This is a genomic window from Levilactobacillus tongjiangensis, assembly GCF_003946345.1.
GTDB classification, from domain to species: Bacteria; Bacillota; Bacilli; order Lactobacillales; family Lactobacillaceae; genus Levilactobacillus; species Levilactobacillus tongjiangensis.
Genome location: NZ_RHNY01000001.1, coordinates 115,343 through 173,013, shown reverse-complemented (window position 1 = coordinate 173,013; position 57,671 = coordinate 115,343). Strand labels below are relative to the sequence as shown.

Genomic DNA, 57,671 nt, shown 5'->3' with positions numbered 1-57,671 from the left:
AGCCGCCATCGTTGCCGCCGTAGCACTACTGTCTTCACTAGAAGGCAGGCGCTTCAACCCAATACCAGTGAAACCACTGAGGATGGAGAAGATTGGCGATAAGAGACTGAAGAAACAGAATGGCAGGTATGCCAACGTAGAAACGCCTAACGTGTTGGCAGCGAACACGGCGGCAACCCCCCATGGAACCAAGTAGTTGATAACGGTCCCACCATCTTCAAGGACCCGGCTCAAGGCCAAGTTGTCCAAGCCACGGTCGTTGAAGGTTTGTTTGAAGGCTTTCCCAGGTAAGATAACGGATAAGTACTGTTCACCAACGAAGACGTTCACGCCAATCCCAGACAGGATAGCAGCGGTAACTAATGAGCCAGAACTCTTCAGACGCTTAGCTAACGGTACCATGGCCGTTTGAATGATGTTGAACTTCATCAACAAACCACCTAAAGTCAACGTCAGGATAATCAGAGAAACAGTGGACATCATGGCGCTGATCCCACCACGAGTCAGCAAAGCATCTACACTAGCGTTACCAGTCTTAGAAACAAAGCCAGATTCAATCATTGTAGCGATACTACTCAGAGATGTTGAAGGCTTTTCAATAAAAATCATGACGATAGCCAAACCAATGTTGATCAACAAGGTTGCGATTGCAGGAACTTTCCGCCAAGCACAAACCAGCATAATAACTAATGGTAAAGCTGCCCACCAAGTAATACTAAAGTGGCCGTTTAACGTCGCCAACGTCGCATTGATTTTACCTAAAGCGTTGGTGTCAGAGGCACCGGTGCCCAGGATGAAGTACAGAACTAAGGAAACCAAGAAAGCGGGAATCGTGGACCACATCAGGTTCTTAATGTGGGCAAACAATTCAGATTCAGCGATGGCCGAAGCCAGGTTAGTTGAATCAGAAAGTGGTGACGTCTTATCACCGAAGATAGCACCGGAGATGATGGCCCCAGCAACTAAGGCTGGGTTGAAGCCCATCGTGGTCCCCATGCCGAAGAGGGCAATTCCGATAGTTGAGATGATGGTAAAGGCACTCCCAATGGACGTCCCGATAATAGCACAAACTAGGAATACGGAAGGAACGAACCACTGTGCAGAGATTAAATGAAACCCGAAGACCATCATAGAAGGAATGATTCCAGCGGCGATCCAAACACTGATCAACGCCCCGATTAAAATAAAGATGAAGATGGGAATAATACCGGTTTTAATTCCTTCAATAATGCCACCGTGAATGTCATCCCATTCAGCGCCACGAAGCTTGGCCCACAGAATGACTAACGCGATAACCAGTAACACGGGGGTCATTGGTGATAACCCGAATTTGATAACCCCAAAACCCATAATGACTAACATTGCTAATAAAATGGTAATGGCTTCGCCAAAATGTACTGACCGCCAATTTTTCTTTGGTTGTTCTTCTTTCATATCAAAACGCTCCTCTTTTTATCTTATCTTCGCCAAGTTATGTACAAAAAAATCGTCCCCGCTGCAACTATGCAACAGGGACGATTAGACTTAAACCGTGGTACCACCCAACTTGAGCCACTGGTTCTAGACCCAGCAACTCCACTCTCTAGATGGTAACGGCTCTAGTAATTATCCGCCTGGCGTACCAGGACATTCCACTGTATTTCGTCGTAATCACCCTGATCGGTTCGCAGCAACCACCGACTTTCTGACACACAGATGACACGCTACTTGGAAATGGAAATTAGCGTTCGTTATTTGATTGATTTGATAATAGCACGATGAGAAAACCTCGTCAACCTCTAATCTAATTTTTATTTAAATGAGGCTGGGTATTCGATCATCCCACCAACGTGAGCTAAAGCCCCAGCTGTCAACGGTTTGATCAAGTTGCTTCCCATCGGTACTGGCAGTGAATTATGAATTGAAAAATCTTCGGCCATCACGTAACCGCGACTCCCGTAGAAGTTCATATCCCCCACCACGCTGACCGCTGTAAATCCAGCTAGCCGGGCCCGAGTCTCTAATTCACTCAGTAATTGACTTCCGATGGCTTGGCCCTGTTGGTCAGGCGCCACGGCCAGGGGTGCTAAAGCCACGATAGTTGCATTGTGGCGACTTCCCCGGACAGTAACGGGGGTCAGTAACCCATGGCCGACCACCGTCGTTAAATCGGTCTTGGCGACCACTTCCAAGCTAGGTTGGTAGTCGTACGTTGCTCGCAATCGGTGTATCAGAGGTACCTCATCGCCGTCGCTTTCTTCAATAGCAGCGAAAGCACTCTTGACGATCTGGTCGACCTGTTCGTAGTCGGCCGGCTGAATCGTTTCAAAACTTAAACTCACTTTGTCTACCTCTCATTTCTTCGCGATTGACTTCATCATTGTTCTTGGTCTTGGGTTGGCTGCTTGGGTTGGCCGCCTTGCCGGGCGAGAAGAATAGGCTAGAACGCTGTGAACGCGATTTCGAGCCAAAGAGCGGTCTCGAAACTCGGTTCTGCCTAACCACGGAAAACCACCGTGCTAAGGCAGTGCCACGGCTGAGCCTATTTTTCTCGCCCTCACGGCTAACATCGACGTCAACCCAGCTATCTGGTCTAAGCTAACTTCAGCCGTGAGGGCGGGTCTGTAGGTGCTCAGCCATGAAATTTCTCTTAGCTGAGTGGTCTTCTCAGGTTAGAGAAAGGTCGGACTTTGAGACCGCTCTTTGGCTCAAAGCCGTGTCCATGGCGTTCCAGCACCTACAGACCCGCCCGGTAAGGCGCATATTACGCTCAAACTAGATAATACCGTGTTATTATACACGACTGGCGGGTAATGTCTAAACTTTCGGGGAAGATTTAACGAAATAGCTTGAATTTTCCCAACCAAACCACGTACACTAGGAGCACAAATCTAAACAGAACGAGGTGCTACATTTGACGCATAAACAGCGTTGGGCCGCTCTTTCCATCGGGCTTTATCTCATCTTTGTCGTGGCCGCAATCTTCATCGGGTTCCTCAACCCTAGTACCATTGGCCTAGAATGGACGATTTTTTGGTATTTCGTAGTTGCTGGACTCTGCTACTACTTCTATTTTAAAAATTTTAGTTACCGCGAAGTCGTCTATTACGCAAAAAAACTAGGTCTTCACAAGGAAGACCTAGTTGCATTGGTACCTAAACTTAAGGAGACTCAGGACGTTCCTGACCCAGATCATCCTCACTTCTTCAGTCCGTTTGCCCGGATACCCATTACGGTTGTAAACACATTAACCGATCAGTTGGCACCCCAGGCAACGGCCAAAGACATTCCACCGTACCGCTAATTACTTGCGGCTACTGTAGGTCTGTGACTTCTTTAACCAGGCGGCATCGTCTGGGTCTGGACCCACCCGTTTGCCGGCATCAAGGTTCGCAATGGCTCGCATTTCATCTTGATTCAATCCAAAGGCAAAGATATCGCGGTTCTGTTGAACCCGCGCCTCATGAATGGACTTTGGAATCACAATTTCTTCTCGTTGAACGTGCCAACGTAAAATGATTTGAGCAGCGCTAACGTCATGCGCAGCGGCTAATTCATTGATTACTGGATCACTCAAGGCGTTGTTGTTCCCACCACCAAGTGGACTCCAGGCTTCATGCAAGATGCCCTTGCTTTCAAGGTAAGCGTGCATCTCGTCTTGTTGGAAGTATGGGTGCGTTTCGATCTGGTCAACGACTGGCTTAACCGTCCCTGCTTTCAAAATCTCATCCATCTGCTTCTGATTGAAGTTAGACACCCCAATGTTCTTGATTTTACCTTCTTTGTAAAGGTCTTCCATTGCTTTCCAGCTGTCAACGTAACCAGGAGCTGGCCAATGGATCAAAAACATATCCAGGTAATCAAATCCTAAACGGTCCAACGTTGCTTGGAAGGCTGCCTTCGTCTCATCATAACCACGTTCACTGTTCCACAGCTTAGAGGTCACAAAGACGTCCTCACGCTTGAGGCCACTCTCACGAATAGCTTCACCGACCCACTGCTCATTGCCGTAGTATGCGGCCGTATCAATGTGACGGTACCCAGCTGCCAAAGCCCATTTAATCGCGTTCTTGGTATCTTCAGCGTTATCAACTTGGAAGACCCCTAAACCGAGTTGGGGAATCCGGTTGCCATTATTTAACGGTAATGCAGGAATATCATTATGCAAAATAAAAACCACCTTTCAGACTTAGTTCCACTCCTATCATACAATAGGTTGACTGATTTCGCGGTAAGAAAGGTTAAGAAATCTCCGAAATCAGCAGGAAAATTTTGTTCTGGCGGTGTTTTGCGGTATTATGAAGGGTGTGGTAGTTTGTCGTCTCGACGGCAAGCTTGTTTTTTCACACCGTTCTGGACATGGAGGTTTTTCAGTTGAACAACCAAGAACCAAAATCACGCGTACAACGGTATAACTTTAACCAGGGGTCAGATCAGCCCACTCGCAAACGGCCAAGGAAGCCGCGTCGCTGGTGGCCATGGATCATGACGTTATTAACGCTGGCTATTGCCATTTTGCTGGTCCTAGCCATTAACCACCACAACAATCCTTCTGGTGCCAGCACCGGTAACTCATCCAGTGTTAGTGCTTCCGTTGCGGCTCGATCCTCTTCTGTTTCGGAACAGTCCGCCTTTGAGAGCTTCAAGAAGCGCTACAGTCAATACGATGACAGTGGCCTTACCGTTACGCAAAAACAAAAATTACAGAATATTATTAACAACGAGTCAAACAACGCTGTTCAGACCCGTGAGCAAAAGCTACTGGATCAGGCACAAACGAAGAAGAGTTCTGCTAACAGCACATCTAGTGCGCCTAACAAAAACAGCAGTCACAACCCAACTTCGTTTGGCACGACCCACACTTTTTCGTCGGTCGCTGATGCACAGAACTGGGCCCAGGCCTCTAAGAACCAATGGCTTCAAGAAGGTTACAGCACTTACACCATCACCTCGGATGGTCAAGGTAATTACAATTTACAATTTGTTCATTAATCACGGTGACACGCCTCTTCCTAATGGGAGGGCGTGTTTTTTTTCGTCGTTTTTTCTAAGGAAGTAATCTTAGCTTGTAGCTGATTGACCTTCGTGGTCAGGGTGTCGATCTTCGTCAATAATTCCACCAAATCAGCCTGCTGCTGGGCTTCGTGGTCGGTGGCCAATTGTGTGGTCCGACTGGTAAAGAAGTCCATGATGGTGCTGGTCAACAACCCGATGAAGCCAACGCCACCGAACATCAGAAAGCTGGCAACAATCTTCCCAACCGCCGTGTGCGGCGTCTCATCCCCATATCCCACTGTCGTAGCCGTCGTAATCGCCCACCAAAGTGAATCGGCCAAACTTTGCTTCTCAGCCAGCGAGAAGAGAAAAGCACTCAGCACAATGATGGCCACACTGATTGAAAATAAATAGATAAATCCCGTTTTATAGATGAACCGATGGTAGGTCTTCGTCCATTTGCCCGCGATCCCTAATCGCCAAAAAAGGTGGTGGAACCGAATCAGCCGGACCAACCGACCTAGTCGAAAGAAAGCAAAAACCGGGTGTAGCGGAATAATCCCCAGCAAGTCAAAAGCTGACTGAATGAGAAAAATTTTACGATTCTTCGTCACAACTAACCGGACGAAATAATCAATGGCAAACACCACTAATAAGCCATTAGCAATCGTCAATTCAACCGCATGGCTTCCCAGTCGCAGAATCATTAGACTCACGTTGATTACCGACCAGAGTGTTAGCAGCGTCACGCCGGTATGATAAATAACTAATCCACGTTGTGCTCGTTTCGCCATCAGACTTACTGCCCCCCTTACCCAATTACTTTAAATATAATCAAATCGGTCAAAATTACCAGAAATTCGATGCAAGCTTAATCAGTTTGCTAGCTTCTATTCGTAATCTTAATAATTAGATACCTATCGCGGCCTCCGGTTGGCGGTTGGGTGCCCGCTGTGGGGACCGCCTAAAGCCACAGTGCGGTCTTTAGGCTCGACTTGAAACCTCGAAAGTTCATCGAGTTTCCAAGCTCGTCCCGTAGTATTAGCTGAGCTCACTCAGCTAATACTACTTTCACGGCTGGCACCCACCCCGCCAACCTCTGACTACACTGGTCTTTTCCAATCAATTTTGTGATTGCGCTCATCAAAAATAGGGCCGAGATCACCTCTCAGCCCTATTAACACATTACATTCACTTCAGTAGTACCCAGCAGTTCCTAGTCAACTGCCAACTACTCACCACGCAATTAATTAGTCCACCGCTGTCTTCAACGTCTCCTCAAAGAACGCTGGCACCAATGCCTCGTAGACCTCAACAGCCTGTAGGAACTCCGTAATGGAAATGTATTCATCAACTTGATGCGAGGTGTTACTCCCTGGACCAATTTCAATGCTGGTAAAGTCTGCCTTAGCCCGCAAGAACTCGGCCCCATCGTTGGCACCGCCAGAACCCACAATCTGCGTATCATGCCCGCAGACCTCATCACTAATTTGCTTGGCTAATTGTACCAGTGGGGCGTTGGGGTCACCCGGGATTGCTTCTTCAGGATAACTGTAACTCAATGCTAAATCTACATCAGGTTCTTCATTTAATTTTGCAATCAATGCTTCCAGCTCATCGTAAATCACCTGGTTGGGGTAAGCCGGAATCGTCCGCATGTTGGCCATCAGTTCAGCGTGGGCCGGAATCGAGTTGATCTGCTCACCACCAGAAATTAAATCAACGTTGTGCAGAAGACCACCTAAAACCGGATCCGTTTTAGTGTGTTTCGCCATGATTGGTCCCACCGCATTATAAAATTTCATCAGATTATCAATCGCATTGACACCCTTTTCTGGCCGCGCACTGTGACTAGCCTTGCCCGTGGACACGACCTTGTAGTCAATGACCCCCCGTGCCGTGTAGACCACATTATCTAAGCCGCTGGGCTCCGCAATCACCAAACCCGCCAGATGATCAGCATAACCCTCGTCCGTGAGTTTAGCCGCACCGTACTCCCCGGTCTCCTCGCCGACGGTCCCCATCAACCGGACGCTCCCTTTGAGCTGAACGCCCTGTTCCAAGAACTCCAGCAAAGTGATGACAATGGCTGCCAGGCCGCTCTTCATATCGGAAGCCCCCCGACCAAAAAGTTGGTCACCAACCACTTCACCAGCGAATGGCGCATGACTCCAAGCAGATTCATTCCCGGCCGATACTACGTCCATGTGCCCACAAAGTCCAAGCTGGGGACCTGCTGGATTACCAATCGTTACCACTAGATTATCTCGGTTCTGAGCAAACGGGACTTTCTCAATCTTGGCTTGTGGATATGGCGCAAATAAACTGGCAATGTAGTCGGCAACGTCGGTCTCGTGGTCATTTACTGAGGGAATCTGAATTAAATGCTGAAGAATTTCAACCTTTGCTTGGGGTGTCATACGAATCATCCTTTCTGAGTAGCGAACTAATTGTTTCTAATCATACGCTAATAATTCCGTAAATCAAGCTATTTTTGAAATTATATTAGATATATTCTTATTATACGGATAATTATACATTATTCATGAATATTCACAGTTTGCCAGTCGCCTGCGGTATAATGAAGGGAGTTAAGCGTCATCAATAGGAGGGATTTCATGCGAATTTTTGTGCCAACAGAAGACGGCTATTTAGCCGATGAATACAGTAAGCACGCCACTGGCGACGATGTGTATGCCGGTGACCCCGTCAAGTCATTTCCCATTAGTCTATCGAAAGTACCTAAGAAAACTAGCACCATTGCCTTAAACCTGATTGACTTCGATGCCGTTCCAGTCAGCGGTTTTCCCTGGATTCACTGGGTAGCCGCCAATTTCCCCGGAACCACCCGTGAAATCACGGCCGACGTGTCCCGGACAAACGCGATTCCTCACGTCCATGGCCGCAACAGTAATGCCGGTTCCCTGGTTGGCAATACGGATCCCGCTATCTTTCAAAACTACACGGGACCATTCCCACCAGATAAGGACCACGACTACAGCTTGACGGTCTATGCACTGAACACCAAACTAGACCTGGAGGACGGCTTCTGGCTCAACGACTTCCTTCATCAAATCAACGGCCACGTCCTGGATACAGCCACAATTACCTTAAAGGGCCGCGTCTAAACTACTATATAAAGAAGGCTAATTATGGAACAGAATTACTCACGAATCCTGGTTCCCCTTGATGGGTCCGTTCAAGCCGAACTGGCGCTTAAAAAGGCCGTGGACGTTGCGCAAAGAAACCACGCGCACGTTGACCTCCTGAACGTCTTACGTATCAACCACTACGGCTTTTACGCCAGTGGATCGATGCCTGGCGGTGTCATCCACGAACTCGCAGAAGACGCCCAGTCCTACCTGAACTCATTAGTGGAAACGACCAGTTCTGCCACTGGCTTCAAGGATATGGACATCCACGTGCGGTTCGGAAATCCCAAAACGGTGATCTCACATGAATTTGTACAAGACCACCACAATGACCTGATCATGCTGGGCGCTACCGGATTAAGCGCCATGGCCCGTGTCGTCGAAGGTTCCGTAACGGCCTACGTTAGTCGCATGGCTAAGGTCGATGTCTTTGTCGTTCGGACTAATGAACAGGGCGAACCCATCGATACCAAACGCGCCGCTGCCAAGAACGCCGAACAGCCTAAGCTTTCCTAGCTAAGTGGTTTGTCTCCGGTTGGCGGGGGCCGGCAACCTCCGACTATCCAAGTTTGACTTCAACTATTCACCAGCTTGTTTGCTAGCCCAATATGCGGAAGGCAACTTAGTTAAACGAAACAATTTAAGATCAACCTAAAAAGATTCCTCAGCCGACATGGCTGAGGAATCTTTATTTTATACTACACAGGCCCTCAAGAGCGCCACAACCACGGCCATCATTTAGACCAAGACTGAAGCGTCCCCACGATAGGCCCCACTTCTGGCCACCGGAGATAAGTACTTATTTCCGCCAAAATGTCGTACAGTCCGTCTTGTCCGCAATGTTAAAGGCAATGATTTGTTTTAGTAGGTCGTAATCCACGTCTTGGGTCCATTTAATCCGGCCAAATTTCTTGCCAGGATTGTAATGCGCCGCCGCAATCTGGTCAGCAAATTCTTCCATGACTGGCCCTTCCGGTGCAAATGCCATGTGGGGCTTGGCCACGCTGAAGCCAATAATAAACGTGCCGTGGTCTGTAAACATGGGCTGGTTCCACGCATACCGCTGTTCTAGCTGCGGGAAGGTCTCCTGGACCCAATTTAAAACGGTACGCACCCGTTCCTGATGCGCTTCATCTTCAATCTTCCCTAGGTACTCCTCAAACTCTGCAATCATCTAGTCACCCCTCAACATTCTCAAAAAGTTGCCCTCATTGTACCATGTTCTCTTAGTCGTTAGGTCAGTAAACTTTTACTTAAAACTAAGCAGAAGGCCTGCGATTTTAATCGCAAGATGAATGCCAGGACTTAACAACTTTTAAAACATACGTTCCCCTAAAAAGCCAAACATGGTATACTTAATCCAATCTACAGGGGAGGTATCTATTGGTTAAGCTGGGGCGCACAATCAAACTGAGACTCTATCCAGATACTGATCAGGCAGCCGCTTTTCTTGCAATGAGTCAAGAATATCAACGATTAGCTAATATTGTCAGTCAATGGATCTTTGACCATGAGTTTCAGTTAAGCTGGTTAAAAATCAATCACCAACTGTACAAACGATTTCGGCAGGAATCATCACTCAATAGTCAGATGGTCCAATCCGTTTTTCGGACGGTCTCAGCTCATTACAAAACTGTTCAGGACCAGATGAGACAGCACCCTTACCGTTACAAGAACGAAGAGAATAAGTGGATTCAGATTCCGAAAGATTTGACTTGGCTGGTAAAACCCATCCATTTTCGGCAACCACAGGCTGATTTGGTTCGTCAAAGTAATTACTCTTTTGTAGATAAAATGCAACAGCTCTCAATAACCACCCTAGGTAAACGGACTAAATTAAGCTTTACCGACAAGGGATTTGAAAAATACTTTACCGAGGACTGGAAGCTAGGTACCGCTAAGTTGGTCCACAATCGGGGTAAGTGGTTTTTGCATATCGGTATCACAAAGGAAACCAGTGATTTCAATCCCAAGGATAATCCTCAAATTGTGGGTGTTGACCGTGGCCTGCGCTTTCTAGCAACCGCCTTTGATAGTGAGGGAAAGACACTATTCTTTGATGGTAAAAAAATCTTACGTAAGCGGAAAAAGTTCCTAGAGACCCGTCGACAACTACAAAGAAAAGGTACCAAGTCTTCCAAGAAAAAACTGAAGCGACTGGCCCAACGAGAGAACCGCTGGATGACCGATGTGAATCATCGGCTAGCTAAGACACTCGTTGCAGCATATGGTTCACATACACTTTTTGTTTTGGAAGACTTAACCAATGTGACGTTTAACACCGATGACCTGCCTAAGTCCCTACGAAGCAGTCATCGTTCCTGGTCTTTCTTTCAACTAGAAACTTTCCTAACGTACAAGGCTCTGTCCATTCAGAGTACCGTTGTAAAGGTCAATCCAGCGTTCACCTCACAGCGCTGTCCCAGGTGTGGCCTGGTTGAGAAAACAAATCGCCATCACGAGACTCATGAGTATTGGTGTAAACAATGCCAGTATCGTTGTAACGATGACCGATTAGGAGCCATGAATATTGCAATGCTTGGTCAAGAATGGTTGAACGGTGTTAAACGACCAAAGATTAAGAAGCTAACAACTATTGGGTAGATCCTGATAGTTAAACGGGTAGCCGTCAATTACCCGATGATGTTGCCACTACGAGTAGGAGTGTCTAACTGGCACGTTGGACTACTGTGTCTGTGTCATCAGACACGTGAGCGACAAGCCTCTGAATTCATTCAGGGGCAATTGACGCTGTCCAACTATTACTACGGCCGAGAAGCCGTTAAGCAAAGCTGGATCGATGAATACTATCAAGTCATCTCACAAAACTACACCAACATTTCAAATTATCTGACTCGCGAGCTGAACTTCCCAGTTGCCAAACGTGAACAACTGAAGGCCCGCTACCTGGTCTCAACTGACGGCAAGAACACGCCTTACAGCTCGGCTTATACCACGACTAAGCCCAGTCCTAGCGTTCCCGCCACGCCAGCACCTAGCACACCTAAACCCGCAACTCCTGCACCAGTAACGAAACCGTCTACCGCTACGACCGTCACTGAAGCCGGCCAAGGCGACACCATCAAACCAGCGAAGAAAGCGAAAAAGACCGTTAAAATTACGGCTACTAAAAAACGCCACACCAAGTACATCTACCGGTTAAAGGGTCACAAAGTCTGGTTCAAGGACGCTCACCTCAAACACAGCAAGGGGAAGACTGCCAAATCAGCTAAAACTAAATGGCGGATCACTAAACAGGAAACCGTCAAAATTAATGGCAAGAAGGCCACGTATCTAAAAGTACAGGATAACCACCATCACACCGCGTGGATCTTGAAAAAATACGTCGTGAAGATTAAGCAGTAACTAGTCTAATCGTACAAATAAGGTCGGGACAAATAGTTGTCCCGACCTTATTTGTACAAAATGCGCGCTAATGGAATTGCATCCCACCATCAACTTCAATCGTTTGGCCAGTAATGTAGTTTGAGTCGGGACCAGCCAGGAAGGAGACCACGTTAGCAACGTCCTCAGGCTCTTCTAGCCGGCCTAACGCGATATCCTTGGCAAACGTCTGCATCCCCCATTCATCACTCTCACCGGCATTCTCGCCGACCTGATGGGCGATGTCAAACATCATTGGAGTCCTAACGATTCCCGGTGCGTACGCGTTGACGGTAATCCCCTCAGCCGCTAAGTCCCGAGCCGCCACCTGAGTAATCCCTCTGATAGCAAATTTAGTGCCACTGTACAGGGCTAAGTTAGGATTCCCCACCACCCCCGCTTGGGAGGACGCGGAGATTATTTTGCCACCATGACCTAGCTCACGGAACTTGATGTGTGCCGCCTGGATTCCCCAGAGAGCGCCACCAACATTGACCCGGTAGACCTTATCAAATTGTTCCGGGGTAATCGTGTCTATGGGAGTGGTTGGTCCGAGACCGGCGTTGTTGACCATCACGTTTAGGTCGCCAAATTCTTCGACAGCAGCGTCAACCGCCTTGAAGACACTTGCGCGGTCCGCAACGTTGGTCCGAATCGATCCCGCCCGACCACCAGCGGCTTCAATCTCTTCTTCCACTAAGTGTGCATTCTCTAAGTTCAAGTCTGCCAGCATAACCGCAAACCCGTCGTGCACCAGCCGCATGGCGATGGCTTTCCCGATTCCTTGACCGCCACCAGTAACCAGCGCTACCCGCTTTTTTTCTTCCATAACATTCACTCCTTAAGGTGAGTCTTTTTTGATACGACTGAACTTTAAGTGCTTAACGACTTAAACGGAAATCCTTTTATCCAAATAGACGTAGTTTGTTAACTAAACCTTGGTCGACTTCAGTGATTACGATTGCCGCCTCCGGTTGGCAAGGAGCGGACGGGCTGTGGGGACCGCTTTCGGCCTGAGGAGCGGTCCTTCAGCTCGACTCAAAGCCCCCGCCAAGTTCGCGCGGTCTCTGAGCTCGTCCCGTGCTGTAGGCCCGGGTAACCCCACCCGGACCAACACCACCGACACAGCCCGCCCACTCCCTGACAACCTCCAGCTATATTGATGTTAATCATTTAGATTGACTTGATAAATGCCCACTGATTTCACGTCTAGTTTCAATCAAAGTAATATCCCCCTTAATCAAATCAATCAGTAACCTCACCCCCAAAAACAAAAAAAGAAGCCACCCTCTCAGGAGTGACTTCAGTCTTTCACTTAAATTTAAATTATGCGCTGGGAAATTGATCAATCATAGCGTTATTGGCAATTTCTCAGGCACCACGTTCATTTACTTTTGTGCGGCGCTCAAGCTAGAAGCATCTTCGCCAGCCTTAGCACGTAAGGTGGCTTCGATATCTTCCAAGGAACGGTTCCGTGTTTCGAAGACTTTCTTTTGGACGAACCAGATGGAAACCAAGCAGAGAACACCATAACCGATGAACAAACTCCCAGTACCGAAGAAGTCCAACAGAGATGGGAAAGTTAAGGAAACAATCATGTTAGCAGTCCAGTTGATCACACTAGCAAATGAGTTCCCTAACCCACGAATGTTCAATGGGAAGACTTCACCAATCATAACCCACATTACGGGGCCCCAAGTTGCGGAGAAGAAGGCAATGTAGATGGTCAAGGCGATAACGGAAATAATCGCAGCAGTTTGAGAACCACCGGAGAACTTCATCCCAAGGCTCATCACGAACAGTGAGATGGCCATCCCAACGGCCCCAATGATCAGCATCTTCTTACGGTCAACCTTATCCATAATGGTTACGGCAACGGCAGTAACGATCACGTTAAAGATCCCGATACCAATGTGGGCTAACAGTGCGGCGGAAACCCCGAAACCAACATCCGTAAAGATGGTTGGTGCGTAGTACAGCACGGTGTTACATCCCATGACTTGTTGGAAAATTGCTAACCCAAAACCAATGGTCAATGAAGGACGAACCATCTTACTGAAGAGTTCCTTCCAGCCACCACTAACGATCTTGGCTGATTCTTCGATTTGGGCAACTTCCTTGTCAACTGCGGCTTGGTCATGCTTGTTCATGGTATCCAGCACCTCACGTGCTTCGGCCATGTGACCTGACTTAACCAAGAACCGAGGGCTTTCTGGCAGGACCAACCCACCAATGAACAACAGAGCAGCTGGAATAGCAGCGAACCCTAACATCCAACGCCAGCCGGTGTACATACCAGAGAAACTGTAGTTGGTGATGTAAGCCAACAGGATCCCAGTCATAACCATCAGTTGGAACAGACTAGAAACGGTCCCCCGCTTATCAGCAGGTGCCAATTCAGCCAGGTACGTTGGAATCAAAGCTGAAGCAGCCCCAACGGCCATCCCCAAGATGATCCGGGAAACGATCAGTGTCCAGAACTCTGGTGAGAAGGCAGATCCTAAAGCACCGACCAAGAAAATAATAGCTGAAAGCAGCAATAAATTCCGCCGACCAAAACGGTCAGAGGATGGTCCAATGATGGCGGCACCTAAGATGGCACCTAATAAGACGGCACTGACGACCCAGCCTTGTTGCCAAGACCCTAAATTCATTTGTTTCTGGATAAACAGAATTGCTCCTGAAATTACCCCGGTATCATACCCAAAGAGGAGACCCCCAAGGGCGCCGAAGAAGTAAACAAAGCCAGTTGAAACTTTTCGCATGTTCTTACTTCCTTTGACGGTTCGTCGCCGCATAATTTTTTTGCAATATGTAAGTTGGCACATTTAGCGTTGGCTGATTGCCACAACCAACTAGAAGCTATGATAGCACTTTCATCAAATTTTTGAAAGCGTTTCCTACGGAATTTCGTGAAGGTTTTCGCAATCAGGGTAAACGGTTTCACAGCACAATCTCGTGACTTTCCTTATAAACTCTATGTTTCTCACCACCAATGATAAATCCAAGTCACTTTAAAATTTTTTACAAAAAAACGAGAAAGCCATCCTCGCAGGAATGGCCCTCTCGCAATCAAAGGAAATACTTAACTTATTTCGCAGCGTTCAGGCTAGCTTCTTTTTCGTCCGCCTTAGCACGCAACGTTGCTTCGATATCTTCCAAAGAACGGTTCCGAGTTTCGAAGACCTTCTTTTGAACGAACCAGATAGAAGCAAAGCAGAGAATCCCGTAACCGATAAACAAACTACCAGTACCGAAGAAGTCTAACAGAGATGGGAAAGTTAAGGAAACGATCATGTTAGCGGTCCAGTTGATCACACTAGCAAAGGAGTTCCCTAACCCACGAATGTTCAGTGGGAAGACTTCACCAATCATAACCCACATTACGGGACCCCAGGTTGCGGAGAAGAAAGCAATGTAGATGGTCAAGGCGATAACGGAGATGATGGCTGCAGTTTGAGAACCACCGGAGAACTTCATCCCGAGACTCATAACGAACAGGGAAATCCCCATCCCAACGGCACCAATATTCAACATCTTCTTACGGTCGATCTTATCCATGATCATCACGGCAATCGCAGTAACGATCACGTTAAAGATCCCGATACCGATGTGGGCTAACAGGGCTGCGTTGACCCCGAAACCAACGTCAGTAAAGATAGTTGGTGCGTAGTACAGCACGGTGTTACATCCCATAACTTGTTGGAAAATAGCCAGACCAATACCAATCGTCAATGAAGGACGAACCATCAGGCCAAAGAGTTCTTTCCAGCCGCCGTTCTTCATCTTAGCTTGTTCTTCAATTTGTGCTAATTCTTTTTCAACAACGGGCGTATTGTGCTTGTTCATGGTGTCCAGAATTTGACGAGCGTGGTCACTGTGACCCGTTTTAACTAAGAAACGAGGACTTTCAGGTAAGATCAACCCACCTAAGAACAGGATTGCGGCAGGAATTGCGGCAAACCCTAACATCCAACGCCAGCCGGTGTAGAAGCCAGCAAAACCGTAGTTGGTGATGTAGGCTAACAGAATCCCGGTCATAACCATCAGTTGGAACAGACTGGACATCGTCCCCCGTTTGTCAGCGGGTGATAGTTCAGCTAAGTAAGTTGGAATCAAGGCTGAGGCAGCCCCAACGGCCATCCCGAGGACGACCCGTGAAATAATTAATGTCCAAAACTCTGGTGAGAACGCGGAACCCAAGGCCCCCACGAAGAAAATAATTGCTGATAATAGCAGTAACTTCCGCCGGCCATAACGGTCAGAGGATGGTCCGATGATGGCAGCCCCTAAAATGGCCCCCAACAGAACGGCACTAACGACCCAGCCTTGTTGCCAAGAACCCAGGTTCATCTGCTTTTGAATAAATAAAATGGCTCCGGAAATTACCCCGGTATCGTAACCGAATAGTAATCCACCCAAAGCCCCGAAGAAATAAACAAATCCGGTCGAAACTTTTCGCATAGATATCGCTCCTTATGCGGCTTTCGCCGTAAAATTCTAAAGTGGCAGTGTATGTGACGAAGTATAGCTGAAAATGTAAGTGTAAGTTGGTGTTTTTAACAGTTGTTGGTTGATTGGTTCAACCAACCATGTGCATATAATAACATGGTTTAAATCGTTTTGGAAGCGTTTTCTTGAGAAAATAAAAAAAACTCGGCATTTCGCCGGGTTTTCCTATCAGATTACTTGCATTTCAATGATAAAAAGCTTCTCGCTAGTTAAGTTCCTCGCGCCGGTAGTCCAGCAATTGCGCACTGATCGACTTGGTCTGTTGGTAGACCTGCTTGTAGATTTTGTGCATCTTAGCGTACTTTTTGGCGTTCTCAGGGTTTGGTTCATAAGCCTTACCGAAGTGCACGAAGGTTTCCGCACAGTCCTGCAGGGAGTCAAACCAGCCGAGACCGGTAGCCGCAATCATGGCGGCCCCCATCCCTGGGCCCTGTTCATTCGTCAGGCTGACAACTTTACGGTTAAAGATGTCGGCTTGAATTTGTAACCAGAGTGGACTCTTGGCCCCACCACCAATGGAAACGACCGTATCAAAGTCGCCGCCATTTTCTTCGTAGATGTCAAAGAGATCACGGAAGGAGAAGACGATACCCTCCAAAACGGCCCGTACGAAGTCGTAGCGCTTGTGAGTGCCATCGACCCCGGTAAAGCTTCCCCGGATATCAGCGTCGGCGTATGGTGCCCGTTCACCGACGATATAGGGCGTGTAGAGCAGACCATTGGCCCCAACGGTACTTTTAGCCGCACTGGCCACAAAGTCCGTGAAATCGGCTTCTGGAGCGAAAGTCTTCTTGAACCAGCTCAAAGAATAACCGGCTGCCAGAGTGACCCCCATAGAGTAGTACTTGTCGGGAATGGCGTGGTCTTCAAACTGCACGACACCGTGATAGTTCACGTCAGCCGTGTCTTCATACTTCAGAACAACCCCAGACGTCCCAATACTGGACAGAACCATGTTGGGATGCAGGATCCCGGCACCAACGGCACCAGCAGCGTTATCAGCGGCACCACCATAGACCTTAGTGGCCGTGGTCAAGCCAGAGAATTCGGCATAGGCCGGTGTAACCGTCCCAGCAAAATCAACGGACTTGATCAAAGGTGGGCACATGCTCATTGGGATATCAAAGGTATCACAAATTTTCTGGCTCCATTCACCCTTCGCAACGTCGAGGAGAACGGTCCCAGTCGCATCTGAATAGTCCATGGCCAGGTTACCTGTCATCCGATAACGCACGTAGTCTTTAGGCAGGACAAAGTACTTAGCCTTAGCCCAAATGTCAGGTTCGTTTTCTTTGACCCAAAGTAATTTCGTCAGCGTAAAGCCTTCGAGGGGTTGGTTCCCAGTGATGTCGACAAATTCGTCGCCCATCTTGGCTTCAATTTCTTCACGTTGTGGCGTGGTCCGCGTATCGTTCCACAAAATAGCGGGACGTAAAACTTTCTTATTTTCGTCAAGCAGAACCATCCCGTGCATTTGTCCAGAGTAACTCAGGCCTTCAATGTCAGCGGCATCTAAGTGATCGTTTAAAATCAACCGCACAATCGCCACCGTTGTTCCAGAAACCCAGTCCTCTGGGTTCTGTTCGTTATAGCCAGGCTTCTTTTGAATCAAATCATAGTCAAAACTTTCTTGGGCGACAATTTGCCCACTGTGGTCTAAGGCCGACACCTTAACGGCACTGGTCCCTAGGTCAACACCGAGTACATACTTCCCCATCGGTCATTCCTCCTAAATATTTTGCTTTATCGTTTAGTCTTTAGTCAGCGGGTTAGGTCGCTTCCGGTGGGGACGGGTCACGCTGTGGGGCAACCCCGGAAGCCACAAAGCGGTCTTCCGCGGCGACTTGGTGCCCCACCAGAACCGTGGGTCACCAAGTGCGGCCCATGTTCTAAGCGGCAAAAACCGCCACTAAGAACATCGACACTGCGTGACCCGTCCCCACCTCCAGCTAACTACTGGCAACATGCCGTTGCTAATACACTGGTGAATGGGCCTAGCCATCTATTCGTTTGGTTATCCTAATTATGTTAAAACAGTTATTATTTCAGATAAATTACGTGAGTAAATCTAACACTTTACAGACCTCTATCACTTAGAAAGCCTAACAAGAATATCACAGTCATGTGCCAGACATCGTTTTGCGTGGCCACCTCAACTATCTAGAGCCGGAGGCCGCCAGTTACTGCGCAGTGATGGTGGTGTTAGCTAGCTTAGACCACGGGCCACGAGGGAAACACGCGGGTTAGGCGGGGTTCTCTCGTGCCTTTTCAGACCGCACTTTGGCTGAAAAGGTTGCCCCACAGCGCAGTAGCTGGCGGCCGCAGGCGACACCACGTTAACCATAGTCACAAGCATAAAAATGGCGGACGAACACACCGTCCGTCCGCCATTCTATATGATATTTATTTTCGCAAAGTCCGAGATTACTTGCTCAGAGTGTCAATGATGTAATGGTTGATCGTATCCTTGACTTCTTCCAAGTGGTCAGAGTGCGTAGCAGCAATCAATTCTGATTGTGGCTTGTCGATAGCGTACTTTTCAAGGGACTTGAAGTCTGCCTTGCCGCTTTCGATATCAGCACCGATACCGGATTCGTATGAACTGTAACGGTCCTTCTTCAAGTTGTCTAAGAAGCCGTCTTCCTTCATAGCAACAGCAACCCGTAAGCCGGCAGCAAAGCTGTCCATACCTACGATGTGGCCGTAGAAGAGGTCTTCTGGGGCAAATGATGAACGACGAGGCTTAGCATCGAAGTTCAAACCACCGCGAGGGCCGATGCTGCCGTTTTCAACAACTTCGTACATTGCAGCAGTCGTTTCGTACAGGTTAGATGGGTATTCATCAATATCCCAGCCGATCAGCTTGTCGCCTTGGTTGGCATCCAATGAACCTAACAGACCTGCTTCACGGGCAGTCCGGATTTCGTGTTGGTAAGTGTGACCAGCTAAGTTAGCGTGGTTACCTTCCAAGTTCAACTTGAAGTCTTTGTCCAAACCATATTCCTTCATGAAGGCAATGGTGGTTGCGGCATCGAAGTCGTATTGGTGAGTCGTTGGTTCCTTAGGCTTTGGTTCGAGCAACATTTGTGCATCGAAGCCAATTTCGTTAGCGTAGTCCTTAGCCATGTGGAAGAACTTAGCAGCATGTTCTTGTTCTTCCTTCATGTTCGTGTTCCAGAGTGATTCGTAACCTTCACGGCCACCCCAGAAGACATAGTTTTCGGAGCCAACGCGCTTACCAATTTCCAAACTATGCTTCAATTGAGCGGCACAGTAAGCAAAGATGTCAGCGTATGGAGAAGTAGCAGCCCCTTCAACGAAGCGAGGGTTCGTGAACATGTTTGACGTGTTCCACAGAACCTTCATGCCACTCGTCTTTTGGTATTCGACGATCTTGTCAACGACTTTGTCCAAGTTAGCGTTGGTTTCACGTAAAGTGTCGCCTTCTGGAGCTAAGTCACGATCGTGGAAGCAAAGGTAATCTACACCTAATTTGTCGTAAAATTCAAATGCAGCATCAACCTTGGCTAAAGCCAAGTCCATTGGATCTGTGTACTTGTCGTAAGGACGTTGGGCAGTTCCATCACCGAATGGGTCAACCAAACGTTGATCGAATGTGTGCCAGTAAGCTACGGCAAACCGTAACCAATCCTTCATTTTCTTACCGCCAATAACTTCTTCTGGGTTGTAGTACTGGAACCCTAAGCCTGACTTTTTATCTGAGTGCCCGACGTATTGAATCTTGTCGATGCCTTTCCAATAACTTGTTTTAGTATCCATAATTAGTAAAACCCTCCTAGTTAGTTCGTTGCGACAACCAACTTACAAATCCTAGTATAACAGGGAACAATCTAAATGCAAGCGTTTTCGAAAACTTTTTCCAGAAAAATGATAGCGGTTGCGCTTAATCCTTGTGCTACCAACTATCCGCGTTCCAAAAGAATTTATCCCCAGTCTTTGGTGGCACCTACTTCCTCCCCCAACCAGCTTAGTTGGGCGATAAACTTAATAAACTGAAACCAGTCTGTGACGGGAAAAACCAGTGTCTGTGAAAATTGTCACATCCAAATTGGTGAATTTAAGAATTATTCTTCTTATAATGAAGGCAATTAATGGGTAAGGTCACAACTCATTTATCTGGGAGGGATATCTGATGGATTTACATATAAATCATCAATGGGGGCGCCATCTGCTCCCCCTGCTAATCGTCATTGGTTTACTGTGCACCTTTGGGGGAATCACCGTGACGACAACGACCAAAGCCTCAGCCGCTTCGCAGGTTACGCGCAAGGTCGACCCCAATGCCAAGGTCAGGGCCGCCGTGAAGAATTCAGTTACCTGGAACGCCGCTCACCAACAAAAAGCGCTGTTACCACAAACCAGTGACCAGATTGTTTCGCCCTGGTTAGGTATCGGCCTCTGCCTTATTGGAACGGGACTGATAGGCCGTCAACTGCGCCGCGTTAGAGAGCATGACTAACGAATTGCGATGCTTGCTAACTTCCCCAGCGAACTTAGTAAGCATTTTTCAGTTACTAAAGGTTGAAAGCACTGAAACACCCACTATACCTGGTACAACAAGAATTGGGTATTAGGATTTAGTCAGACATCGTGGGAAATTGTCGCCTTACCGTTCGCCAAATTTGGACTGGAACGCGGTGGGCAGGACGGGACAAGCCAAAAAGCGGTCTTGCCCCTCGCTTGAAGCCGCAAAACACGTCTTCAAGTCGCCATTTTCAAGAAACCCACTTGAAAATCCCACGGCTGAGTCCAAATTAGGCTCACTCTCGGCTATCTAGTGGAACGTGTTTGGAGACTGGCGTTTTTCCAGGCTTCAAACCGAGCTGAAGGACCGCCTTTCAGGCCGAAGGCGTTCCCCACAGCAGGCGTAATCTCTGACAGCCTCAGGTGGCTGGATGAGACTGAAGCCTATAATGCCTGACTATTCTTGGTTCGATAACGATTTACAAAATTTAACACTAGAACCAGTTGAAAGTCTGCCACTGCTAGCAATCATTTTTGTTCCTGATCAATGGCAACACTGTCTTTGGAAGTCATTTATCCTGAGGGGGAGTTTAAAATGTTTAAGGGTAACAACCAATCACGACACTACAAAATGTATAAAAACGGTCGTGCCTGGGTTTTCGCCAGTATTGTCACCGCTGGAATAGCAGTCACCTTTGGTGGAACACAAGCCAGTGCGGACACCACCGCTGATAACGACCAGTCAACCACCGCAGCTCAACCAGACCCATCAGCTCCAGAAACAACTGCCACAACGACCAAATTAAGACCCACTGCCAGCCAATCGACTGAGCCGACAATCGACCAGCAGGAGTCAAAACTAAAGGAAACACCAGCAATCCAACCCGCATCAACGTCAGCAGCGACCCCGACGCCAGTAGCCAAGTCCTCTGAAATAGCCGTACATACTCCTAAGACATCTGAACAAACACCCAACCCGGACAACATAACAACGCCGCCACTGGCGAAAAATCTTCAAATTAGTCGGCCAACCAGTCGTATGGCCCAGTTGCCAGCCTATTCCGCCCCTAAGGTCGCCGTGCCAAAGGCTGCCCCAGCTACCGCAGAAACGATTGACCAGTGGATGCCCAATAAAAAGCTGCAAAGTCTCGTGGCTGCTGCGCTCGGCAAGAACGCGGCTGCCCTGACCAAAGACGACCTGTTAAAATTGACCAAGCTCGAAGTTGGCCACATGAACATCGCTACCACCACCTCCAACGACGGGATTCATCCCTACTCTCTGCAGGGATTGGAATTCGCTACGAATCTAACGTATCTGGATTTATCTTGGAGTACCAACGATATGATGTTGTTAGGCTACGATTGAGGCGACATCACAGACATTTCGCCATTAAGTGCGCTAACTAAGCTAACTTATTTAGACCTCTCCAACAACCACGTCAGCGACGTTACCCCGTTAGCTAACCTGACCCAACTGAAAACACTAATTCTCAACGGCAATGGCGTTTACGATTTCTCTTCATTAGATTACAACCAATTCACCAATCTTGAATTTTCCGAACAACAAGCAACGCTGACGACCAACTACGTCGTGGACCCAGCTAACCCCACAATCACCATTCCGCAACTCGTCAAACTACCCAAGAACTTCTCGGGTAAGTTATCGATCGACATTCCATCCGATTACAACGACGACCAAATTTTGGAAACCATCTATCAGGATCACATGAACGGTGGCGGACTCATGCGCATGTACTACCGGGGTGGCCACATTAAAACTGACGCGGACGGCAACCCCACCACCAACGCCGATGGTAGCGTGACTTTTCTCGACTTACCTGACCAAGTTTCACCATCCAATTATGGGGTTTGGCCTGGTTTCACGGCTGTTCAAAACCCAGTCAAGTACTACTTGATTGAGGACTTCTCGGGCTCTGGCGAAGGCAAATTTATCACGATTCGCCTCTTCATTCCTTACGTCAACCCGCAACCGGCCGAGGCCATCACCCTGCACTACCAAGACAGCACCGGCAAGGCCATCAAGGACGATACGACCCTCCCCGCTGGGATGATCGGTGACGCCTACACGGTTCCCGCTGAAGACACAGTCATCGACGGTTACACACTCGTCCAAACAATTGGTGAAACGACTGGGACTTACGCGGACACCCCCATCGACATCACCTTCGTTTATGAAAAGCAGGCAACACCACCAGTTGTCACACCAACCACCCACTCCTCAGTGATCATCCACTACGTCGACCAACAAGGCCAACAACTCGCCACAGACAAAGTCCTGACCGGCGATACTGGCACCCCTTATCAAACCGCGCCACTAACCTTGTCCGGGTACACGTTGACTGCCACGCCAACCAACGCCACCGGGACGTTTGGCACGACAGATCTTGAGGTAACATATATTTACCGGGCCAATAAAACTGACGAGACCGGAAGTACCGGGGACACCGGTAACACCACTCGGCCTAAGAAGCCTAGTAAACCGGCCAAAAAACTAACTACGACCACGACTACGCCCACCCAAGTAGCCGCCCAGAATGGTGGTAACGCCGCCGGCATCATCAACAACCAGCGCGGGGGCAGCGCCGCCACGGTGGCTGGTCAAACCACCACCCTTTCCGCTAACGGTAACGCTAAGGTCGGCGCTACAATGCAGGACTCAGTTGCCTGGAATGCTGCCACTAAGCAGCAAAAAAGTGCATTACCACAAACCAGTGAATCAGCTTCCTCACCACTCATCGGAATCGCCCTCTTGCTCAGTTCTCTAATTGGATGGGGTATCTGGCGGAAACAAGACTAACTCATGATATAAAAAAAGACGTGCAATTCTGCACGTCTTTTTACATGTCTAATTTTATTCGGCATCTGGCCGTTCAAAGTTTAATTCAAAGTGATCCAGACCTAACACCCGGTGGGTAATCAGTGAGCAACCACCTAATACCGTGGCTAAACGGGCATTCTTTGTTAACTCAATACTCATTTCTACCTGTGCTAAGTTCGCAAAAATGGCACGAATCTGGGTCAATAGCTCTGGCAACTCTTCAACCAACGGTGAGTTCAGGAAGAACGCATCAGGATCCAACGAACGCATCAAATTGTAGAGCATTCCCCCGATAGCGGCAGCAAAGTTAGCCAATGTCATCATCGTTTCCGGATCCCGTTCCCGATATAACTTCACGATGGCCGCTCGGTCCAAATTGTCGACGCCCTTCAAGTCCTCAATCCGTTGGATAATGGCGTCTTCTGAGCCAATATCTTCGGCGTGCACGGGATGTGGTGAATCCGCGGCATCCATCTGAATATCTGCGATGGTCTGACCGATTTCACCAGCATCCCCGTGTTCCCCACGGAAGAGGTCGCGGTGCAAGATAATCCCGGCACCGATCCCTCTGTGGATACTGACGGTCACCGTACTGTTGAGCTGGCGGGCACCGTTAAAGTCCCGTTCATAAATAGCGGACAGGTTGGCTTCGTTTTCCAAAACGACGGGCACCTGGTAGGCCGTGGAGAAGACCTGTTCCAGGTTTACCCCATCCATATCAATAAATGGTGACGTCTTCACTTGGTTGTTGAAGACGATCCCGTGAATGGAGAAGCAGATACCAAGTAGCCCATTACTGCTAGTATCTTCGCGTTGTAGATCCGTGATGTACTGATTGATGCGGTCGACCATTTCATGAATTGACTGGCCCTTGGTATCGATCCGGTCATACTTCCAGACACTCCCGTCGAGCCAAGTTGCGAGTGCGTGCAGGTGCCGGTAGCCCAGATCAAACGTCAACGTGTAGCCGTAGCTATTGTTGATCTCAACCAAGGTTGGTTTCCGCCCACCAGCGGTTGACGCCTCCCCCAAGCCTAGTTCTGTTAAGTAACCTTCGGCCATCAGGGTATTGTACAACGATGAGACCGTGGACTTATTCAGGTTAAGCTGGTGAGAAATTTCAATCCGCGAGGTGGGGTGATTGTTAAAAATCTGTTGCAGGACAAACTTCAGGTTCTGGTCATGCAACTGATTTCGATTCATACTACGTCGAACCATTTAAATTCCCTCCTCAAAAACGATAACCGTTCCTCATTGCCGCCCCAAGTTAGTCTTATTGAAAAACCAACCAACCGTTCAGTCACACGTCCGCGATTAAATCGACGTTGCAAGCGGTAACAATATTTTTCATCATGGTTCAGTGAACCAACTAACCCCAGTATCGCTTATGTACAATCAAAATTCAACCGTTTTACCGAAATTTGTTCCGTTTCCCCGGAAGTTGTTGGCTAATTTAGTTAACAATTGAAAGGAGCTGCCCGCAAATTTACTGGGCAGCTCCTTATTTTAGTCGTACATTAATTTTCTAATCAGTCGTTTGCAGGGTGGTAATCAACTGTGCCACTTTAGTCTGGATCTCATCGCGAACTTCTCGGAATACGTCGAGAACCTCCTCGGTGCTGCCCGTTGCCTGCGCCGGATCTGGAAGCGGCCAATGTAACTTTTTGACGGTTGGTGGTGTGACCGGGCAACGGTCACGGGCATCCCCACAGAGTGTCACGACAATATCGCTCTGATTGAGGTACTGGGGGTCAATTAACGTGGATTGTTGCTGCGAAATATCGATATCACACTCGGCCATGACCTTCACTGCTAACGGATTCAGGCCGTGTTGCTCCACCCCCGCACTAGCTACCTGCCAAGTCTTCGGTGCAAGCTGACGGGCAAACCCTTCTGCCATTTGACTCCGGCATGAATTACCCGTGCACAGAAAGTATAGTTGGGTCATCGATGAGACCTCCTCTAATTATTAAACAAATGATATTGGTGCTATTATTCTACACCTTTTCTTTGGAAAACCAGACTTTTAAATGTCGCTAGGTTTCCTACTGTACCAGTCTGTTACGCTACCCCCTAATTGCCAATTACGGTCTATTATGTTTATTATATCATCTGGCTAAGTATTAACCATTTTATAGCGGATTTATCCCTGACGGTAGAAAGTCATAGCTATTCCAACGGCTAGCCGCTATGATGAATCTTAACAGCTTCATTCCTGAAAAACTAGTCGGTCATTATCAAATGTAAACTCACAGGGGGTCAATCATCGATGGAGAACTACAAGAGTACCTGTATTAAATGTGGGAAACCTATTCCTTTAGGCGCCAACTTCTGCCATTACTGTCAAACGGCACAGGGCATCGATGCGTTCTCATATTCGCCAATAACCAACCACCCCGACCGCCCCTATAACGAAACGACTGCCCCAGACTTAGTCACATCTAGCGTCCTTTTTTGCCGGGACCTAGGCAATTTAACGGGACACATGGGCCGGGCTGACTTCTGGTGGTCGACCATTGGTATCAGCTTGGTAGAAATGGTGTTAGGCTTCTTAGCCATTATTAGCTTTGGCAGTTTTCGCCGCTTGGGTGAAGAGACGAGTCTCCTAACCGCCGCCCCATTGCTGATTTTGTTGGCCATTGTGATTGCCGGTAACATTACGGCCCAGGTTCGCCGCCTACACGATACCGGCCATAGTGGTCGTTTGTGGTTGATCAATTTGATTCCGTTGGGAAGTCTGATTTTCCTCCTTATTTTATGTGAACCTTCGCGCCAACAACACAATCGCTACATTCAAAAAACCGACAAGTAGTCGCCTGCCGGTTACCATTAATCTGATGAACGATGCTCTTGATGCCACCGCTTAATGTACGCCAATCGTTCCTTGAAGCGCCCCTCGCGCCCCTGTTCCGTGGGTTCATAGTACACATGGCCACGAAGTCCTGGCGGCATCGTCTCCATTTCAGTCAATTTATCCTTCGTGGAGTGAGCATACTCATAATCTTTGCCGTACCCTAGATCCTTCATCAATTTCGTTGGCGCGTTACGAATCTGCAGCGGAACCGGTTCATCACGGGTCTCTTTCACATCCTTCTTAGCAGCCAGCCGCGCCTTGTATAGCGCATTCGACTTGGGAGCCAAGGACAAGTAACTCACGGCCTCGACTAAATGGACGTCACACTCTGGCATTCCTAAGAACTGACAAGCTTGAAAGACGTTCACCGCAATGTTCAGTGCGTTCGTGTCCGCAAGACCGATATCCTCACTGGCAAACCGCACTAACCGGCGGGCAATATACAACGGATCTTCGCCGCCCTCTAACATCCGGGACAACCAATAAATCGCCGCATCGACGTCAGAATTTCGCATCGATTTATGTAACGCCGAAATAATATTGTAGTGCTCCTCACCCGTTTTATCATATAGGACAAACTTTTGGCTGATCAGTTGCTTTAAATCATCCAGGGTGACCGTCACCTGATTGCCCTGTTTGTCCCCATTTAACACGGCCATTTCTAATGTGTTCAAGGCCGTTCGCGCATCTCCATTGGCAAATTCCGCAATGGCGTGTAACTCATCAGCACCAATCTTAACCTGAACGTCAAACCCGGCGGGATTCTTTAAAGCATTGGTTAATAACTCCTCAATATCAGTGGTCTCTAAGCCCTTTAAGACGAAGACCTTACACCGAGAAAGTAGCGCCGAATTGACCTCAAACGACGGATTTTCCGTGGTTGCACCAATTAGAATAATACTGCCGCGCTCCACATATGGAAGAAAGGCGTCCTGTTGTGCTTTATTAAACCGGTGAATTTCATCGACGAATACAATCGTCTGTTCCCCGATTTCACGGTCATCTTCTGCTTGGTGCATAATCTTCTTAATCTTACTGATACTGCTATCAACGGCACTAAAGCTCAAAAACTTCGCCTGTGTTTGGCGAGCAATAATTTCGGCCAACGTGGTCTTGCCGACACCAGGTGGTCCCCAAAAGATCATCGACGATACTTGATCATTTTCAATCAATTCTCGTAAAATCTTGCCAGTTCCCAACAAGTGCGTTTGGCCCACGAATTGGGCGAGAGTACGTGGTCGAACCCGACTGGCCAACGGCGTATTCTGCCGATTATTTGAAAACAACGATTCTTGTTCCACGAGAAGTCCCCCCTTTTATAGCCAATCATAACCCGTTTGGAACCGAAGAAAAAGCCCCGACCATCGGCCGCGACTTTTCTCAGATACATGACTACAGCCGGTTGCTTTCGGGAACCGTTCCCCGCTGGCTCGCCCAACGAAGACGCCCCCACAGCAGCCCAATGGCAAAACCAATGAAGGTTGGAACCAACCAGCCCAGACCAATGCTAGCAAACGGAATCACTCCGTGGTAAAGCGCCAACAAGCTCTGAATTGGACCAAAACTGGTGATAACTGCCGGTGAATTAGCCAGCATGTCTAAGATAGCTGGTAGAATTGTAAAGGCAATCGTTACCTTGTAGACAATTCCCGCATACGGCCGCTTGGAAACCGTCAGGGACAAGAAGATCAAAGCCAAGGACAGTGGGTACATCAGCATGAGAATTGGGAGTGACCAGCTGATAATGGTATCCAACCCGGCATTGGCCACGCAGAAGGAAAGAATCGTGGTGACCCGCAACCAAGTCCGGTAACTAATCTTAGAGAATAACTTGTGGAAATCCTGGGCGAAAGAAGAAATCAGGCCAATCGCGGTCGTCAACACACCCAACGTTACCAGAGCACCTAACAATAACGTCCCAACGTTGCTAAAGTAATGACCCACGATCTGGGAAAGAGCCACCCCACCGTTGGCGGAAAGCTTTAATTCACTCATGCTCATGGCGCCTAGCAGAACTAAACCAAAGTAAATGATAACTTCTAGTGAAATACTGAGAATCCCCGCCTTAGCGGTTAATTTCGTCAGGTCACGCCCCCGATATCCGAGACCACGAATTGCGTGAATTAAGGTAACGCTCAAGGCTAAGAGTGCCACAGCGTCCAATGTATTGTACCCTTCAAGCATGCCACCAATCGTGGCGTTGGCTTGGTAGGTCGCCGTTGGTGCTTGGGATAAATTCCCCATTGGTTTGATAAAGGCAATCAGAAAGATAATGGCAAGTAAGGCTAAGAAACCCACGTTCAGGTACTTCCCGACAATTTTGAGTAAGGCCCCCTGATGCATCGCTGCCAAGTACGCAATGGCGAAGAATAATCCGGTGAATAAGAGCATGCCCATCGTAGAGAAGCTTTTTGGAATAAAGGGTTCAACGGCCATTTGGTAAGCTGTCGCAGCCGTCCGGGGCGTTGCGAAGAATGGCCCAATGGTCAAGTGAACCAGAATCAAGAATATGGCGGCGTAGTGGCGGCCAACTGGGCGGGCAAGGTCTAGGAGGCCATCACTCTTGGTAACCACCACAGCCATGATAGCTAACAGTGGGAAAAGTGACCCCGAGATAGCGAATCCAAATGCGGCCATGAACCAGTTAGACCCAGCCATTTGTCCCAAGTGAACTGGAAAAATCAGGTTACCTGAGCCAAAGAACATGCCGAAGATTAAAGAACTGACGACGAGTAATTGCCCCATATTTTTCTTTGGTGTTGCTGCAAGTTCTTCCATAATTGATTCCTCCAGTTTCTATATTTTTTACTCTTGAACGTTAAAAAAGCCCTCTTCCCATACTGGGAAAAGGGCTCTACAAGTAGAACGGTACCACCTTTTTGTGGCCAATGATGCACCACACTCATCGCGGACGAACATCCGCTAGCCATGTAATGGTGGCACCCACGATGGCCTTATCAACCACCGAACTCAGAAGTAACTTTCACGCACCCTTGACGGTCACTTTCCACTTACCGTGACTCCCTAGGCATCGCTGGGCGTGCTACTTTTTTCCTCAACGTTTATTAAGTATTGATTTGTATTATAGTCACCATTTTCTTAAAATGCAATGATAAAATGAGAAAAAGATGAGATTTTTTATTTTATAGCTAATTGTTGTCGGGAACAGTCGACTGAGCGGCCCACCGAACGCGACCCCAAACAAAGCCGATGACGAAGCCCACCAGGGTTGGTACGATCCAGCCTAATCCCAGGCTAGCGAACGGTACGACCGCGTGATAAAAGTTAAGAACAGCAGCCACTGGTCCAAAGCCGGAAACAACGGCGGGAGCAGTGTTTAGCATATCTAAGACGGCGGGAACGGCCGCGAAGGCAATCGTCAGTTTGTAAACCAAACCGGCGTAAGGCCGCTTGGAAACTGTCAAAGAAACTAAGATCAAGGCTAAAGACAGTGGGTAGAGCAGCATCAGTACTGGTAAGGACCAAGCGATGATGGCGTTTAACCCAGCGTTCGCAACGACGAAGGAAACAAACGTCGTGACCCGTAGCCAGTTCAAGTAACTAACTTTCGGGAACAGCTTGTGGAAATCTTGAGCAAAGGACGTAACCAGTCCTAAGGCCGTTGTGAAGACCCCTAACGTGACTAGGACCCCTAAGAACAGAGTCCCAAAGTTACTAAAGTAGTGACCAACGATGGCGGATAAGGCCACCCCACCATTAGCGGAGAGTTTGAGTTGACTCATACTGAAAGCACCCAGCAGAACCAAGCCAAAGTAGATAGCGATTTCTAAGACGATACTCAACGTTCCGGCATGGGCGGTCAACTTAGTCAATTCACGATCCCGGTAACCCAGGCCACGAACAGCATGAACAAAGGTCACACTCAGAGCTAACAGGGCGACGGCATCAACGGTGTTGTACCCTTCCAACAGCCCACTGACTGTGGCATTGGCTTGGTAAGCGGCGGTTGGTGTATGTTGCAGGCTACCCATTGGATTGAAGAAAGCCACGACGAAGAGGACGGCTAACATGGCTAAGAAGAAAGCGTTCAAATACTTACCAACCACCTTGACTAAGCTGCTTTGATGAGTCGCTAGCACGTAAGCAGCAGCGAAGAACAGTCCCGTAAAGACTAACATCCCGACCGTGGTAAAGCGGGTAGGTAGGAATGGCTGAACGGCCATTTCATAGGCCGTCGCGGCAGTCCGGGGTGTTCCGAAGAACGGTCCGATGGTTAAGTGGACCAAGACCAGGAACAGGGCGGCGTAGTGGCGACCAACTGGCTTGGCTAGGTCGTACAGGCCATCACTCTTGGTGAAGACTACGGCCAAGATGGCCAGCAGTGGGAACAGCGAACCGGAGACGGCGAATCCGAGGGCGGCAACGAACCAGTTAGAACCGGCCATTTGCCCCAGATGTACGGGGAAAATGAGGTTCCCGGACCCAAAGAACATCCCGAAAATCAAGGAACTAACCACTAATAATTGTTTGAAACTTCTACGCGGTGCAACTGAACTATTTTCCATATTGAAACCTCCACTCATTTTCCCCTTAACGTTAAAAAGAGCCCTCTTCCCATACTGGGAAAAGGGCTCTACGAGTAGAACGGTACCACCTTTTTTGTGGTCGCATACGCCACCACACTCATCACGGACAAACATCCGCTAGCCAAGTAATGGTGGCAACCACGATAGCCTACTGATTCAGCATCGAACTCGGAAATGATTTTCACTTACGCTAAACGGTCACTTTCCACTAGACGTGACTCACTGGGCATCGCTGCGTTCGCTACTTTTTTCCTCAACGTTTTGAAGTATTTGATAGTTATTATAGCGAGCACAAGATTAAAAATCAATGATAAAATGGAGAAAGTTCTAATTTTTCTGAATTTAATGCGTAGTTAGTCTGTGAGAATGCGGGGTAAATTGGAATCTAAAATTTTAAAATAAGTAGTTTCATTTATGCTTACTTTCTTGTAATAATGCTGCCCGCAACTCATCATCCACTGCATAAATGTAGAGTCCGTGGACACCCCGCGTCAATAAAACGTTCAATTCATTTGGTAAGAGTTCATTGTCAACGTGCTTCTTCGTCCCATTCGGTAACGTCCGTTTACGGGTGGCGTTCACATTTTGACTAACCGAAGGATCGAAAACAATTTTTCCATTTCGATATTTCACGGAAGGCCCCAGGATAACACCGCTATAGTTTAAATCGAATCCTTGAATCGTATAGGTGGACCCAACCTCTCCAATTGTTTGATGTTGTTCCGCCCAGGCTAAATGTTTTGCCTGACCACGCTGATTCTGCGCCAAAGGTAACTGCAGATTCCAGGGCAATGACAGCTCCCCCACGGTTACCATATCTATCGCTTTATCTTTCAGCTTAAACGGCCAATCAAACGTCGCTAAAATCCGTGACAGTCCATGAGTTTCATCCTGTGATTTAGCCACGATTGCCTGATACATGGCTACCGGATCATCAAAAATTTTCAACTCATACTTGGAATCTTGGGGAATCTTAGTCACAACTCGCCGATCAATTAAGTTGCGAATCCATGTGGTTGTTGCCTCACTGGCATCCATCCGCAGTTGTTGCTTAAACTGAATCAAATTCCCTTGCTGCTTAACCTGGCTTTCCAGCTTCCGCACTTCACCCGGTGTCCAATAACCTTCCGTCTTCAACATTTGCTTAACGTCAAACACCGCTACTGTTAGCTTTGCCCGTGCCATGATGTCTTTCAGTTGGTTGTGGCCCCGATAGGATTGTTTTCCTTGTGTCCACAGTAAATGAGCTTCATCAACTAACACCACGTCGACCTGTTCATCGGGACTGTGATGGTTGATGAACGTTGTTGGTTTACTAACGTTAGCCACCTGCATCCCCAATTTTTCAGCGATGTTTTGATACACTTTGACCTGCTCATCATGGTTCACCAATAAGTAATTATTGGCCGTTTTAAACTCTGTGTAATTTAAATCTTCGCCCAGTTGCCACAACTGATAGAACAGTGTGCTCAACAGCACCGTCTTGCCAGAACCCGCTTCCCCTTCAACTAAAATCAGCTGATGATCTTCTTTGGACCTGAAAACCGTCTTAATTCGCCGCAAAATTCGATTACGCGCGTTATCTTGTTCCTTAGTCAACTCATGAAATGGCGATGCTTTAAATAACGCCGAATCCCGGACGATCTCTTCAATCGGAAATATATTCGGATTCACGCGATGTAACTTCCGCCAAATGGCCGAAAAAATTGGTCCCTTTTCATTCGCCGTATAGTACTTATTCTGTTGATTTTCTCGACGATTATTGAGTTTCTTTACGCTATCAACACCAGACATGTACAACATCATGTTGTTTTCAATATCCAGTGTGAGGGATTTATTGAAGTGAGGATGGCCAATCACCAGCAGCTGGGAGTCAGGACTATCTGCCAAATATTGCCAGTCTTTACGGACGTGAACATCGTCATTTAAATGCTGCTGCGTTCGCTGTTCAATGTCATTCGTTTCACCCACATAAACTTGATAAGCATTTGGTTTATCTTGATCATAGACGATATAGACCGTGGGATATTCTAGGAGCAGTTCAACGTGATTACCCGTGACCCGTTTTTTTATTTCATCTAGCCCAGTTTGGCTAAACGCCCCTTGTTCGACCACTGGTTTTGGTAGTTCTGACATCCCAATTCCCCCTAGTTCTTGTCAAACCGCCAATGGCGGCCCAAGTTAATTTCGTGTTTCTGTTGCACCAACTCGTTGGGAGTAACCCCCAACTGATCGCACATGTAGTACAAGTAAGTTAAGGCATCTGCCATTTCTAACTTCAAATCAGCGGTTTGCTGGTCGGAAATGGTAGTTTGCTGGTCATGCCACAAAAAAATCTCGTTAACCTCGGCAACCTCAACGGATAACGCCCGAGCTAGCGCCGGTAACGTATGGTATTTTTGCCAGCCCCGCTGATCCCGAAAATCTCGTAACTCTTGCATCACCTGTGAATAGTCTAAATCAGCCATGCTACCCCTCCTGAATTGCTCTATATTACCGTAAATTATACCATTTGCAAGATCTCCACGGTTGCCTATTTCATTTAGAAAATCTCTAACAACATCCTTTGGAGGTCTACTTTTAAACATACCTATGTGGCACTGCTTTCTCGTAATGAACACAATCAAATTGAAATCACAACTAAGGATGATTAACTCCACGACGAATAACCTTCAGGTCACTATTTATGACAACCTCTTATAAAATCCGCCCTAACCAAGCCCCTTTCATTGACCCAATAAGATACCGCGGGGTATGCTAGAAAATACCATTAAACACACACTAAACTAAGGAGGTGCACCATGTTTAATCGGCACAAAAAATTTCTTACCACATTACTATTGCTGTTCAGTATTTTCCTATTCTGGCGGGCACCGACCACTACTCACGCCGCCGTCAAGGCTTCCAAGTTGCCTAACCGTCAGGGAATCTTGATTGACCTCGGTCGGCACCCTCTAACCGAAAAATCTGTTAAATCAGTCATCCAAGCGGCTCGTGATCAAAAATTAAACTACGTGGTCCTGCACCTCAGTGATAACGAACACTTGAGCTTCCAGTCCACCTATCTCGGTAATAAGGCCGGTAAGAAGGTCCTTTCCAAGGCCGCATTAAAACGCTTGGTCACCTTTGCCAAGAAGAAACACATCCAGCTTGTCCCAGACGTTGATGCCCCTTCACATACCGGGGCCATCCTCCATCAGCTCAAGAAGAAACGGCCCAAGACCTATAAACAGGTCAAAATGGATAGCCATACCTTGGACTACACCAAGAAGCAATCCATCACCGTCGTCCAAAAGATCTACGGTGAGCTCGATACTATTTTCAAGAAGCAATCCTCGCGGGACTTTATCATCGGGGCCGACGAAGTGCCAGGGAACCCTGAGGCATACAAATCGCTGACCACCTTCATCAACCAACTCAATCGTTTCCAGAACAAGCGGGGCTTCACCACGACCATTTGGAACGACTCAATTTTGAAGAGTGAGCTTCCTCGGATAGATAAAAACATCGTCATCAACTACTGGTCCCAGGCAGGTAACCGTTCCGACAAGAAGACGCTAACCAATCGGCGAACACACCGAGTTTCCGTGAAGAACCTGGTGAACGCCAAGCGCCGCGTCGTTAACGCCAACAGCTACGCCACTTACTATCAACTAAAGCATATTGGCAATAAAACCAACGATAATTACTTTATCAATTACCTGCGTAACCATTACAAACCCACAATGTTTAACGAAATTACCTCTAAGAATAAAAACAGCCACCGGATCATGCAACCAAAGGTTAAAACCAGAGGAACGCTAGTCAGTCTGTGGGGTCATAACTCCTCCCACATTTCCACCAAAGCTATCGTGAAATTTATCCACCGCATTAAGATTCCGAAGTAAGTTAAACGGATCGCCGTTTCTAAAAAAGTCGGCGGTCCATTTTGTCACTTAGCCGTTTTATCTCACTGACTTGACTGCACGCCATCCAACCGATGGACTGTAGTGGCAACTTATAATCATGTACGCCTACCTCTCTTTCCAACATCTCTGGAGGTGCCACTATGGATCCAACCACTTTTGACCAAAAAATTGCTTACTTCAAACAAAATATGCCACCGCAATACCCGATTCTGTACACTTTAAAAATCATCGGGTCGAAGTGGCAGATTCCCATCCTCTGGCACCTGATGCTGGAAGACGGCCAACACTACAATCAGCTCAAACGGACCGTTGGCAACATCACCAACACCATGCTGACTAAGAGTCTCCGTGAGTTAGAGCGCGACGGCTTAGTCCGACGCCACAGCTATGAGACCGTGCCGCCCGCCGTGACCTATCCCCTCACCGATTCAGGTAAAAGCCTAGTCCTTACCATGAGCGAGCTCTTTGATTGGGGCAAGACCTTGGAAGCGCAATACGGTATTTCCACCACACCCCTATCAAATCGTGAAGAGTCCTAGCGCAGTTAGCAACATCTAGCTAGCATTTCTTGCGGAACACTACTACCCACGAAGAGCCCTGGTTTCCGGCATTCACCATAAACCCGAAAATCAAGATAGCCCAAATCGCCATCATTTTAACAATTTATTTGTTAATCAGCGAAACCGTTATCCCCATTTATGGTATGCTTAAAAGGAAACTAGAACATCACAATGATTGGGTGATTCTATGGACCTACTTGAGAACTTTTTCCAGGATATTTTTAACATTAAATCAGTAATTATGGCCTTAATTACCGTCGGCCTCATCACACTCATGATGATTATGACCTACATTTTGGCACAACGTACCATTAGACTTTCCCGGCCCTACACCATCATCGTCGATTTACTTGAAGCCGGTGTGGTCGTCGGTGGGGTCGTGGTCTTAAGACAAACCTTCCTCGTCCTAAACGGTGGGAGCGTTCTAAGCTGGGGGTACGCCATTGCCCAGTTAATGGTCCTGCTATTTAGCCTATACGCCATGCAGACCGTCGCCGTAACCGTAGTCAACCTGGCAATGCCACTGGTTTTCTACGGTGCCTCCCTGCGTTTAGGTGCTAGTCCACAAAGATGGTGGCTATTTGCCACGATGACGGTGATTTTGTTTGGCGTCATTATTTATATCAGCCGCCATCAAACACTAGCTTTAGACTCGGAATGGCACTTTTTGCTTCTACAATTATTATACGGACTAACCTGGTGCTTGATCATCTGGTCGGTACGGCCCTATCATCCGTTCTACATGGTCAACGTGCTGGTCATCTTCATCCTGTATATGTGGATCATTCGATTCTTCGTGACGCGCATCAATCAAGTCATTAATCATTTTGCCCGCTTGAGTCAGGCCGCTAATTACGATGAATTGACTGGTGTTCGTAACCGGGCCAACTTTGATACCACAACGGTAGGGGTCTTTGGCGTTTACCGTCGCCACCCCACTAAGCCCATTACCATGGCGATGTTTGATATCGATCACTTTAAATATTTCAACGATGAATACGGCCACTTAGCGGGGGACGCCGTCCTTAAACACGTGGCCCAGCACTTCAACCAGGAGTTGGTGCGCCAAACACCCCACGGCGAACTATTTCGCTATGGTGGCGAAGAATTTGTCATCATCTTTGAAGACACCTCGCCGGCCGACGCGCAAATTGCCGTCACGGCCATCCGAGAAACCTTAAAACAGCACCCCGTCCACCTAGACAACCAGAAACTTACGGTGACGGTCTCCATTGGTATTTCAGCCTTACAACCAACCGATATAAATTTTGACAGTTGGTTTAAACGCGTCGACCACTACCTTTATCTATCCAAGCAGAGTGGCCGGAACCGCATGACGGTTGAAGGTCAGACTCGGCAATTATAAATTAGATAAGCACGAACACAGGGTTTGGGACAAAAGTCTCAAACCCTGTTCGTGTGCGAAAAGGCCGTCAACATTTTGACACCTACTGCTTGGCTTAAGTCGGCTCTGAAGTTACAAAATTTAAATAAAGTAACTTAGCAGGCTAACTGTGGTAGAATTAGAAAAAAGATTAAGAAGGTGACCCTATGTCCCGTGTAACCAACGACAGTATTATTCAAACAGTCGGAGACCTACTAAAAGATGGGGAAACGGTGACCTTATCCAAGGTCGCACAGAAACTAAATATTACCCACCCCGCGCTCTATAAACATTTCAAAAATAAAGATGAACTGTGGACGGCCGTCCTGATCAATTGGTTTAACAGTGAAGTTTTTCAAAAAATTGATCTCACCACCGATTCCGACCCTAAACTTGTGTTGAAGAACTGGCTTTGGCAGTTCATAAATCTCAAAAGACAAATCGCCAATACTGATGCCAAAATGTTCGCTCTAAACACCAAATATATTGATGAGCGACCCCTCGTCCTAAGAGACATGCTCCAAGATTCCTATGCCAAAATCAACACAATTATGGACTATGACCCGCAGAATAATTTGAAGGCCGAAGCCATCATGTCAGCCTTTGCCGTTTTTACCGCACCCAGTTTCAAGGAAACTTGGAACTCTCCCGACTATGAAGAACGGTTTAATGCTATTTGGATGTTAATTGAGCCAAGCCTTTAACTAAAATAATAGTTCCCCTGAGCTGGCGTCTTGTCGGCTTAGGGGAACTATTATTTTAATTGCCTATTTCGCAGTTAAATCATGTACCAGTTGGCGATTATGACTCCCCTGCAAGACCAATGCGGCAAGCAGGCTCAGCCCCGCAATCAACGTAATAATCAATAACTGATCATGGTAACTCGTCGAGAAATTATGAACCCCACTGGTCAGGGCAACAACGATTGAGATACCAACCGACTGGCCAAATTGATGGACTGTGTTCACCACTCCGGAGGCCGCGCCAGCAATTTCAGGATCAGTATTGGCGACCCCCTCTACCGTGAGCGGACTGAGTATCAGCCCCTGACCAACCCCAAAGATGACCATCGGCACAGCAACCGCGACCCAGTAACCACGGTCCATCCCCAGGACTGCCGTCAGTAAAATGCCAATTGCGACCAGTATGTCCGCAATCACAATCAACCGAGCGTTACCAATCTTACTGGCCAGCTTGGGGACCTGTAGCGCAGCGATAAATTGGGGAATGGTGACTGGCAAGAACGCCTGGCCTGTCAAAAACGGCGTAAATCCATAAATCCTTTGCAAAGCTTGTGTCGTAACGAAAAAGTACGCAAAGGCTGCACCGATAAAGAAAAACCGCGCAATGTAGGCACTATTGCGTTGTCGATCCGCAAATAGCCGTAACGGCATGATTGGACTAGTAACCACTCGTTCAACATAAACAAATATTCCCAAAGCAATCACTGCAACGACCAAGGCCAACAGCTGGTGAGTCGTGCCATCAATACTGTAGACCAAGGCGGATAGTCCCAACACTGATAAGAGGGTGCCAACGCTATCCAGGCGCGTAGCTTTCTGGCTTTCCCGGTCATGAACGAAATAAATCGTCATCACAAACATCAGTAACCCAATTGGAACGTTAAAAAAGAAACCATATCGCCACGAAAAGGCACTCGTAATCACGCCACCTAGAACCATACCTAGACTAGCGCCAACACCAGCGGTTGCACCATAGGCCGCAATAGCTCGAGAACGCATCGTTCCGTGATAATTATCTAATAGCAAAGCCAAAGTGGTCGGTGCTACGATGGCTGAACCAATTCCCTGAAGAGCCCGCATTGAAATAATCATGGCAGCATTGGTGGAAACACCCACCATCAACGAACCAAAAGAAAATACCAAGAGGCCAATCAGGAAGACCCGTTTACGACCATACACATCACCGATCCGCCCGCCGAACAGCTGAAAACCACCAAAAGTCAACGTGTACGCACTGCTGACCCACGCCAACGTTTGGGCATTCAAATGCAGGTCCGTCGCAATTTTTACGGTACTGGTAAAAATAATCGAATTATCCAACAAAATCATTACGTAGCTTAATAAAATTATTGGCAAAACTATGCCAAACTTTTCGTTTCTTTGCTTCATTACGAGCTCCTATTCTAACCGTCAGTTGCCCGGATTGCGTCATTTCATGATGAAAACCCGTTCAACCATAACGCGTTAGATTAAGCATAAAGTGCCACTAACCAATTGAAAATTACTAAATAGGCAAGCTACCTTACGCCACACGTATACTAGACTCAGATTACGTGACTGCATCTACTTATTAGAAGGACTTGGTTGCGAACACAAAAAAGCTGACGTCCAGGAAAATTCCCAGAACATCAGCTAAACGCTACTGCTTATTGCGCCCCCCGAGAGTCGAACTAGGATCATGAGGACCGAAATCTCATGTGCTATCCATTACACTAAGGGCGCACAACACCTTTATTTTAACCCAAAATTAGTTTGATGAACAAATAATTCATCTGGCACCGGATGCTTGAATGGCTTCCTGCTCCAAACGTCCCGTCACTTGGTCGGCGTTATCCCGAAAGTCAGCGATAAACGTTGCTGCCATTGGCTTAATCGTTGCCGTCAAGTCACCATTGATATCCGTGACTGTCAAATTTTCACCCTGCCAAGCGGCAGTATCGTAGTGGCCATCTTCTATCTGGTCCAAAAAGTTCTGTAAAATATCGAGAACGGCCTGGTGAATAATTTCATCCTCCGTCGCCGTCTCCCCGTGCTGCTTAAGCTGTAGCTGGCGCATCTGCACCTCGTCCATGTCGGTCGGAATTTGAATAAACACGGCAATGCCTCCCATAATTAGTTGTACTCCTATTCTAGCACGCCAACTGCCAAATACGAGTCAAAGGATTATCCTTCCCGCTAATCTGGTGTAAACTAAAGTTATATCAAATCAAGTCAAACTAAGGAGGTGGCGTATGGAAGACTCAATACTAGACTTCACCACGAATCTGGCCATCCTCCACCGCCAATTTCAACGGGCGATGAACCAGATTCTAGAAGCCGATGAGATGCCTATCAACATTACTGAATTTTATCTGTTAGTTTTGGTTTCTGAGACCAGTCAACTGAATCAACGCAAGGCCGCCTGGACCATGGCAGTCGATGAAGGCTTGATGGCCCGGATGGTTCACCACATGGTCGGTCTTTCCCTGTTAGGCAAGGAAACCGACCCCGCGGACCGGCGAAACCGCCGCATAACGTTAACTGCAGATGGCCAGCACCTGGTTAAACAGGCCGTCGCCGTCCTTCATGATTGGTGGCAACAGGCCACGCCAACCGATACTAATTTTGACTACGCGACAATTACCACCCAACTCCAGCAACTTTCTTCACGGGTCTTGCAAGTTGACCGTCAAACGGATAGTCATTAGCCGCGCTTTCCCTAACTGAGGAGGGATTTTTATGAGTAAAGCTATTACCATTGCCGAAGCCCAACGCTACGATGCCCATACGATTAATAAGGTCGGGATTCCCGCATTAGTTCTGATGGAACGGGCTGCCTTGGCTACCTTTAACAACATTTTGAACGATGACTTTGACCTAAGTCAGGTCATCGTGGTCGCTGGTGTCGGTAACAACGGTGGCGACGGCATTGCCGTGGCCCGGTTGCTTAAAATTCGGGGAATCGACGTTGAACTCTACATTCTGGGGGACCTCGAAAAGGCAACCCCTCAGACTGATCAACAATTGAAGATTGCCCAATACTACGGCATTCCCGTGACCAACGACTTGAATCATATCGTGGCCGCCAGCATGATTGTCGACGCCATCTTCGGCGTTGGCTTGTCCCGCGAAGTCACGGGGAACTTTGCCAACGCCATCAACGCCATCAACGCTGCCGACGCTAAGAAGGTCGCTATCGATGTGCCATCTGGCATCAACGCCGACACTGGTGATGTCATGGGCGTCGCCGTAGTTGCCGACAGTACGACGACCATGGCCTACAACAAGATTGGCCTCTTGACCGCCAGCGGTAAGCACCACGCCGGCACAGTCCACGTCGCCGACATTGGGATTTATGCGCAGGACCATTTGGAACACGTACGCTAATTACTAAGTGACCAAACAAACTAGCCGTTCAACCCATTAAAATAAGCAATCATCAGGTACACTGGAAGGTACGAAAGCTGAAGTGACTTTCGCGGTTTCCGACTATATTGGACGTCTGATCCTGCGGGGTCGGGCGTTTTTTATTTTTGGTCAAGAATGCCCGGAACTTCAGTAATTTAAGCCCTTTCACAAGCTTTTCTATCTGGAACCCGGTATACTATTGATAACAATTTATGGAGGTGCCCCATGTCACAACTAGAAACTGGTTTCACCAACGTCCAAGCGCTGGACCCCAGCATCATTGTCGACCTGCGCTACGCCACCACGGACAACTTTACCCACCGTGTGATCTACGATTTTACCACCGCTATCGCCCGCACAGGAACGGCAAAAAAATTGGCCGCAGCGAGTGCCATTGTTAAAGAACAGGGTTACCGGCTAAAAATTTGGGACGCTTATCGCCCCGTACCGGCCCAGGAAAAATTATACGATGTCTACCCCGATCCCTCGTTCGTTGCCAAACCCAATCCCAACTTCTCTCATCAAAAAGGCGTGACCTTCGACCTCACACTCTGTGACGCTGACGGCAACGAATTAGAAATGCAAACACCTTTCGACGACTTCACCTTAGCCGCTCACCGGAACCATCCCCGTACTGCGACGCAGGAAAAGAACTACCAGATTCTGGACGCCGCCATGCGTGAGGCCGGGTTCTTCGGCTACGAAAACGAGTGGTGGGATTACCGCGACACCCAAATGGACGATTACCAACCAGCCGCTGCCAACCCCAATGATTTCTGATTTTCGCCTTATCCCGCCTTACCGGTCGCCAAATATGGGCTGGAACGGTGCCGGCACAACTTTGAGCCTCACCAAAAACGTGAGTCTCAAAGCTTGGCCTTGTTCTAAGCCGTAAACGGCGAAGAACAACGAGGCGCCTGAGCCCATATCCAGCGACCTCTCGGCTAACACTGCGAATACTTAATAATCTAACATTAGCTGCTCGCAATGATATCAACTGTAAGTTTATGTATCGCCAAACATCAGCCGTGAGGGCAGGAAAAATAGGTTCAGCCGTGGCACTGCCTTAGCGAAGTGATTTTCTTCGGTTAGGCAGAACCGAGTTTCGAGACCGCTCTTTGGCTCGAAATCGCGTTCACAGCGTTCCAACCTATTTTTCCTGCCCGGTAAGGCGGACAAAACGAGATGCATAACCAAAGCACTCCCCCGATATACAAAAAAACACAGATTGTTTTCCGATTGGAAAACAGCCTGTGTTTTGGTTTACTCTCGTAACATGAAGGAGTGATCCGGAATTCGAATCAACGTGAAGCGGTTCGCCAAACGGCCAGCGTGCAAGCCAATCCCGTTGACAAACGATTTTTTATACGTGGTTTCAATGACCCCGACCCACGCCTTTTGATGACGTTGATCATACTTAGTCACCTTTTGGGTATTCCATTTGTAAGCTGAAGCTGGAAGGTTGATGGCTTTCTTGCCATCGGAGACCGTGGCATCCGTGCTGCGGACTTCATACTTCTCGCCCTCAGTTAAGTACGTGTAGGTCTGCACGGGCTTCTTACCCGTACTATTGTTCACAGAAACGTAGTAGGCCGAGCCATTGCTACTCCCCGTGTTGATGACCAGCGGTTCGTAACGCGTCGTTTGACTGACCCGCGTTCCCAGTTGGTTAACGTTTTGGAAGAAAGTCGTGTAACTCATCCCCCCAAAGAAGAGGAGCCAGACGACCAGTTCAACGGTTGAAATGCTAAAGTTCTTCCAGGAAAAACTATGATGCTCTTTAACAATTAAACGAATCCGACGAACCCGCATATCGTGGACCATCCAGACCAGCGTGACGAGGACGATGAGCCATAGGGCCATCCCCACTAAGTTCCATGTTGATTTCATTATCCCAATTCCCTTCCAGAAATAAGCCTTTATCTGGGCATTTTCTCTCCTTAATAGCTTACGAGATTATTGCCCGGAATACAAGGCCGCAGTCCCGGTCATTTATAAGTTATAATTAGACTAATTATGAGTCCCAAAGGAGGAACCCTTGTGTGTACTAGTCTAACCTATACCTCCGCTTCTGCCCACCATTTTTTTGCGCGAACCATGGATTTTCCAACCACCACTCCTTGGCGGCCGGTCTTCCTACCACGCAACTACCGGTGGCAAACGGCCTTACATACTTTTCGGACCACGCGTTACGCAATTCTAGGCGGCGGTCGCATTGCTAGCGACTTCTCCGCCTACCTGCTAGCCGACGGTGTAAATGAAAACGGTATCAGCTGTGCCGAACTCTACCTACCTGGCGCTGCATCTTACGCCGACGATCCCGTCACGGGGAATATCAACCTCAACCCCCAAGACTTCATCAACTGGGCCCTAGGTGAACACGCTACCTTGGATGCACTCGTCAACGACTTGCCCCAAGTCACCCTAGTTGGCCGCAAATGGGGGCAGGATCGGCACGTCTACCCCTTCCACTGGATTCTCAGCGACCAGTCAGGCCAAACGCTCGTCATTGAACCCACTGGTGGCCCGCTGCACGCTGACCGCAATCCAGTGGGCGTTCTGACCAACACCCCCGTGCTACCCACTCATTTGCAGAACTTAAACGATTTTCTAGACGTCAGTGGGTCGGACTTCTCTGGTCAAACGGCCATGGCCGCCCACAATTATCTGGCAAGCCAAGCACCACTCCCCACCGGTTCAGTCCCCACGCGCCGATTCATCCACATGGCTTTAAGAAAATGGGGAACCCCCACTTTCATGACGACCGCTGAAAGTATCACTGGAATTTTCAACTGGTTAGCAGAGGTTATCCTGCCCTATGACCCCGCCAGACGGACCCAACCCAACCATAATTACACCCATTATCGGTCTGTTATCGATTTAAATACGCTAAATTACTTTTTTATCCCGCGAACTACTCAGCGTCTGCAACAAATCACTTTGACGCCAGAAATGGCGTCCCACCGGCGTTTCCCTCACGCCTACCCGGACAATTAAGGCCAAATGTTGCAGAGCTTAACATTACCTTTAATCCGAATGAGACGGCTTTGAGACATTTCTGTAACAACTCCCTGATAGTATTAAGCATGTTGAAACGAAGCGCGAAACACAAAATACTAAATCTAATTTGAAAAAGGGAGTTTGTTTACATTTATGAAGACGACGTTTACTAACATTTTATTATCCGTGATGGCCGCTGTAGCATTTGCAATTGCAGGTATCGCCATTACCCAACCAACTGACGCATCCGCAGCTACCATGTCATACGACAAGATCCACAAGGTTGCTAAAGCCCAATTAGGTAAGCCTTACGGTTGGGGTTCAACTGGTCCTTCCCGTTTTGATTGCTCTGGCCTTACTAGTTACGTTTACAAGAAGGGTGCTTCTAAGAAGATCCCTCGTACCGCCCAAGCACAATACAACAAGTTCAAGCACGTGACTTACAAGAACATCAAGAAGGGTGACCTGGTCTTCTTCGGTGGTTCCAAGCATTCTATCTCTCACGTTGGTCTGTACGTTGGTAAGGGTAAGATGATTGATTCACAAAACCGCGGTGTTGTGACTGAAGCCGTTCACGCCCCATGGTGGCACGCTGTAGGTTACGCCCGTGTCGGTAACGTTGAATAGTCACTGATTCACAAAAAGATTAAAACAGTTCCTGATCCTCATAAATGAAATAAACTGTGTCCCCCGTCGTACGTCGCGACGGGGGATTTTTGGGTCAAGAGTGTTACGAAGGGCGGTTAGACAGCGAGCATTAACGTGATTAAGTGAATGACCCTGGGTTTGGGTCGTTTACTTAATCGGGTTAAGCGCAACTGTCTGCCCGGTAGTAACACGTTTCTGAAGTTGCCAGGCCACAACAGTTCGGCGAGAAACTCTCTAACGCCCCAGCTCAACCCCAGCGCCACAAAAAATAGCGCCAGGACATCCCCACATCCCAGCACTACCATCTAAACCAGCATCTTCAATTAGCTCCAAGAATCCAACCAATAATCCCCAGAATCGGAATAATCGTCCACCAATTCTTTGATAGAAATTCCCAACCATTCATCTGTGACTGATGATTAGTTTGTTGCGTCCCCAAGTTATCGGTTCTGAAGGACGTTTCCGTGGTTTTCTCACCACCAACTAATTCATTCAAATCAACCTGCAACAAATTGGCGAGTTTGACCAACGTGTCAATGTCCGGCGACGTTTCCCCCTGTTCCCACTTAGAAATAGACTGGCGTGACACAAACAGTTGTCCGGCCAATTGTTCCTGTGAAAGGTTTTGCTGGCGCCGAATTTTAACCAGCTGCTGTCTAAATACATTCTCCATCTGCTCATCCCCTATAATTTAATTCGAGTATAATGACTCACCCCTAATCCCGTCTAGCAATCAAAACTGCCACCCCGCACTTTGCCCGGGCTAGTTGCGCCCGTCACGGTTGCCAAGGTGGTTGCAAACGCTGATACAACGCTGTTTCTTTTGAATTATCTAAACGATACGAGAAAGGCCGTTAATACCGAAACTCACGGTACTAACGGCCTTTTTGGTGATTTATAAACAATCAATTTCACTTAAATTAGTTGGCTTACTGACCAAAATCAATGAATATGCCAGTTAATCACAGCAATGACAACCTCGTATTACATCAGTAAACAGTTCAGTTATGTTCACCCAACCCACAAGTGTAGCCGCAGGTCGTCAGGGCTGGTGTTGGCAGTGAAAGTGGCGTTAGCTCGGTGCATTTCCGAGGTTACGCCACGGGACGAGCTTGGAAACTCGGCGAACTTCCGAGGTTTCAAGTCGAGCCGGAAGCCCGTACTTTGGCTGCAGGCGGTCCCCACAGCCAGCACCAGCCCTGACGGCCGGAGGCGACCAAAACCATACAGGTTATTTCTGAACAGCAGGATGAGCGACAAACCACTCAGTCATATCGTCAATCCGTTGAATCCGCAGGCTAGGCAACCCACTCCGTGAAATCCCATGGAAACTCTGCGGGTACCGCAAAAAGTCTGCATCCACGCCGTTGCGTTTGATAGCTGTAAAGAATTCCTCTGACTGGCTGATCGGACAACGCATGTCCCACTCACCGTGAAGCAACCGAATCGGCGTTGTCACGTTCTGCGCGTAAGCTAATGGTGACTGCTTCCAGTAAGACTCTAGGCCACCTTTGGCAAAGAGATCGACACCCAGTTCTTCCGGATTAAAGTAAAAACCAATGTCACTAATACCAAACAAGCTGATCCAATTAGTCACGGCTCGTTGGGCAACCGCTGCGGCAAACCGCTTGGTGTGACCCACAGCCCAGGTCGTCATGAACCCACCATAGGAGCCACCAGCAATGTACTGCCGGCTAGCATCTAACTGTGGGAACCGTTGCAAAGCAACATCTAACCCCTTCATGACATCGTCGTAATCATTTTCTCCATAGTGACCGTTTACGTCGTCCTCAAATGCTTGCCCATAACTGGTTGACCCCCGGGGATTGAAGAAGACGACCCCGAACCCACGACTCGCGTGTACCTGAAATTCATAGAAGAACGTTTCGCCATAGTTGGCGTGTGGACCGCCATGAACGTATAGCAACACTGGTTCCTTTGCCGCCTGCGTTTGGGCCGGTAAGTACCAGCCTTCCAAGGGCTGACCATCATCCGATTCAAAATCAAACCGTTGTGCGTGGGCAAACTCATGGGTGTCCTCATAAGCTGCGTTCGGATCGTATAATACGCGTTCTTCACCCGTCTTGACGGACAGTCGCAAGAGTTCACTCGGCTTATCCTGATAGGACACAGCGGCAACGATGTGCTGAGCATCGACCACGTCAAAGTCCACGATTTGACGTGCAGTGTCGTCAATTAAATGCAGGTCGGTCGCATTCGCCACGTAAAGTTGGGAACGCCCGTGAAAGGCAGCGGCAAATACCACGTCCTCATCGGTCAGCCACCGAACTAATTTACCACTAGGATGTTGCACGAAGTCGCCAGCAAAGTCTGGCACCAAATCAGCGTCTAATTCAGCGGTACGGTTAACTAATTCCCCGCTCTCCCGGTTGACTAGGTAAAGGTTCGCCACGGTATGACGGCCAAAGGAACCGTCGTCACCCACTAAAGCCACCCGTCGGCCATCTGGCGATAACGTGGCGTCTGAGAAACGGGCCTTAGGCAGCGTGGTGGTCAAATCGACCGTCTCTCCCGTTTGAACATCTAACACACTGACGCCCCGGGAAAAGTCCGTATCATCCGCTGGTCGATCATCAACTAAATAGGAAACGTAACGACCGTCAGCACTCACCGAGGTCAGGTCGAAATCGTGACCCTGTTGAAAAATTTCTTCAACGACGCCGGTGCTCGGTTGATAGCGGCGTAATCGGTACACCACGTCCAAAGGGAGCCACCCATAGCCGTCAGCCTTGTTGATCAAATTCTCAACGTGCCGGGGCTGCGGAAACGCTTCGGTATTTGGTAACTTAGGCCGTTCCGCCGTCTGCGTGGTCTTGAAGAAAATGCTGGTACCATCCGCAGCGGCGATCACCGTGTTGACGGCCTCATTGGGCGTACTTGTCGTAACGGCCGTTGGTTCGCCACCGGTCACCGGTACCCGAAAGAGCTGTGCCTTGGCCTGGTCCACGATAGCAGTGTAGTATAGGCTCTCACCGGCAACGGTGGGTTGTAGGTTCAACCGGCCATTAACCGCCACATCCTGCGTACCACCAGTAACACTGAGTCGTTTAATTTGAGAAACATACCCATTACTAGCTTGATCGACACCATTTTCCACGAAAAATACCTGACCGTCGCTGGCTAATGGTTGAGACAGCGCTACTAACTTGAACAAGTCTTGCGCGCTAACACTCTTGGACATACACATCGCTCCTATTTTTTTCTCATTATTTTCTCATCTAATAGTAAGTTTCATGTTAGCCCAGCGCTTGGATGATGTCAATTACCAATCCTTACCGTTCCCACACCATTTTCACCAAAAAACTGCTACACTGAGGCTAAGTCAATCATAATAGGAGTGATTCTTCATGAAAATTGCGATTGCTGGCGCGGGTGCCATGGGTAGCCGCTTCGGCGTTAAGCTACAGCAGGCAGGCAACCAAGTCACCTTGATCGATAACTGGCAGGAACACGTGGACGTCATCAACCGGGACGGTCTGACCATCACCACGGACGGTCAGGGCGACCAGGTCATCCCCATGACGGCCAAACGCCCGGCCGAGGTCACTGAACAGTTCGACCTCGTCATCCTCTTCACCAAAGCCATGCAGATGGATGCCATGCTACAACAGCTCAATGGTATCTTGGACAACCAGCCGGCCGTCTTGACCCTGGCCAACGGAATCGGCAACGTAGAGACCATCGAACGCCACGTCCCTAAGGAACAGATTGTTGTCGGAACCACCGTTTGGTCTTCCGGCTTAGCTGGCCCCGGCCACATTACGGTCACTGGCACTGGGAGTATTTCGCTCCAGGCTGTCGTTCCCGATAAGTTCCCGAACCTACCTGGATTGATCGACACCCTCAATGCCGCAGGACTACACGCAAGTGAAGCTGCCAACGTGATGGCCGCCATTTGGAAAAAGGCGGGCCTCAACAGTGTGTTGAACACCTACTGCACCCTCTTTGACTGCAATATTGGTGAATTTGGGGCGCTACCTAACTGGCGCGAACTCAATGACCGGGTTCTCAACGAATTCCAAGCCGTCGCTAACGCCGCCAAGATCCAATTCAGCGTGGCCGACGTCACCGACCTCATTGCCGCCCAATTCTCACCAGAAACCAACGGTGGCCACTACCCATCCATGCATCAGGACATGGCTAAGCACCGGCCGACCGAAATTGATTTCTTAAACGGTTATGTAGCTAAATTGGGGACTAAATTAGGCGTTGCGGCTCCTAACAATGCCCTGTTAGCCCAACTTATTCACAGTCAAGAAGCTTTGCGCGGTATCTAACGTAAAATTCAGAGCACCACGCTCTGTGGTTTTACTACTATATGTAGAAAAACGTCAAATTTTCACACCATATCTAGTTGTAATTTAGGGTCATTCATCGTAACATAGTGATAGACGAATTTTTACCGACCACTAAGATCATGATTGAGATAGGTCCGGCAAACCTAGGAGGGCTAGAGACGATGGACGTTTTAAGAAGATCACAGACCACGATGCACCCAGGCGGCCTGACCGTGGAGAACGTTGCGGGAGAACACAGTCCGTTCGACCCCCGGAAGATTCACGAATCACTCACAGACCTCACGAACGACCCGACAGTCGTTCATCGAGTTGAGAGCTTGATTGTTGCCCAATTAGCGGGCTTTGACGTGGTCGCAACGGGTACGATCGATGCAACAGTTGCGGAGACCTTAGAACAGTTAGGCTACGCCAATATGGCGCAAAATTATCGCAAGCAACAACGTGTCTAACCACAGAATGTGTGATTAACGTTAATATGTAAAAGAAAGCGGTCGAGAGAATTCTCGACCGCTTTCTTTTACCTACTAAATTGATTGTGCACCATTGATAATTATTTCAATAAAAAACCGACCAGCACTCCCCCGAGAACTGATCGATTCGTGTTATGAACTTAGTTGTGATTCCAAGTGGTGTAATTCTGCAGTCCGCACATCACGTGGCAAGAACCGCCGAATTTCTTCTTCGTTGTAGCCAACTTCCAGGCGCTTGTCATCAAAGATGATTGGACGCTTGATTAAGTCAGGGTACTTCACAACTAGATCGACCAACTGACTAACTGATAAGTTATCCAGGTCAACGTGTAGTTGCTTAAATACATTCGACCGGGTAGAGATGATGTCTTCACTCCCATTTTCGGTTAAGCGAAGAATCTGCTTGACTTCGGAAGCATTCAACGGCTTGGACTTGATATTCCGTTCTCTGAACGCAATGTCGTGCTCCTTAAGCCATGCTCGTGCCTTCCGGCTGGATGCGCTACTTGGTGCAATGTACAAATTAATCATATTCAGCACTTCCTTATCGTTGGATTGAGTAACGATAGAAAAAAACAAACGACTTAGCTCGGTTCCCCCAAAATAATTCGCTGAACCATCTAGTAGAACCAACTTATATGTTATCACAACTGAATGAATAATCAACCCTTTTTGGAAACTTTCTAAATAACAGTCAACATTTTTTAGTGAGTTGGTTGTTATCATCAACCAGTTATCCGAATATAAATTTGTTTGTGATTGGAAACGCCAACGTCTCATGTAGCAATCTTTTGCGTTATCACAAAGTTTTTAAACTGAATCAATTATCTGCTGATAACTTTCTTGTGTTTGTCACAGACCCTTCCAGGCGTTCCCTTTTTACCATTTTGAATAAATATCCATATACAATGTTTTAATATTCATTCACTGAAACTCACTAACTTGATCAACCTACCTTCCCAACCAACCCGATTATTTAACCACTCAAAACTTTTTCGAGTTTCGAGTGATTCTCCCCCAATTTGGTAGCCATTAGCGTAAAATTGGGGACAGCAATTATTCTCACACTTGGGAGGGATTCACTTGGAAATCTTCTATGCCATCGTGTTGCTAGTTCTCGCAACCATTGTGGCCAATACGATTTATCCATATTTTCCACTGATACCAAAAGCGTTCTACCAAATCTTTGCCGGTGCCATCTTGTCACTGGTTCCCCTGTATCATCATTTTATTCTTGAGCCCGAAGTATTCATGCTCATCATCATTGCGCCACTTATGTTCTATGACGGCCAAAATGCCAACGCTAAGGAACTCCGGCGAAACCTAGGATCCATCTTATCGATGGCCGTGGTCCTGGCCATCCTGACCGTCATCTTAATGGGCTACGTCAGCCATGCCATGCTGGTGGGGATCCCACTGGCTTTGGCCTTTGCCCTGGCCGCTATTGTAACGCCTACTGATGCCGTCGCCGTCTCATCGATCACCAGCAACATGGCCGTCCCCGAGCGGGTCATGGGCATGCTGGAACGTGAGTCGCTCTTCAACGACGCTTCCGGTTTGGTGGCCTTCAGTCTGGCCCTAACCGCCTTCACCACCGGAAAATTCTCAGTTGGCGGTGGGGTCAAGCACTTTCTGGTCGTCTTCTTAGGTGGGCTCCTCATTGGCCTCATTCTGGGAATCGTGGCCGTCTGGGCCCGGGTCTATCTAGTCCAGAGTGGGAAAGATTCTTCCAGTGTAATTGTTCCCTACGATGTGACGATACCCTTTCTCATCTATTTGGCAGCGGAACATCTCGGACTTTCGGGAATTCTGGCCGTGGTCGCTGCTGGGTTGATCTACAGTATTTCTAACAACCAACTGCGGCTGTCTAGTACCGAGTTACAGCTGGTTTCACGGTCAACCTGGCGCATTTTAACGAGCATCCTAAATGGGTTCGTGTTTGTGCTCTTGGGTGTCTCGTTGCCAACGGTCTGGGTAAATATTCAGCAAGACCATACTAAATCATTATCGGCCTTCGTTTTGTTGGCCATTATCCTTTACCTCGTAATGTTAGCCCTGCGCTACGTCTGGATTCGTTTAGACTGGGCATTGATTCAGTCTGAACCCAAAGAACGCCGCCAAAATGCCGTAATTGGGGCCCTTTCTGGGGTCCACGGAACCATTACTTTGGCCATGGCCTTTTCACTGCCCTTAACGTTGAACGGTCACGCCTTTCCGTACCGTAATACCATGATCTTTGTCGCAGCCATCGTCATTATCTTGAGTCTCTTAGTGCCGACGATAATTCTGCCATTTATCCTTCCCAAGAAAACCCTACCGGTCGACCCCGACACCGCCTTCAAGGAACGCCGGTCGCTGGTAGCCTACGCGACAGAACGCCTAGTTCAAGAAAATCCCGATTATCCCGCAGAAACACAAGAAGTCGTCGAAATTTTAAATAGCCAGGTAACTTCTCAGCGACCCGACCGTAAGAAGTTGCAGGTTATTCTGAATCAAGCCACCCAAATCGAAGCTGAAACGGTCCAACAGCGCTCTGACGATGGCACGATTCCAGCTAGTTTTGCGAACCGCTACGTGAGGATCTTAGTTTTCAAGTCCCAGATGAGCAGTAACAATCCTTTCGTCAATGGGACGCTCTGGATTCGCTTTGTTTGGCACCGACTGGAGCACGGTTTCTCGCGCAGATGGCACCGTAACAAGCGTATCGCCAAGCAGCGGAAGCGTCTCGCTGCTCAGCCCCACTCAGAGGAACAACAACGGCTGGCTGAACAACGCATCGCCCAGGAACAAAAGCGACCCCGAGGCCGTCAATCTCGGAGTAGCCGTATCGACCGGGAACGCCGGGAAAACTTCCTCAAAATTGAAGCCGACATCTACAACGCCGTGATTCAATTCTTAACGGCTGAGGCCAATATCGACAACCAGACCGAGGTCAACGTGGTACGTAATTACTACAACGCGCGCCACCGTCGCTTCAAGTCTCAGGAAAACGGCGACCAGCAAAACGAATTGTTCATCCAAGCCTTCCAGTACGAATACACTTATATTCGACAACAACGGCGTACGAACGCCCTGTCCTCCGAGTTGGCAGATGAACTTTATCAACAAGTTTCAACCGATCAGATGCTCTATATGCAAGAAATTGCGGACACTAACTAAAACGCAAGATATGCGTCACATTTTCTTCACAATTTCTTGCTAAACTGGTCTCATAACTTACGAATAATCAAACGAATAAGTTACAATTTTACTCCTCCAAAGTAAAAAATAATGGGCGGCTCTGTTACGGCAACCGACCCACTCCAAACGTGATTTACGTTTTTATCATTCAGCGACGACGCAGACAATCAAGGTCTGGCCGTCGTTTTTTTATGCTTTCGTTTCGATTGCCGCCTCCGGTCGTCAGGGTGGGCAGCTGCTGTGGGGACCGCCTTCGGCCTGTGAAGCGGTCCTCCGGCTCGACTTGAAGCTTCGCACAGCCCACGAATCTTCAAGCTCGTCCCGTGGCCTAGACTCGGTCAACCCACCGAGTTAACGCCACCGACACAGCTACTACCCACCCTGACGACCTCCGGCTATATTGGTTCTAAAAAAAGACGGTCGACCTTGGATGTGCTGACGGGAACGTATACGGCCAAGCACAATCATCTTAGCTTATAGTTTGAAATAAACATCATGCATCTATACTTCGAAACTATACACAATAACACGCCATTTAGCTTACCTTCTGCTAAACATTGATAACAATACATAATTAGACAAATGACCAAAAAGACACAACGTTACTCACTAACCTACATTTATTCTCACAACTTCACTAACCACGGGAGATAACACGCGGCTTATTTTTTTCGACTAGTGTAGCCGGAGGTTGCCAGGGGGTGGCATCTAAAACTAACAACAACCATAAGCCAAAAGGAGCGTTAATCATCCCACCCCTACACCATTTTGTTAGAAAAAATCTCATAATTTAACGTTTTTTGCCATCGTAAATTTACACTCATGCCAAACTAGCTTATAATTTCCTTAACACGTTAAAGATTTGGCGTCTTTTCGCGAACGGTCCGCCAGCAGCCGGCTATGGTTTCATGGCCAGCTAGCGACCGAATTGGAGGGTGACATCAATGAAGCTGACAATTTTATCGACAAGTGATACCCACGGGTACGTCTTCCCCACGAACTATGTAAAAAAGGGAAGCAATCAGGGATTCGGCCTGGCCCGTGCGGCCACGGTCATCGCCCGCGAGCAAGCCGCCGCCAAGTCAGAAGGCCCGGTGGTGACCATTGAGAACGGCGATTTTCTAGAGGGATCTCCCCTGGCCTATTACGTTGCCCGGGTAGAACCCGAACGGGACCCACAACCCCTAATGAATATTTACAATCAAATCGACTATGACTGCGGAATCTTAGGCAATCATGAGTTTAATTACGGCCAAAAATACTTACAGACCGCTATTCGAGATGCCAAGCGCACAATTCTTTGTGCCAACATCTTAGATGCCAATGGGGAGCCTGAATACGGGCAGCCCTACAAAATCATCGAAAAAGATGGCGTTAAGATCGGCGTCCTCGGCCTCACGACGCAAGCCGTCTATAAATGGGAAAAGGCCACCAACATTGATGGTCTTCAATTTGAGTCGGCCTTCATCGCCGCTAAGAAATACGTCCCCATCATCCGAGAACAAGCCGACGTGGTCATTGTCTGCTATCACGGGGGCTTTGAACGCGATTTAACGACTGGTGAGCCCAATGACATTCACGTAGGTGAAAACGAAGCCTACCACATCTTAGAAGCCATTCCCGGCATCGATGCGTTAGTCACTGGTCACCAACATCGGCAGTTGGCTACCGACGTCTTTGATATTCCCACGACCCAACCCGGCTTCCGAGGACAGGCTATTGGTAAAATCACGTTGGACCTCGACCGCAACGAAGATGGTCAGTTCTCAGTGACCAGTCACCAAACGGACCTCGTCCTCACGAAGGACGCCCCCTTAGACGAACACGTCTTGACCGCAGCCCACGACCTCAACAATCAGGTCACACACTGGCTCGATCAACCGCTGGGCCACATTCAGGGCGATATGACCTTCACCGATCCCTTCGATGCCCGAGTCAACGAGACGCCATACATCGAATTCATTCAAAAAGTTCAAATGGCCACGATGGGGGCTGACATTTCCGCGACCGCGCTGTTCAGCAATGAAGCTCGTGGCTTCGAAAATCCCATCACCATGCGGAACATCATGACTAACTACGTTTATCCCAATGGCCTCTCCCTTTTGAAAATTACCGGAGCCGACCTGAAGGATGCCTTGGAAGTCAGTGCCCGCTACTTCGCCGTTAAGAATGGCCAGATTGCTGTCAATCCCGCCTTCGTTCACCCTAAGAAGCGCCAATACAACTACGATATGTATGAAGGCATCGATTACCGGCTGAACGTCGCCAAGCCATTCGGCGAACGAGTTGAGCATCTGACCTATCACGGGAAGCCCGTGACCCCTGATCAACCACTCCACATTGTCTTGAACCAATACCGAGCAGTTGGCGGCGGCCACTACGGCATGTTTAGTGCCGATAAAATCATCGCTGAGAGTCAAGGAGCCATGAGCGAAATCATCGCCGACTACCTGCAAGAACATCCCGTCATCGATGCCACCGCCAACCACAACTTCAGTGTGGTCAACGATCCTCACGCATAATATTATTCGCTACATAAATTTCATCTGTGATGAGCAACCGTTCCTGGCTGTTCATCACTTTTTTTGTAAAGAAGCGCGTGCGACATAAGGCGGTCGGCACACAAAAAGGGTTTGAGACTTCTGTCCCAAACCCTTACGATCTCTAAATTTAACTAGCTGAAACGAATCTTACCAGGCAATTAACACGACTTAACTCGCGTTAGCGGCCTTTTTCTTTTTCTTCTTCTTTTTCTTCTTTTCATCGCCAACGTACTCAACCGCCGTCGCCGTCCGAATCGTGGTGACCTTGATCTTACCAGGATATGTCAACTTTTCTTCGACCTGTTGGGCCACTTCCTTGGTTAGGTTAGCTGCCGCCGTGTCATCCAACTCTTGCGGCTTAACAATGATCCGCAGTTCACGACCCGCTTGAATGGCGTAACTTTCCGAGACACCCTTTTGCTCATTGGCAATCTGTTCAAGCGCCCGTAACCGGTTGATGTAGTCTTCAACGGATTCACTCCGCGCACCCGGACGAGCACCCGAAATCGCATCTGCTGCGGCCACCAAATCAGAAATCGGCGACGTCTTTTCAATGTCCCCATGGTGCGCTGCAATGGCATTGATCACCACGGCATCTTCACCATATTTCTGGGCAAATTCCGTCCCAATTTCCACGTGGGTGCCCTCAACTTCGTGGTCGATAGCCTTCCCCAAGTCATGGAGTAAGCCGGCCCGCCGCGCAAGTCGGGTGTTATACCCTAGTCGTGCGGCCATGGCCCCCGTTAACTGGGCCACTTCGATCGAATGCAAAAGCACATTTTGACCATAACTGGTCCGGTACTTGAGCCGCCCAATCAGTTTCATCAAATCGGGGTGCATCCAACCAACGTGCAACAGGCTCACGGTTTGTTCACCCGTTTCCCACAAGCTGTGGTTCACATCACGCTGGGCATTTTCTACCTGCGTTTCAATCTGATTGGCTGAAATTCGCCGGCTGGCAACCAAGTTCGTCAAAGCGACCCGCGCCACTTCTCGGCGAATAGGGTCATGGGTACTGATAAACAGGGTCGAGTTATCATCCGGCACAAAAATTAAATCCGTCCCGGTCAAGGTCTCGAGCAATCGAATATGTTGCCCCTCACGACCAATGATTTTACTGCGAATTTCACCATTAGGTACGGTGACCGTGTGTTCCAAGTGTTCCTTAGGCAAGTCTTGCGGCCCGCTCTCGGTCGCCGACAAAACGACGTCCTTGGCCCACTTTTCAGCGTTAGCCACGGCGTTATCGTTTAAGGCCTTTACCTCAATGTCGCGGTCCCGTTTCAAAGCAAACTCAGCACTCTGCACTACCGTGTTCTGAGCCTGTTGGGCATCCATACCAGCCCGTTCGGCCAACGTTTCGTCCCGTTTCGTGCTCAGTTCTTCCGCTTGATCACGTAAGACGTGAATCCCTTGACGCTGTTCACGATTCGCCTGTGACCGTTCATCCAGCATAGCTGTCTGATCGTCTAAGCGGATTGTGACCTGACTCATCAATTGTTCCCGTTGCTTGCGGCGTTGTTCACGCACCGCAATGTCACTCTGTTGTTCGGTCAATTCATCTTTAACTGATTGCTGATAGGCCAAGGTTTCCCGGCGACTATCTGTGCGAATCTTCTCCACACGCTGCTGGGCCTCTTTGGTTGCTTGGGCAATAATTGTCCGCGCTTGCGCCTGTACCGCCAGAAGTTCCTGCCGGTGCTTATGCTGACGCACCAAGTAGCCGAGCACCAGCCCAATCAGCAAGAGACCGATAATTACTCCTGTGATTAACAATATGCTGTGCTCCTTAGTTTTCAATCCCGACTGTTTCTCGGGCTAGTTTCATCCTATTCTTGTTAATTATACGCTATTTGGCCCCGCAACCCAACTATTCAAATGGTCGGCCGCTGCTGAGCAACTGGTAAGAATAGCCAAAGCAACAGAAAGGCCTTAATTAGCGTCGCTACCCACAACACACCCAGGGTAAACTGATTGGCCAACCAGGCGCCGACCCCACAGCCCAGCAAGAAAATTCCTAGGACCAGCACGACTTGCATTTGGCGATGACGGGCGGCTTTATCGCCGCCGATCCACGCCTGATAACTACTGATGGCGAGACTCTTGGTATTCCCCGTCATAACACCATTATTTAGGGCAATCCCCCCCACCTGACGAAAGATGGTGAGTTCGTAACCAGCCAAAATACCCAGCAGAAAAATTAGCCACATTCCTGGAATCACGGTTTGCAGGCTGGACAAGACCAGGTACGCCACCACGTTCAACAGCATCAACCACCGCATTTGCCGACGATTATTCCCACGATTGAAGTGTTCGCTTAACGCCTGGGCACCGAAACAGCCCAGAAAATAACCGATCCAGACAGGTACGTTGACCCAAGCCACAGACCACCCGTGCGTCACCAGTTTCACCATGAAGACAATGAGGTTACCAGTTTGGGCGCTGACAAAGACGGACCCGTGGTTCAGGAACGTATCGGCATCAACCATCCCCATCACTAGGGTGGCCCCTAACGTCAGGATGGTCTCGGTCATCGGTCTAAATTGATGCGATGGTTCGTCAGCCATCAACTCACTCCTTCTGGTTTAATGTGATTTCGTAATTGCCGCCTTACCGGTCACAGGAGCTGGGCTGGAACGGTGCCGACACAACTTCAAGCCTTGAAAATCATAAGTCTTGAAGCTTGGTCTTCTGCTAAGCCGTAAACGACTAAGCAGAACGAGGCGCCTGAGCCCAGCTCCTGTGACCTCACGGCTAAGATTGGCCATCACCATCTAGTGGT

The 57,671-nt window shown here is 48.4% G+C and carries 49 protein-coding genes and 1 pseudogene (1 of these 50 cut by a window edge); 24 read left to right on the top strand and 26 right to left on the bottom strand.

The genetic code is table 11. The features are described from left to right. Window positions 1-1,434 carry the 5' portion of a Na+/H+ antiporter NhaC gene (nhaC, locus tag EKM75_RS00745; protein ID WP_125691190.1) on the bottom strand. Its footprint begins 12 nt before the window's first position, so 1,434 of the gene's 1,446 nt are visible here — the first part of the coding sequence; the start codon lies at window positions 1,432-1,434; its stop codon lies beyond the left edge, outside the window. 356 nt (window positions 1,435-1,790) lie between these two features. Beyond that, a complete protein-coding gene (locus EKM75_RS00740; protein WP_125691188.1) occupies window positions 1,791-2,321 on the bottom strand; it encodes a GNAT family N-acetyltransferase in 531 nt (176 codons plus the stop codon). A gap of 572 nt (window positions 2,322-2,893) precedes the next feature. Between EKM75_RS00740 and EKM75_RS00735 the strand changes: the two genes are divergently transcribed. Next, on the top strand, window positions 2,894-3,283 hold the full coding sequence (locus EKM75_RS00735; protein ID WP_125691186.1) for a hypothetical protein: 390 nt from the start codon (window positions 2,894-2,896) through the stop codon (window positions 3,281-3,283). Here EKM75_RS00735 and EKM75_RS00730 read toward each other — a convergent pair whose 3' ends face one another. Continuing rightward, window positions 3,284-4,147, bottom strand: a complete 864-nt coding sequence (locus EKM75_RS00730) for an aldo/keto reductase (protein WP_125691184.1) — start codon at window positions 4,145-4,147, stop codon at window positions 3,284-3,286. A gap of 317 nt (window positions 4,148-4,464) precedes the next feature. On the opposite strand from EKM75_RS00730, the gene EKM75_RS00725 reads away from it, so the two are divergent. Beyond that, the gene (locus EKM75_RS00725; RefSeq protein WP_225426615.1) at window positions 4,465-4,971 is read left to right on the top strand and encodes a hypothetical protein; all 507 of its coding nucleotides are present in this window, start codon (window positions 4,465-4,467) and stop codon (window positions 4,969-4,971) included. Between the two features lie 20 nt (window positions 4,972-4,991). Here the strand turns inward: EKM75_RS00725 and EKM75_RS00720 are convergent, their stop codons facing one another. Together EKM75_RS00720 and EKM75_RS00715 are read right to left on the bottom strand one after the other, a co-directional pair. Beyond that, the gene (locus EKM75_RS00720) at window positions 4,992-5,768 is read right to left on the bottom strand and encodes a potassium channel family protein (protein WP_125691180.1); all 777 of its coding nucleotides are present in this window, start codon (window positions 5,766-5,768) and stop codon (window positions 4,992-4,994) included. A 456-nt stretch (window positions 5,769-6,224) separates the two neighbouring features. Then, window positions 6,225-7,394, bottom strand: a complete 1,170-nt coding sequence (locus EKM75_RS00715) for an ArgE/DapE family deacylase (RefSeq protein WP_125691178.1) — start codon at window positions 7,392-7,394, stop codon at window positions 6,225-6,227. 198 nt (window positions 7,395-7,592) lie between these two features. On the opposite strand from EKM75_RS00715, the gene EKM75_RS00710 reads away from it, so the two are divergent. Beyond that, complete coding sequence (locus EKM75_RS00710; RefSeq protein WP_125691176.1) at window positions 7,593-8,102, top strand: YbhB/YbcL family Raf kinase inhibitor-like protein; 510 nt, start codon at window positions 7,593-7,595, stop codon at window positions 8,100-8,102. Between the two features lie 24 nt (window positions 8,103-8,126). Continuing rightward, the gene (locus EKM75_RS00705; protein ID WP_164508692.1) at window positions 8,127-8,642 is read left to right on the top strand and encodes a universal stress protein; all 516 of its coding nucleotides are present in this window, start codon (window positions 8,127-8,129) and stop codon (window positions 8,640-8,642) included. Between the two features lie 283 nt (window positions 8,643-8,925). Here the strand turns inward: EKM75_RS00705 and EKM75_RS00700 are convergent, their stop codons facing one another. After that, entirely contained in the window at window positions 8,926-9,300 is a 375-nt protein-coding gene (locus tag EKM75_RS00700) for an iron chaperone (protein WP_125691172.1), read from the bottom strand. A 209-nt stretch (window positions 9,301-9,509) separates the two neighbouring features. Here EKM75_RS00700 and EKM75_RS00695 point away from each other — a divergent pair, with 209 nt between their 5' ends. Together EKM75_RS00695 and EKM75_RS00690 are read left to right on the top strand one after the other, a co-directional pair. Next, window positions 9,510-10,730, top strand: coding sequence for an RNA-guided endonuclease TnpB family protein (locus EKM75_RS00695; protein WP_125691170.1), 1,221 nt, complete (start codon window positions 9,510-9,512; stop codon window positions 10,728-10,730). Between the two features lie 60 nt (window positions 10,731-10,790). Further along, the gene (locus EKM75_RS00690; protein ID WP_125691168.1) at window positions 10,791-11,492 is read left to right on the top strand and encodes a hypothetical protein; all 702 of its coding nucleotides are present in this window, start codon (window positions 10,791-10,793) and stop codon (window positions 11,490-11,492) included. Window positions 11,493-11,559: 67 nt separating this feature from the next. Here EKM75_RS00690 and EKM75_RS00685 read toward each other — a convergent pair whose 3' ends face one another. The 5 genes from EKM75_RS00685 to xylA all read right to left on the bottom strand — a co-directional run bounded on the left by EKM75_RS00685 (window position 11,560) and on the right by xylA (window position 19,802). Beyond that, window positions 11,560-12,339: a (S)-acetoin forming diacetyl reductase gene (locus EKM75_RS00685; protein WP_125691166.1), complete on the bottom strand. Its 780-nt coding sequence runs from the start codon at window positions 12,337-12,339 to the stop codon at window positions 11,560-11,562. Window positions 12,340-12,898: 559 nt separating this feature from the next. Beyond that, window positions 12,899-14,275, bottom strand: a complete 1,377-nt coding sequence (locus EKM75_RS00680; RefSeq protein ID WP_125691164.1) for a sugar porter family MFS transporter — start codon at window positions 14,273-14,275, stop codon at window positions 12,899-12,901. Window positions 14,276-14,600: 325 nt separating this feature from the next. Next, window positions 14,601-15,974, bottom strand: coding sequence for a sugar porter family MFS transporter (locus EKM75_RS00675; protein ID WP_125691162.1), 1,374 nt, complete (start codon window positions 15,972-15,974; stop codon window positions 14,601-14,603). A gap of 253 nt (window positions 15,975-16,227) precedes the next feature. Continuing rightward, entirely contained in the window at window positions 16,228-17,739 is a 1,512-nt protein-coding gene (gene xylB / locus EKM75_RS00670; RefSeq protein WP_125682941.1) for a xylulokinase, read from the bottom strand. Window positions 17,740-18,446: 707 nt separating this feature from the next. Continuing rightward, window positions 18,447-19,802 (bottom strand): xylose isomerase, encoded by a 1,356-nt coding sequence (xylA, locus tag EKM75_RS00665; protein ID WP_125682939.1) that lies wholly within the window; start codon window positions 19,800-19,802, stop codon window positions 18,447-18,449. 373 nt (window positions 19,803-20,175) lie between these two features. Here xylA and EKM75_RS00660 point away from each other — a divergent pair, with 373 nt between their 5' ends. From EKM75_RS00660 to EKM75_RS00645, 4 genes and pseudogenes are all read left to right on the top strand, one after another. Next, the gene (locus EKM75_RS00660; protein ID WP_125691160.1) at window positions 20,176-20,502 is read left to right on the top strand and encodes a hypothetical protein; all 327 of its coding nucleotides are present in this window, start codon (window positions 20,176-20,178) and stop codon (window positions 20,500-20,502) included. A 600-nt stretch (window positions 20,503-21,102) separates the two neighbouring features. Then, the gene (locus EKM75_RS00655) at window positions 21,103-21,873 is read left to right on the top strand and encodes a KxYKxGKxW signal peptide domain-containing protein (protein WP_164508691.1); all 771 of its coding nucleotides are present in this window, start codon (window positions 21,103-21,105) and stop codon (window positions 21,871-21,873) included. A 6-nt stretch (window positions 21,874-21,879) separates the two neighbouring features. Beyond that, a pseudogene (locus EKM75_RS13095) lies at window positions 21,880-21,960 on the top strand (leucine-rich repeat domain-containing protein); the annotation flags it as partial. A 138-nt stretch (window positions 21,961-22,098) separates the two neighbouring features. Continuing rightward, window positions 22,099-23,325, top strand: a complete 1,227-nt coding sequence (locus tag EKM75_RS00645) for a MucBP domain-containing protein (protein WP_125691156.1) — start codon at window positions 22,099-22,101, stop codon at window positions 23,323-23,325. Between the two features lie 54 nt (window positions 23,326-23,379). Here EKM75_RS00645 and EKM75_RS00640 read toward each other — a convergent pair whose 3' ends face one another. Both EKM75_RS00640 and arsC read right to left on the bottom strand, forming a co-directional pair. Next, window positions 23,380-24,564 (bottom strand): ROK family protein, encoded by a 1,185-nt coding sequence (locus EKM75_RS00640; RefSeq protein WP_125682933.1) that lies wholly within the window; start codon window positions 24,562-24,564, stop codon window positions 23,380-23,382. Between the two features lie 307 nt (window positions 24,565-24,871). Further along, entirely contained in the window at window positions 24,872-25,294 is a 423-nt protein-coding gene (gene arsC / locus EKM75_RS00635) for an arsenate reductase (thioredoxin) (protein WP_125691154.1), read from the bottom strand. Window positions 25,295-25,615: 321 nt separating this feature from the next. Between arsC and EKM75_RS00630 the strand changes: the two genes are divergently transcribed. Beyond that, window positions 25,616-26,158 (top strand): zinc-ribbon domain-containing protein, encoded by a 543-nt coding sequence (locus EKM75_RS00630; RefSeq protein WP_125691152.1) that lies wholly within the window; start codon window positions 25,616-25,618, stop codon window positions 26,156-26,158. A 17-nt stretch (window positions 26,159-26,175) separates the two neighbouring features. On the opposite strand, the gene EKM75_RS00625 is transcribed toward EKM75_RS00630, so the two are convergent. From EKM75_RS00625 to EKM75_RS00605, 5 genes are all read right to left on the bottom strand, one after another. After that, window positions 26,176-27,501 (bottom strand): replication-associated recombination protein A, encoded by a 1,326-nt coding sequence (locus tag EKM75_RS00625; protein WP_125691150.1) that lies wholly within the window; start codon window positions 27,499-27,501, stop codon window positions 26,176-26,178. 91 nt (window positions 27,502-27,592) lie between these two features. Further along, entirely contained in the window at window positions 27,593-28,978 is a 1,386-nt protein-coding gene (gene brnQ / locus EKM75_RS00620) for a branched-chain amino acid transport system II carrier protein (RefSeq protein WP_125691148.1), read from the bottom strand. Window positions 28,979-29,349: 371 nt separating this feature from the next. Further along, complete coding sequence (brnQ, locus tag EKM75_RS00615) at window positions 29,350-30,726, bottom strand: branched-chain amino acid transport system II carrier protein (RefSeq protein WP_125691147.1); 1,377 nt, start codon at window positions 30,724-30,726, stop codon at window positions 29,350-29,352. A gap of 429 nt (window positions 30,727-31,155) precedes the next feature. Then, a complete protein-coding gene (locus EKM75_RS00610; protein WP_125691145.1) occupies window positions 31,156-32,883 on the bottom strand; it encodes a DUF2075 domain-containing protein in 1,728 nt (575 codons plus the stop codon). Between the two features lie 11 nt (window positions 32,884-32,894). Beyond that, window positions 32,895-33,215, bottom strand: a complete 321-nt coding sequence (locus EKM75_RS00605) for a nucleotide pyrophosphohydrolase (RefSeq protein ID WP_125691143.1) — start codon at window positions 33,213-33,215, stop codon at window positions 32,895-32,897. Between the two features lie 333 nt (window positions 33,216-33,548). On the opposite strand from EKM75_RS00605, the gene EKM75_RS00600 reads away from it, so the two are divergent. The 4 genes from EKM75_RS00600 to EKM75_RS00585 all read left to right on the top strand — a co-directional run bounded on the left by EKM75_RS00600 (window position 33,549) and on the right by EKM75_RS00585 (window position 37,303). Next, a complete protein-coding gene (locus tag EKM75_RS00600; protein WP_125691141.1) occupies window positions 33,549-34,634 on the top strand; it encodes a family 20 glycosylhydrolase in 1,086 nt (361 codons plus the stop codon). A 161-nt stretch (window positions 34,635-34,795) separates the two neighbouring features. After that, the gene (locus EKM75_RS00595) at window positions 34,796-35,194 is read left to right on the top strand and encodes a winged helix-turn-helix transcriptional regulator (protein ID WP_125691139.1); all 399 of its coding nucleotides are present in this window, start codon (window positions 34,796-34,798) and stop codon (window positions 35,192-35,194) included. A gap of 208 nt (window positions 35,195-35,402) precedes the next feature. Beyond that, on the top strand, window positions 35,403-36,581 hold the full coding sequence (locus EKM75_RS00590) for a GGDEF domain-containing protein (RefSeq protein WP_125691137.1): 1,179 nt from the start codon (window positions 35,403-35,405) through the stop codon (window positions 36,579-36,581). Between the two features lie 251 nt (window positions 36,582-36,832). After that, window positions 36,833-37,303: a TetR/AcrR family transcriptional regulator gene (locus EKM75_RS00585; protein WP_263853477.1), complete on the top strand. Its 471-nt coding sequence runs from the start codon at window positions 36,833-36,835 to the stop codon at window positions 37,301-37,303. A gap of 63 nt (window positions 37,304-37,366) precedes the next feature. On the opposite strand, the gene EKM75_RS00580 is transcribed toward EKM75_RS00585, so the two are convergent. Continuing rightward, a complete protein-coding gene (locus EKM75_RS00580) occupies window positions 37,367-38,731 on the bottom strand; it encodes an MFS transporter (protein ID WP_125691133.1) in 1,365 nt (454 codons plus the stop codon). A 379-nt stretch (window positions 38,732-39,110) separates the two neighbouring features. After that, window positions 39,111-39,437 (bottom strand): hypothetical protein, encoded by a 327-nt coding sequence (locus tag EKM75_RS00570; protein ID WP_125691131.1) that lies wholly within the window; start codon window positions 39,435-39,437, stop codon window positions 39,111-39,113. Between the two features lie 136 nt (window positions 39,438-39,573). Here EKM75_RS00570 and EKM75_RS00565 point away from each other — a divergent pair, with 136 nt between their 5' ends. The 3 genes from EKM75_RS00565 to EKM75_RS00555 all read left to right on the top strand — a co-directional run bounded on the left by EKM75_RS00565 (window position 39,574) and on the right by EKM75_RS00555 (window position 41,509). Then, window positions 39,574-40,029: a MarR family winged helix-turn-helix transcriptional regulator gene (locus tag EKM75_RS00565; RefSeq protein ID WP_125691129.1), complete on the top strand. Its 456-nt coding sequence runs from the start codon at window positions 39,574-39,576 to the stop codon at window positions 40,027-40,029. Window positions 40,030-40,060: 31 nt separating this feature from the next. Further along, entirely contained in the window at window positions 40,061-40,708 is a 648-nt protein-coding gene (locus EKM75_RS00560; protein ID WP_125682519.1) for an NAD(P)H-hydrate epimerase, read from the top strand. Between the two features lie 246 nt (window positions 40,709-40,954). Beyond that, window positions 40,955-41,509, top strand: a complete 555-nt coding sequence (locus EKM75_RS00555; protein ID WP_125682517.1) for a M15 family metallopeptidase — start codon at window positions 40,955-40,957, stop codon at window positions 41,507-41,509. Window positions 41,510-41,992: 483 nt separating this feature from the next. On the opposite strand, the gene EKM75_RS00550 is transcribed toward EKM75_RS00555, so the two are convergent. Next, a complete protein-coding gene (locus EKM75_RS00550) occupies window positions 41,993-42,619 on the bottom strand; it encodes an LVIS_2131 family protein (protein WP_125691127.1) in 627 nt (208 codons plus the stop codon). Between the two features lie 150 nt (window positions 42,620-42,769). Between EKM75_RS00550 and EKM75_RS00545 the strand changes: the two genes are divergently transcribed. Both EKM75_RS00545 and EKM75_RS00540 read left to right on the top strand, forming a co-directional pair. After that, window positions 42,770-43,726, top strand: coding sequence for a linear amide C-N hydrolase (locus EKM75_RS00545; protein WP_125691125.1), 957 nt, complete (start codon window positions 42,770-42,772; stop codon window positions 43,724-43,726). A gap of 156 nt (window positions 43,727-43,882) precedes the next feature. Beyond that, a complete protein-coding gene (locus EKM75_RS00540) occupies window positions 43,883-44,356 on the top strand; it encodes a C40 family peptidase (protein WP_125682512.1) in 474 nt (157 codons plus the stop codon). A gap of 340 nt (window positions 44,357-44,696) precedes the next feature. Here EKM75_RS00540 and EKM75_RS00535 read toward each other — a convergent pair whose 3' ends face one another. Together EKM75_RS00535 and EKM75_RS00530 are read right to left on the bottom strand one after the other, a co-directional pair. Further along, window positions 44,697-45,050 (bottom strand): helix-turn-helix domain-containing protein, encoded by a 354-nt coding sequence (locus EKM75_RS00535; RefSeq protein ID WP_125691123.1) that lies wholly within the window; start codon window positions 45,048-45,050, stop codon window positions 44,697-44,699. 558 nt (window positions 45,051-45,608) lie between these two features. After that, window positions 45,609-47,579, bottom strand: coding sequence for a S9 family peptidase (locus EKM75_RS00530; protein WP_125691121.1), 1,971 nt, complete (start codon window positions 47,577-47,579; stop codon window positions 45,609-45,611). Window positions 47,580-47,745: 166 nt separating this feature from the next. Between EKM75_RS00530 and EKM75_RS00525 the strand changes: the two genes are divergently transcribed. Together EKM75_RS00525 and EKM75_RS00520 are read left to right on the top strand one after the other, a co-directional pair. Next, entirely contained in the window at window positions 47,746-48,675 is a 930-nt protein-coding gene (locus tag EKM75_RS00525; protein ID WP_125691119.1) for a ketopantoate reductase family protein, read from the top strand. A 182-nt stretch (window positions 48,676-48,857) separates the two neighbouring features. Beyond that, window positions 48,858-49,145 carry an EAL domain-containing protein gene (locus EKM75_RS00520; RefSeq protein WP_125682504.1) on the top strand — a complete coding sequence of 96 codons (288 nt, stop codon included), beginning with the start codon at window positions 48,858-48,860 and terminating at the stop codon, window positions 49,143-49,145. A gap of 153 nt (window positions 49,146-49,298) precedes the next feature. Here the strand turns inward: EKM75_RS00520 and spx are convergent, their stop codons facing one another. Continuing rightward, entirely contained in the window at window positions 49,299-49,697 is a 399-nt protein-coding gene (spx, locus tag EKM75_RS00515) for a transcriptional regulator Spx (protein WP_125682502.1), read from the bottom strand. Between the two features lie 552 nt (window positions 49,698-50,249). Between spx and EKM75_RS00510 the strand changes: the two genes are divergently transcribed. Further along, window positions 50,250-52,325, top strand: a complete 2,076-nt coding sequence (locus tag EKM75_RS00510) for a cation:proton antiporter (RefSeq protein ID WP_125691117.1) — start codon at window positions 50,250-50,252, stop codon at window positions 52,323-52,325. A 965-nt stretch (window positions 52,326-53,290) separates the two neighbouring features. Further along, the gene (locus tag EKM75_RS00505) at window positions 53,291-54,868 is read left to right on the top strand and encodes a bifunctional metallophosphatase/5'-nucleotidase (protein ID WP_125691115.1); all 1,578 of its coding nucleotides are present in this window, start codon (window positions 53,291-53,293) and stop codon (window positions 54,866-54,868) included. Between the two features lie 189 nt (window positions 54,869-55,057). Here EKM75_RS00505 and rny read toward each other — a convergent pair whose 3' ends face one another. Continuing rightward, the gene (gene rny, locus EKM75_RS00500) at window positions 55,058-56,665 is read right to left on the bottom strand and encodes a ribonuclease Y (protein WP_125691113.1); all 1,608 of its coding nucleotides are present in this window, start codon (window positions 56,663-56,665) and stop codon (window positions 55,058-55,060) included. A gap of 98 nt (window positions 56,666-56,763) precedes the next feature. Further along, a complete protein-coding gene (locus EKM75_RS00495) occupies window positions 56,764-57,456 on the bottom strand; it encodes a YoaK family protein (protein ID WP_125691111.1) in 693 nt (230 codons plus the stop codon). Between the last annotated feature and the right edge of the window lie 215 nt (window positions 57,457-57,671).

Coding starts and splice junctions, on each gene's coding strand:
- EKM75_RS00640 (WP_125682933.1), bottom strand. CDS start 24,564: ATGGTTCGACGTAGTATGAATCGAAATCAGTTGCATGACCAGAACCTG.
- EKM75_RS00655 (WP_164508691.1), top strand. CDS start 21,103: ATGTTTAAGGGTAACAACCAATCACGACACTACAAAATGTATAAAAAC.
- EKM75_RS00680 (WP_125691164.1), bottom strand. CDS start 14,275: ATGCGAAAAGTTTCAACTGGCTTTGTTTACTTCTTCGGCGCCCTTGGG.
- EKM75_RS00700 (WP_125691172.1), bottom strand. CDS start 9,300: ATGATTGCAGAGTTTGAGGAGTACCTAGGGAAGATTGAAGATGAAGCG.
- spx (WP_125682502.1), bottom strand. CDS start 49,697: ATGATTAATTTGTACATTGCACCAAGTAGCGCATCCAGCCGGAAGGCA.
- xylB (WP_125682941.1), bottom strand. CDS start 17,739: ATGGGGAAGTATGTACTCGGTGTTGACCTAGGGACCAGTGCCGTTAAG.
- EKM75_RS00630 (WP_125691152.1), top strand. CDS start 25,616: ATGGAGAACTACAAGAGTACCTGTATTAAATGTGGGAAACCTATTCCT.
- EKM75_RS00535 (WP_125691123.1), bottom strand. CDS start 45,050: ATGGAGAATGTATTTAGACAGCAGCTGGTTAAAATTCGGCGCCAGCAA.
- EKM75_RS00565 (WP_125691129.1), top strand. CDS start 39,574: ATGGAAGACTCAATACTAGACTTCACCACGAATCTGGCCATCCTCCAC.
- EKM75_RS00710 (WP_125691176.1), top strand. CDS start 7,593: ATGCGAATTTTTGTGCCAACAGAAGACGGCTATTTAGCCGATGAATAC.
- xylA (WP_125682939.1), bottom strand. CDS start 19,802: ATGGATACTAAAACAAGTTATTGGAAAGGCATCGACAAGATTCAATAC.
- EKM75_RS00600 (WP_125691141.1), top strand. CDS start 33,549: ATGTTTAATCGGCACAAAAAATTTCTTACCACATTACTATTGCTGTTC.
- EKM75_RS00540 (WP_125682512.1), top strand. CDS start 43,883: ATGAAGACGACGTTTACTAACATTTTATTATCCGTGATGGCCGCTGTA.
- EKM75_RS00525 (WP_125691119.1), top strand. CDS start 47,746: ATGAAAATTGCGATTGCTGGCGCGGGTGCCATGGGTAGCCGCTTCGGC.
- EKM75_RS00520 (WP_125682504.1), top strand. CDS start 48,858: ATGGACGTTTTAAGAAGATCACAGACCACGATGCACCCAGGCGGCCTG.
- EKM75_RS00685 (WP_125691166.1), bottom strand. CDS start 12,339: ATGGAAGAAAAAAAGCGGGTAGCGCTGGTTACTGGTGGCGGTCAAGGA.
- EKM75_RS00660 (WP_125691160.1), top strand. CDS start 20,176: ATGGATTTACATATAAATCATCAATGGGGGCGCCATCTGCTCCCCCTG.
- EKM75_RS00560 (WP_125682519.1), top strand. CDS start 40,061: ATGAGTAAAGCTATTACCATTGCCGAAGCCCAACGCTACGATGCCCAT.
- brnQ (WP_125691148.1), bottom strand. CDS start 28,978: ATGGAAGAACTTGCAGCAACACCAAAGAAAAATATGGGGCAATTACTC.
- EKM75_RS00580 (WP_125691133.1), bottom strand. CDS start 38,731: ATGAAGCAAAGAAACGAAAAGTTTGGCATAGTTTTGCCAATAATTTTA.
- EKM75_RS00550 (WP_125691127.1), bottom strand. CDS start 42,619: ATGAAATCAACATGGAACTTAGTGGGGATGGCCCTATGGCTCATCGTC.
- EKM75_RS00725 (WP_225426615.1), top strand. CDS start 4,465: ATGACGTTATTAACGCTGGCTATTGCCATTTTGCTGGTCCTAGCCATT.
- EKM75_RS00720 (WP_125691180.1), bottom strand. CDS start 5,768: ATGGCGAAACGAGCACAACGTGGATTAGTTATTTATCATACCGGCGTG.
- EKM75_RS00675 (WP_125691162.1), bottom strand. CDS start 15,974: ATGCGAAAAGTTTCGACCGGATTTGTTTATTTCTTCGGGGCTTTGGGT.
- EKM75_RS00610 (WP_125691145.1), bottom strand. CDS start 32,883: ATGTCAGAACTACCAAAACCAGTGGTCGAACAAGGGGCGTTTAGCCAA.
- EKM75_RS00505 (WP_125691115.1), top strand. CDS start 53,291: ATGAAGCTGACAATTTTATCGACAAGTGATACCCACGGGTACGTCTTC.
- EKM75_RS00555 (WP_125682517.1), top strand. CDS start 40,955: ATGTCACAACTAGAAACTGGTTTCACCAACGTCCAAGCGCTGGACCCC.
- arsC (WP_125691154.1), bottom strand. CDS start 25,294: ATGACCCAACTATACTTTCTGTGCACGGGTAATTCATGCCGGAGTCAA.
- EKM75_RS00495 (WP_125691111.1), bottom strand. CDS start 57,456: ATGGCTGACGAACCATCGCATCAATTTAGACCGATGACCGAGACCATC.
- EKM75_RS00530 (WP_125691121.1), bottom strand. CDS start 47,579: ATGTCCAAGAGTGTTAGCGCGCAAGACTTGTTCAAGTTAGTAGCGCTG.
- EKM75_RS00705 (WP_164508692.1), top strand. CDS start 8,127: ATGGAACAGAATTACTCACGAATCCTGGTTCCCCTTGATGGGTCCGTT.
- EKM75_RS00590 (WP_125691137.1), top strand. CDS start 35,403: ATGGACCTACTTGAGAACTTTTTCCAGGATATTTTTAACATTAAATCA.
- brnQ (WP_125691147.1), bottom strand. CDS start 30,726: ATGGAAAATAGTTCAGTTGCACCGCGTAGAAGTTTCAAACAATTATTA.
- EKM75_RS00715 (WP_125691178.1), bottom strand. CDS start 7,394: ATGACACCCCAAGCAAAGGTTGAAATTCTTCAGCATTTAATTCAGATT.
- EKM75_RS00605 (WP_125691143.1), bottom strand. CDS start 33,215: ATGGCTGATTTAGACTATTCACAGGTGATGCAAGAGTTACGAGATTTT.
- EKM75_RS00595 (WP_125691139.1), top strand. CDS start 34,796: ATGGATCCAACCACTTTTGACCAAAAAATTGCTTACTTCAAACAAAAT.